Annotated in this window: 61 protein-coding genes, 1 pseudogene, 1 riboswitch and 1 other annotated feature (1 of these 64 running past the window's edge); of the genes and pseudogenes, 58 read left to right on the plus strand and 4 right to left on the minus strand. The window is 39.5% G+C overall.

Features of this window, described 5'->3' with window-relative positions:
- The first annotated feature begins 148 nt into the window (after positions 1-148).
- The 28 genes from KJS37_RS05375 to KJS37_RS05510 all read left to right on the plus strand — a co-directional run bounded on the left by KJS37_RS05375 (position 149) and on the right by KJS37_RS05510 (position 24,089).
- Positions 149-1,768 (plus strand): DUF6273 domain-containing protein, encoded by a 1,620-nt coding sequence (locus tag KJS37_RS05375; protein WP_213496224.1) that lies wholly within the window; start codon positions 149-151, stop codon positions 1,766-1,768.
- Between the two features lie 156 nt (positions 1,769-1,924).
- On the plus strand, positions 1,925-2,083 hold the full coding sequence (locus KJS37_RS05380) for a hypothetical protein (protein ID WP_017369275.1): 159 nt from the start codon (positions 1,925-1,927) through the stop codon (positions 2,081-2,083).
- A gap of 478 nt (positions 2,084-2,561) precedes the next feature.
- On the plus strand, positions 2,562-2,990 hold the full coding sequence (locus tag KJS37_RS05385) for a four helix bundle protein (protein WP_017369276.1): 429 nt from the start codon (positions 2,562-2,564) through the stop codon (positions 2,988-2,990).
- Complete coding sequence (locus KJS37_RS05390; protein WP_017369277.1) at positions 2,983-3,582, plus strand: HRDC domain-containing protein; 600 nt, start codon at positions 2,983-2,985, stop codon at positions 3,580-3,582. The genes KJS37_RS05385 and KJS37_RS05390 overlap by 8 nt, the downstream gene beginning before the upstream one ends.
- Positions 3,551-4,189, plus strand: coding sequence for an RQC domain-containing protein (locus KJS37_RS05395; RefSeq protein ID WP_213496226.1), 639 nt, complete (start codon positions 3,551-3,553; stop codon positions 4,187-4,189). The genes KJS37_RS05390 and KJS37_RS05395 overlap by 32 nt, the downstream gene beginning before the upstream one ends.
- A complete protein-coding gene (locus KJS37_RS05400; protein WP_213496228.1) occupies positions 4,149-5,090 on the plus strand; it encodes an RNA-directed DNA polymerase in 942 nt (313 codons plus the stop codon). Before KJS37_RS05395 ends, KJS37_RS05400 begins: the two co-directional genes overlap by 41 nt.
- A gap of 208 nt (positions 5,091-5,298) precedes the next feature.
- The gene (locus KJS37_RS05405; protein WP_213496230.1) at positions 5,299-6,003 is read left to right on the plus strand and encodes a 16S rRNA pseudouridine(516) synthase; all 705 of its coding nucleotides are present in this window, start codon (positions 5,299-5,301) and stop codon (positions 6,001-6,003) included.
- 75 nt (positions 6,004-6,078) lie between these two features.
- A complete protein-coding gene (locus tag KJS37_RS05410; protein ID WP_213496232.1) occupies positions 6,079-6,567 on the plus strand; it encodes a glutathione peroxidase in 489 nt (162 codons plus the stop codon).
- A gap of 81 nt (positions 6,568-6,648) precedes the next feature.
- Positions 6,649-7,500, plus strand: coding sequence for a MurR/RpiR family transcriptional regulator (locus KJS37_RS05415; protein WP_213496234.1), 852 nt, complete (start codon positions 6,649-6,651; stop codon positions 7,498-7,500).
- A 104-nt stretch (positions 7,501-7,604) separates the two neighbouring features.
- Positions 7,605-9,509 (plus strand): ABC transporter ATP-binding protein, encoded by a 1,905-nt coding sequence (locus KJS37_RS05420; protein WP_213496236.1) that lies wholly within the window; start codon positions 7,605-7,607, stop codon positions 9,507-9,509.
- 223 nt (positions 9,510-9,732) lie between these two features.
- A complete protein-coding gene (gene pyrE, locus KJS37_RS05425) occupies positions 9,733-10,362 on the plus strand; it encodes an orotate phosphoribosyltransferase (protein WP_213496238.1) in 630 nt (209 codons plus the stop codon).
- A 38-nt stretch (positions 10,363-10,400) separates the two neighbouring features.
- The gene (locus tag KJS37_RS05430; protein WP_213496240.1) at positions 10,401-11,666 is read left to right on the plus strand and encodes a dihydroorotase; all 1,266 of its coding nucleotides are present in this window, start codon (positions 10,401-10,403) and stop codon (positions 11,664-11,666) included.
- Positions 11,667-11,749: 83 nt separating this feature from the next.
- The gene (locus KJS37_RS05435; protein WP_213496242.1) at positions 11,750-12,175 is read left to right on the plus strand and encodes a DUF3284 domain-containing protein; all 426 of its coding nucleotides are present in this window, start codon (positions 11,750-11,752) and stop codon (positions 12,173-12,175) included.
- A gap of 4 nt (positions 12,176-12,179) precedes the next feature.
- A complete protein-coding gene (locus KJS37_RS05440) occupies positions 12,180-13,187 on the plus strand; it encodes a GNAT family N-acetyltransferase (protein ID WP_165712724.1) in 1,008 nt (335 codons plus the stop codon).
- 292 nt (positions 13,188-13,479) lie between these two features.
- Positions 13,480-13,803 carry a PTS sugar transporter subunit IIB gene (locus KJS37_RS05445; RefSeq protein ID WP_213496244.1) on the plus strand — a complete coding sequence of 108 codons (324 nt, stop codon included), beginning with the start codon at positions 13,480-13,482 and terminating at the stop codon, positions 13,801-13,803.
- Between the two features lie 39 nt (positions 13,804-13,842).
- Entirely contained in the window at positions 13,843-14,940 is a 1,098-nt protein-coding gene (locus KJS37_RS05450) for a DUF871 domain-containing protein (protein ID WP_213496246.1), read from the plus strand.
- A 46-nt stretch (positions 14,941-14,986) separates the two neighbouring features.
- Positions 14,987-16,468 (plus strand): PTS sugar transporter subunit IIC, encoded by a 1,482-nt coding sequence (locus KJS37_RS05455; protein WP_004257558.1) that lies wholly within the window; start codon positions 14,987-14,989, stop codon positions 16,466-16,468.
- Between the two features lie 18 nt (positions 16,469-16,486).
- The gene (locus tag KJS37_RS05460) at positions 16,487-16,693 is read left to right on the plus strand and encodes a hypothetical protein (protein ID WP_096368195.1); all 207 of its coding nucleotides are present in this window, start codon (positions 16,487-16,489) and stop codon (positions 16,691-16,693) included.
- Positions 16,694-16,695: 2 nt separating this feature from the next.
- Positions 16,696-16,833 (plus strand): hypothetical protein, encoded by a 138-nt coding sequence (locus KJS37_RS05465; protein ID WP_014024702.1) that lies wholly within the window; start codon positions 16,696-16,698, stop codon positions 16,831-16,833.
- A gap of 171 nt (positions 16,834-17,004) precedes the next feature.
- Complete coding sequence (locus KJS37_RS05470; RefSeq protein ID WP_165714040.1) at positions 17,005-17,289, plus strand: rhodanese-like domain-containing protein; 285 nt, start codon at positions 17,005-17,007, stop codon at positions 17,287-17,289.
- Between the two features lie 10 nt (positions 17,290-17,299).
- Complete coding sequence (locus tag KJS37_RS05475; protein WP_213496248.1) at positions 17,300-18,943, plus strand: FAD-dependent oxidoreductase; 1,644 nt, start codon at positions 17,300-17,302, stop codon at positions 18,941-18,943.
- A gap of 120 nt (positions 18,944-19,063) precedes the next feature.
- Positions 19,064-19,399 carry an arsenic metallochaperone ArsD family protein gene (locus KJS37_RS05480; protein ID WP_165714042.1) on the plus strand — a complete coding sequence of 112 codons (336 nt, stop codon included), beginning with the start codon at positions 19,064-19,066 and terminating at the stop codon, positions 19,397-19,399.
- 1 nt (position 19,400) lies between these two features.
- Complete coding sequence (locus tag KJS37_RS05485; protein ID WP_004257543.1) at positions 19,401-19,841, plus strand: deoxycytidylate deaminase; 441 nt, start codon at positions 19,401-19,403, stop codon at positions 19,839-19,841.
- A 116-nt stretch (positions 19,842-19,957) separates the two neighbouring features.
- A complete protein-coding gene (locus KJS37_RS05490) occupies positions 19,958-20,710 on the plus strand; it encodes an acyl-[acyl-carrier-protein] thioesterase (protein WP_096368200.1) in 753 nt (250 codons plus the stop codon).
- A gap of 6 nt (positions 20,711-20,716) precedes the next feature.
- Positions 20,717-21,496 (plus strand): TIGR01457 family HAD-type hydrolase, encoded by a 780-nt coding sequence (locus KJS37_RS05495; protein ID WP_017369295.1) that lies wholly within the window; start codon positions 20,717-20,719, stop codon positions 21,494-21,496.
- A gap of 1 nt (position 21,497) precedes the next feature.
- Positions 21,498-22,133, plus strand: a complete 636-nt coding sequence (locus KJS37_RS05500) for a TIGR01906 family membrane protein (protein WP_213496251.1) — start codon at positions 21,498-21,500, stop codon at positions 22,131-22,133.
- Between the two features lie 172 nt (positions 22,134-22,305).
- A complete protein-coding gene (guaC, locus tag KJS37_RS05505; protein WP_165714045.1) occupies positions 22,306-23,295 on the plus strand; it encodes a GMP reductase in 990 nt (329 codons plus the stop codon).
- 125 nt (positions 23,296-23,420) lie between these two features.
- A complete protein-coding gene (locus tag KJS37_RS05510; RefSeq protein WP_165714046.1) occupies positions 23,421-24,089 on the plus strand; it encodes an SDR family oxidoreductase in 669 nt (222 codons plus the stop codon).
- 22 nt (positions 24,090-24,111) lie between these two features.
- Here the strand turns inward: KJS37_RS05510 and KJS37_RS05515 are convergent, their stop codons facing one another.
- The gene (locus tag KJS37_RS05515; RefSeq protein ID WP_213496253.1) at positions 24,112-24,948 is read right to left on the minus strand and encodes an Rgg/GadR/MutR family transcriptional regulator; all 837 of its coding nucleotides are present in this window, start codon (positions 24,946-24,948) and stop codon (positions 24,112-24,114) included.
- 213 nt (positions 24,949-25,161) lie between these two features.
- On the opposite strand from KJS37_RS05515, the gene KJS37_RS05520 reads away from it, so the two are divergent.
- The 20 genes and pseudogenes from KJS37_RS05520 to KJS37_RS05615 all read left to right on the plus strand — a co-directional run bounded on the left by KJS37_RS05520 (position 25,162) and on the right by KJS37_RS05615 (position 45,956).
- On the plus strand, positions 25,162-26,304 hold the full coding sequence (locus KJS37_RS05520) for a GGDEF domain-containing protein (protein ID WP_213496255.1): 1,143 nt from the start codon (positions 25,162-25,164) through the stop codon (positions 26,302-26,304).
- Positions 26,305-26,421: 117 nt separating this feature from the next.
- Complete coding sequence (locus tag KJS37_RS05525; protein WP_165714047.1) at positions 26,422-26,952, plus strand: hypothetical protein; 531 nt, start codon at positions 26,422-26,424, stop codon at positions 26,950-26,952.
- A complete protein-coding gene (locus KJS37_RS05530) occupies positions 26,942-28,276 on the plus strand; it encodes a glycosyltransferase family 2 protein (RefSeq protein WP_213496257.1) in 1,335 nt (444 codons plus the stop codon). The genes KJS37_RS05525 and KJS37_RS05530 overlap by 11 nt, the downstream gene beginning before the upstream one ends.
- 3 nt (positions 28,277-28,279) lie before the next feature.
- The gene (locus tag KJS37_RS05535; protein WP_213496259.1) at positions 28,280-29,077 is read left to right on the plus strand and encodes an EAL domain-containing protein; all 798 of its coding nucleotides are present in this window, start codon (positions 28,280-28,282) and stop codon (positions 29,075-29,077) included.
- A gap of 142 nt (positions 29,078-29,219) precedes the next feature.
- Entirely contained in the window at positions 29,220-29,666 is a 447-nt protein-coding gene (locus tag KJS37_RS05540; RefSeq protein WP_165712142.1) for a hypothetical protein, read from the plus strand.
- 113 nt (positions 29,667-29,779) lie between these two features.
- Positions 29,780-29,896: riboswitch (FMN riboswitch) on the plus strand.
- A 100-nt stretch (positions 29,897-29,996) separates the two neighbouring features.
- Positions 29,997-30,581 carry an ECF transporter S component gene (locus tag KJS37_RS05545; protein WP_017369306.1) on the plus strand — a complete coding sequence of 195 codons (585 nt, stop codon included), beginning with the start codon at positions 29,997-29,999 and terminating at the stop codon, positions 30,579-30,581.
- A 131-nt stretch (positions 30,582-30,712) separates the two neighbouring features.
- Positions 30,713-30,839 (plus strand) — a sequence feature (ribosomal protein L10 leader region).
- 34 nt (positions 30,840-30,873) lie between these two features.
- Positions 30,874-31,389 carry a 50S ribosomal protein L10 gene (rplJ, locus tag KJS37_RS05550; RefSeq protein ID WP_004257506.1) on the plus strand — a complete coding sequence of 172 codons (516 nt, stop codon included), beginning with the start codon at positions 30,874-30,876 and terminating at the stop codon, positions 31,387-31,389.
- Between the two features lie 78 nt (positions 31,390-31,467).
- The gene (gene rplL, locus KJS37_RS05555) at positions 31,468-31,833 is read left to right on the plus strand and encodes a 50S ribosomal protein L7/L12 (protein ID WP_004257497.1); all 366 of its coding nucleotides are present in this window, start codon (positions 31,468-31,470) and stop codon (positions 31,831-31,833) included.
- A 540-nt stretch (positions 31,834-32,373) separates the two neighbouring features.
- Positions 32,374-33,399, plus strand: coding sequence for a WxL protein peptidoglycan domain-containing protein (locus tag KJS37_RS05560; protein WP_213496261.1), 1,026 nt, complete (start codon positions 32,374-32,376; stop codon positions 33,397-33,399).
- 46 nt (positions 33,400-33,445) lie between these two features.
- Positions 33,446-34,654 carry a WxLIP family cell surface protein gene (locus tag KJS37_RS05565; RefSeq protein WP_213496263.1) on the plus strand — a complete coding sequence of 403 codons (1,209 nt, stop codon included), beginning with the start codon at positions 33,446-33,448 and terminating at the stop codon, positions 34,652-34,654.
- A gap of 35 nt (positions 34,655-34,689) precedes the next feature.
- Positions 34,690-35,601, plus strand: a complete 912-nt coding sequence (locus tag KJS37_RS05570; protein WP_165714054.1) for a WxL domain-containing protein — start codon at positions 34,690-34,692, stop codon at positions 35,599-35,601.
- Positions 35,602-35,629: 28 nt separating this feature from the next.
- Entirely contained in the window at positions 35,630-36,667 is a 1,038-nt protein-coding gene (locus KJS37_RS05575) for a WxL domain-containing protein (protein WP_213496265.1), read from the plus strand.
- Between the two features lie 37 nt (positions 36,668-36,704).
- Positions 36,705-37,487, plus strand: coding sequence for a WxL domain-containing protein (locus KJS37_RS05580; protein ID WP_213496267.1), 783 nt, complete (start codon positions 36,705-36,707; stop codon positions 37,485-37,487).
- Positions 37,488-37,528: 41 nt separating this feature from the next.
- Entirely contained in the window at positions 37,529-38,299 is a 771-nt protein-coding gene (locus KJS37_RS05585) for a WxL domain-containing protein (RefSeq protein WP_213496269.1), read from the plus strand.
- A 130-nt stretch (positions 38,300-38,429) separates the two neighbouring features.
- Positions 38,430-39,059 (plus strand): hypothetical protein, encoded by a 630-nt coding sequence (locus tag KJS37_RS05590; RefSeq protein ID WP_213496271.1) that lies wholly within the window; start codon positions 38,430-38,432, stop codon positions 39,057-39,059.
- A gap of 71 nt (positions 39,060-39,130) precedes the next feature.
- Positions 39,131-41,386, plus strand: coding sequence for a hypothetical protein (locus KJS37_RS05595; RefSeq protein WP_213496273.1), 2,256 nt, complete (start codon positions 39,131-39,133; stop codon positions 41,384-41,386).
- Between the two features lie 169 nt (positions 41,387-41,555).
- Positions 41,556-42,252: pseudogene (locus tag KJS37_RS05600) on the plus strand (glycoside hydrolase family 73 protein).
- Between the two features lie 154 nt (positions 42,253-42,406).
- Positions 42,407-43,081: a 5' nucleotidase, NT5C type gene (locus tag KJS37_RS05605; RefSeq protein ID WP_017369307.1), complete on the plus strand. Its 675-nt coding sequence runs from the start codon at positions 42,407-42,409 to the stop codon at positions 43,079-43,081.
- A 323-nt stretch (positions 43,082-43,404) separates the two neighbouring features.
- A complete protein-coding gene (locus KJS37_RS05610; protein WP_213496276.1) occupies positions 43,405-45,606 on the plus strand; it encodes an ATP-binding cassette domain-containing protein in 2,202 nt (733 codons plus the stop codon).
- Between the two features lie 14 nt (positions 45,607-45,620).
- Entirely contained in the window at positions 45,621-45,956 is a 336-nt protein-coding gene (locus KJS37_RS05615) for a DsrE family protein (protein ID WP_213496278.1), read from the plus strand.
- A gap of 88 nt (positions 45,957-46,044) precedes the next feature.
- Here the strand turns inward: KJS37_RS05615 and KJS37_RS05620 are convergent, their stop codons facing one another.
- Positions 46,045-47,205, minus strand: coding sequence for a hypothetical protein (locus tag KJS37_RS05620; RefSeq protein WP_213496280.1), 1,161 nt, complete (start codon positions 47,203-47,205; stop codon positions 46,045-46,047).
- A 708-nt stretch (positions 47,206-47,913) separates the two neighbouring features.
- Here KJS37_RS05620 and KJS37_RS05625 point away from each other — a divergent pair.
- The 8 genes from KJS37_RS05625 to KJS37_RS05660 all read left to right on the plus strand — a co-directional run bounded on the left by KJS37_RS05625 (position 47,914) and on the right by KJS37_RS05660 (position 54,024).
- A complete protein-coding gene (locus KJS37_RS05625) occupies positions 47,914-49,221 on the plus strand; it encodes a PTS sugar transporter subunit IIC (RefSeq protein WP_165714063.1) in 1,308 nt (435 codons plus the stop codon).
- 54 nt (positions 49,222-49,275) lie between these two features.
- Positions 49,276-49,611, plus strand: a complete 336-nt coding sequence (locus KJS37_RS05630; protein ID WP_213496282.1) for a hypothetical protein — start codon at positions 49,276-49,278, stop codon at positions 49,609-49,611.
- Positions 49,612-49,629: 18 nt separating this feature from the next.
- Positions 49,630-50,718, plus strand: a complete 1,089-nt coding sequence (locus KJS37_RS05635; protein ID WP_213496284.1) for a DUF871 domain-containing protein — start codon at positions 49,630-49,632, stop codon at positions 50,716-50,718.
- A 9-nt stretch (positions 50,719-50,727) separates the two neighbouring features.
- Positions 50,728-51,513 (plus strand): BadF/BadG/BcrA/BcrD ATPase family protein, encoded by a 786-nt coding sequence (locus KJS37_RS05640; RefSeq protein ID WP_244851357.1) that lies wholly within the window; start codon positions 50,728-50,730, stop codon positions 51,511-51,513.
- A 285-nt stretch (positions 51,514-51,798) separates the two neighbouring features.
- A complete protein-coding gene (locus KJS37_RS05645) occupies positions 51,799-52,695 on the plus strand; it encodes a VOC family protein (protein ID WP_213496286.1) in 897 nt (298 codons plus the stop codon).
- The gene (locus KJS37_RS05650) at positions 52,685-52,882 is read left to right on the plus strand and encodes a DUF4649 family protein (RefSeq protein ID WP_017369312.1); all 198 of its coding nucleotides are present in this window, start codon (positions 52,685-52,687) and stop codon (positions 52,880-52,882) included. Before KJS37_RS05645 ends, KJS37_RS05650 begins: the two co-directional genes overlap by 11 nt.
- A gap of 46 nt (positions 52,883-52,928) precedes the next feature.
- A complete protein-coding gene (locus KJS37_RS05655) occupies positions 52,929-53,504 on the plus strand; it encodes a TMEM175 family protein (RefSeq protein ID WP_213496288.1) in 576 nt (191 codons plus the stop codon).
- Between the two features lie 100 nt (positions 53,505-53,604).
- On the plus strand, positions 53,605-54,024 hold the full coding sequence (locus tag KJS37_RS05660) for an N-acetyltransferase (protein WP_213496291.1): 420 nt from the start codon (positions 53,605-53,607) through the stop codon (positions 54,022-54,024).
- A 36-nt stretch (positions 54,025-54,060) separates the two neighbouring features.
- Here the strand turns inward: KJS37_RS05660 and KJS37_RS05665 are convergent, their stop codons facing one another.
- Positions 54,061-55,536 carry an amidase family protein gene (locus tag KJS37_RS05665; protein ID WP_213496293.1) on the minus strand — a complete coding sequence of 492 codons (1,476 nt, stop codon included), beginning with the start codon at positions 55,534-55,536 and terminating at the stop codon, positions 54,061-54,063.
- Positions 55,523-56,371, minus strand: coding sequence for a transporter substrate-binding domain-containing protein (locus KJS37_RS05670; protein ID WP_213496295.1), 849 nt, complete (start codon positions 56,369-56,371; stop codon positions 55,523-55,525). The genes KJS37_RS05665 and KJS37_RS05670 overlap by 14 nt, the downstream gene beginning before the upstream one ends.
- 143 nt (positions 56,372-56,514) lie before the next feature.
- Here KJS37_RS05670 and KJS37_RS05675 point away from each other — a divergent pair, with 143 nt between their 5' ends.
- Positions 56,515-56,961, plus strand: coding sequence for an SACOL1771 family peroxiredoxin (locus tag KJS37_RS05675; RefSeq protein WP_213496297.1), 447 nt, complete (start codon positions 56,515-56,517; stop codon positions 56,959-56,961).
- A gap of 110 nt (positions 56,962-57,071) precedes the next feature.
- Positions 57,072-57,671: the 5' portion of a bifunctional glutamate--cysteine ligase GshA/glutathione synthetase GshB gene (gene gshAB, locus KJS37_RS05680; RefSeq protein WP_213496298.1), read on the plus strand. 1,662 nt of this gene lie beyond the right edge of the window; 600 of the gene's 2,262 nt are visible here — the first part of the coding sequence; it begins with the start codon at positions 57,072-57,074; the stop codon falls past the right edge of the window.

The raw sequence follows: 57,671 nt of genomic DNA on the forward strand, positions 1-57,671 counted from the left end.
CACAGCACAGCACAGCACAGCACAGCACAGCACAGCACAGCACCAGCGGTAGACATCCGCCTATTTTTACTTGCACCTAAACGCTCAGGACCCCTTGGAGCGTTTTTTGGCATTTACAATAATCAATCAATAGAAATGAGGAAAAAAGATGACACCAGATAAAAAACGGAAACTGCGGAATATCGCTATCCTATCTCTGCTCGGCTTAATCGGCGGCACCTTCGCCTTTACAGCTTTTAACCAACAAGCCATTAATGACCGTGAAAACGACGTCCAAGTTAACGTCGGTGGCCGAGTCCATGACTACTATAACGCCGAGAGTGAAAACAAGGACGTCTTTGTTGAAAACTATGGCGAACGTCCTATCATGGCACGTATTCGCCTGTCCGAGTTCTTGGAATACCGTCAAGGTACGGATGGCCCCTTTACACAGATAGTTGGCGGGGACCGAGAAGAACCTGACACATGGACCCCTTATATTCCTAGTGCGACAGCGATTGGCACACGTACAGGGGCAGGTGCTGCTTTTAACAGATACTCCAACCTAAGATTTGGTCGAGCAGGAGAAGCCCCTTGGTATTTACCAACCTTTAACCATAACAACTTAGATCTCAGTACTGCCGCAGCGGGAGATGCCCGTGACTTGGCAGATGATTCAGATGACGTGACTCATCCCGGAGACGGAACAGATGGCTATTGGGAAGAAGGTGTGACTTATACCAATGGCTCAGGACCAACGAACACTGTTTGGCATGGTGGCTCAGACGGTGCGACACGTGAAACAGCTCAAAACTTGCAAGAACAACGTCCCGTCATGACCATCCAACAATGGTCGGAACTTCAACCTTACCAACAAATCGGTGACTTCTGGGTTGTTGACCACACGACAGGCTGGGCTTATTGGGCTTCACTCTTAGAACCAGGGGAAGCAAGCTCTTATCTATTGGACGCGGCAGAAATGACCGCCGCTATAGAAGATACAGTCTTCAATGGCTCTTACTATTACGGTATCCATGTGGATAGTCAGTTGATTAGTCCTGATCCCGAAAATATGAGTGAATTTCTTACAGATGGCGATAGCCGTTTAGCAGACTTCCTTACAGGTATACAGAATAATGCTATGGACGGTGAAGGCTCTAATCCACGTGCTGATATTGATTCTCCACCATCTGCCTTTAACTTTGATGCTATGCTTCCAGGCCGTGTCTTTACTATGGATGGGGTAGAGTACCGTTATTTGGAAGATATGGGCAACGATAACCATATGATTATCCGCAATGAAGCCATCCGTAACACAAGCTTCAATGACCAACCGCAAGTTTTATCAGACTTCTATACGGGACTTACACCAGCTGTTCAGGCTATGGTACAGCCTGCATCTATTCCGTCTGATGTTCCGAGTATTTCAGATTCCGCAGCTGCACCTTGGACAGGAGGCACTCGTTGGGTACCTTTGGAGTGGGATGATGCTCGCTTCAATGAGGTCCGCGCAGATAGAACTACTGTTAGTGGGTCAACATCTCAAGCCTTTGCGCTTTCCCTTGCGGATGTGGTGCACTTGTCAACAGAAGAAGGGCCTTTCCCTAATCATGCCTCACGTGTTGCTGCCCGTAATAGTTGGTGGTGGCTACGTACCCCTGGTGCTTCAGGCCTTGCTTGGCATGTGTCTTGGGGTACCACTGCTGGTCAGCTGCGTGGCGTTAATACCGTCGGCTTTAGCTATGCCTCTGGGGGTGTACGTCCAGCCCTTATCATCCGTAATCCTTAATCTTAGCGCGCAAGCGCTGGGCTAGGAGCGTAGCGACACCGCCCCTCGGTGGCTTGCCGCCGCGTTTTTCCCTCATGTAGGGCGCGGTAGCGCCCCGCACAAGAAAGATTTGCCCAATGGACTTAGGGCATAAAAAGATGATCTAGGGAACAGACTATGAAACGTACCCCTGGTGCTTCAGGCAATGCTTGGAATGTGAATTGGAATACCAATGCTGGTCAGCTGAATGGCAATAATACCGTCGGCAATAGCAATGCCAATGGGGGTGTACGTCCAGACTTGAAACAGGATATGAAAGACAGATTTTTCATTTGAATGCGTGATTTTATTGGGTTTGCCTCGATAAACAGTGCAAAAAAGTGACCCTCCAATCTAGAGAAACTTGAAGAGAAGAAAACAAGTCCAGCATATCTTCGGCCTGATATAACGTGAAGTACTGCTTACGTTATCCGTGCCATATTTTAAGGGAGTCTGTGTACGTGTAGTACGATATGACACTATCCTCATTGTGCCTGAAGGCACTAATGAGGAATGCCAATCCTTATATAGATTGGCTGAGTATCTCATTAGTTGAGAGTCAAAATCCCTTGTGATCGTTCAGAAAACTGAGCACACAGAAAATGCGTGATGACGGAAAGTTGTTGGCATGAGCAGTACATACGACCATTTGTCCTTCAAAACGGTCAGGAGCGGACCTTTGCGTTTTTCAGTAAACGCGCACACGCTGTAAAAAATGAGACGTCTCTCGAATAGAGAGGCTGTCTTTTTTTGAGAAAAGGAAACAGAGAAATAGATGAAAAATATCGCAAAACCAAAAGGATTTGAGCTGGCTGCGCAAGCCAAACTACTCTTAAGAGAAGTGCTCAAGCTAACGTCCAAAGGACCTAAAAAATACCGCTTTTCCCTCTTTCAAAAGATGGAAACTCTTGCTCTAGATATACTGCAAGACATCTACGAAGCCAATAACTCTTATGTGGCAGGCTCAGATGCGGGGAGGATTCTCACTCAACGGATAAACTTGCATGTAGATGCTCTCGCTAAAGTCAATATCTTAGGGACATTGGCAGATGTGGCTGTCGAGTATGGTGGGATTTCTAAGGGAGAGTTTGCCAATCTGACCAAACTCATCTCAAGTGTAGGACGTATGTTAGGGGCTTGGCACAAGTCCGACCGTCTCCGTTATGAAGACTTTATTCAAGAAAAAGAGGTGACACATGTCTGATCTAAACCAAAAAGCAAAACTTATCTTAGAAGGTATCATTGAGGCCAGAAGTTTTCAAAATGTAGAAAACCTCGCTCGCTTTTTACACGGTTCAAAATCAAAGAAAATTATCCAGAATCAACTCAATCTTAGCGCTTCTTACGGGCGCTTGCTCTCTGAGGATATAAGCTATAAGGAGACTTTGAATTTAATACAGCAACTTATAAAGGCTGACTTAATATATGAAAATCATTTTTCCAATTTGACTGTACTCTCTGTTTCCAAAACAGGATTGGATTTTCTGTATGGCTTAAAGCCCTATATCAAGATTAAAGAAGGCTCAGAAGAAAAAGTTAAAAAAGACAGTAACCTCATGTTAGAGCTACGTAATTATCGTACTTTTAAAGCAAAAGAACTTGATAGGCCACCTTATATGATTTTTGATAATAAGGTGCTGAGTCAGCTGGACAGTATAAGGCCCAAAACAAAGGAAGCATTTCTAAAGATTAACGGTATTGGTCCCAGCAAATGGGAAGCTTTTGGGCAAGATATTTTAGATATGATTATTAGAGAGGGGACTTATGCAGGAGCGGGACTGGACACAGGAGTTTGAGGTCTTCGACCTTTTTGACTTTAACAACTATCAAGCAGATGCCCAAGTGATTTTCAAAGCTTTAGCCGAATGTGACCGTGCGCTTTCTTTGAGTCTCTTGATTGCTCTTCTTCAAGGACGAAAGACAGCGACCATATTGACTTTTGACTTACAGCGCAACAGTAGTTTTGGCTCGCTGGCTAAGCTGAACAAGATGGAGATAAAAAACCTCATCTATCTGCTTATGAATCGAGGGTTACTCAAAATGCGCCGTCTATCGGGTGGTTGTTTTGCTTTTGGTCTATCAGGTGATGGCTTAGCGCACTTGCTCAACCCTAAGCCGCTCTTGGCACAACCGCCCGAGTTCAGTCGGGCAGATATATTACGATTTGAGCAGGAGCTTACCCTCTTTGAACAGCTCCGTGTCTGGCGTAGCCATGCGACCAGACGTTTAAGGGAGCGCTATCTGGGACTACAAGTTTTTGAGGTTGCGACTAATTTTATCCTCAAGCGTATTGCTCATGAGCGTCCGCACACCATGGAGGATTTAGGCGACTATGGGCTATCTGAGGAAGTCTTGAAAAATTATGGTAAAGAAATTTTGGAGCTTATCCATGAAGCGGATTGATTATGATGAGATATGTAGGTTAGAGTACCTCTATGATGCTTTTCATGATAATGTCAAAGGCAAGCGGCATAAGTCTGTGGTAAACCAGTTTGAATATGAGCTGGCGGACAATCTACAAGAGATGTATGACGCGCTTAAAAATAGAACTTATCAGCATCAGCCATATTATAGCTTTGAAGTCCATGAACCCAAGCGCAGGGAGATTTTCGCAGCGCAATACTCGGATAGAGTAGTGAACCGCTGGATTACTGATCATGCCGTTTTGCCTGTTTTATCACGTCATTATATTTATGACAATGCAGCTTGTCAAATAGACAAAGGGGTCCATTTTGGGCGTGGACGGCTCAAGCATCATTTCTATAAGTTTTACAAAGCTTCAGGAAATAAAGGGTATGTCCTCAAATGTGACATTGCCCAGTTTTTCCCCTCGATCAATCAAGTACTTTTAAAAGAAAAACTAGCAAGAGAACCTTTTGATAGCACAACTTTAGCTTTGCTCTATAATATGATTGACTCCTTTGATAATCTGGGTGGAAGAGGATTGCCTCTCGGAAATTATTCTAGCCAACATTTTGCTCTTTATTATTTGTCCTTTTTAGACCGTTTTATCAAAGAAAGTCTAGGCTTTAAGCACTATGTCCGCTACATGGATGACTTTCTTATCCTTCATGAGGATAAGATGAAGCTGAGTGAAGCCCTTGAGCAGATAAGAACTTTTCTCGCTGAAGAACTCGATTTGTCATTAAACGGTAAAACCAGCATTGTCGCTATGCGTGAGGGTGTCGAGTATCTAGGCTATCGATTTTATCTGACTGTGACAGGAAAACTTGTGCAAAAGCTGAAACCTCAAGCTAAAGTTCGCTTGAAAAAACATATTAAAAACCGCAAACGAGATTTCTAATACGGCAAAATTGATTTTGAAAAACTAGAGAATATCTTAGCTTCACATGAGGGACACTTGAAGTCAGGGCAAACTTACCATTTTGAGAAAAAGCTTTTTGGAGAAGAAGTATTTGAAACCCTTTATGAAATAAGCGACCAGAGTAGGATTTCTGAACAAAGAATATAGCACTACAGAATAAATATTATTTCTGTTAAAATAGACAAATATGAGACTAGATCACTACCTGTTCCTCAATGGATGGAAGGACAAGAAAGAACGCAAACGCTTGATACGGACCAGAAAGATTATAATTGATGGAGAAGTAGAGTATAACCTAAGTCGCAATGTCGATCCTCAGATGCATGAAATTATTGTCAATCAGCAACAGCTCACAACATTTGGACATCATTATTTTATGATGAATAAGCCAGCTGGTGTACTTTCAGCCAATAAAGACGAGCACCTGCCCACTTATCGTGACCTTGTGGAAGAAAAGAATGCTGCACTCTATCCTGTGGGACGGCTTGACTTTTTAACGACAGGATTATTATTCATCACGGACAATGGGCCGCTGGGCATCGATATGCTTAAGCCACAGCAACATGTTTCTAAAACATATTTCGTAGAGACATGGGAAGCACTTGAAGAAAGTGATAGAGCTGCCTTTGCGGCAGGCCTTGAATTTATCGGAGGCGTTCGTACGCAGCCAGCGCAACTCGAAATTTTAGATGCGCATCATGCTAAGGTTACTATCCAAGAAGGCAAGTATCATCAGGTCAAGAAGATGTTTTTAGCTGTAGGTAAAAAAGTTGAGCAACTGCAACGTGTAAGTTTCGGACCGCTAGTCTTAGATGAAGGCTTGCAACCAGGCGCTTATCGCCCTCTCACCCAGCAAGAAATCTTGAGTCTGAAGACTTATATGAGAAAGTAAGATTCTTTGACAGTCTGATAGGGCAAGTGTTATAATCATTATCACTTAGAGCCGATGAAGAAAGGAAGTGTCACTATGCCTATTTATGATTTTACAGTGAAGGGAAAACAAGGAGATGATATCTCTTTATCCGACTATAAAGGAAAAGTGCTACTTGTAGTGAATACTGCGACCAGATGTGGTTTTACTCCACAGTATGATGGGCTCCAAAAACTTTATGATGAATATAAAGAGTCCGGGTTTGAAATTCTCGATTTTCCTTGTAATCAATTTAAAGAGCAATCGCCTGGCACAGCTGATGAAATCGATCAGTTTTGTACATTGAACTATGGAACAACTTTCCCACGCTTTCAAAAGATTGATGTTAATGGCGCGGATGAAAGCCCGCTCTATACATGGTTAAAAGAAGAAAAAGGAAGCCCGCTTGGAAAAAAAATTAAGTGGAATTTCACGAAGTTCTTGATCAACGCTCAGGGAGAAGTTGTCGCACGTTATGCTCCAGCAACAGAACCTGAAAAAATTGCCAAAGATATTAAAAAAGAGCTTGAAAAAGTAGAAAAGTAGGAGCATATGCCTCCTGTTTTTTCTTTTGGTATCATCATAAAGAAGCTCATATTTATAGCTGGTTTATGCTATAATTGAGTCATGAATATTCTGCTCGAAATCCAAACGAAATTAAGAGAACTTTCCCCTAACGAGTCCAAAGTTGGGAAGTATGTTCTCGCTTTTCCTGAGGCTGTTATCAACCTAAGCACCCAAGACATTGCTAAAAATAGTCAAGTTTCACCAGCTACAGTTATTCGCTTTGTCAAATCCATCGGACTTGAAGGTGTTCCCCAACTTAAGCAGCAACTTTCTGTCTGGAAGGCAAGTTCCCAATCAGATACAGATTTTCAAGAATTACGTCCTAATGAAGAGATTGATTCGATAAAATCGAAATTAAAAACGCGTATTAATCATATGACGGAGCTTGTTAATGGGCATTTAAACAATGAGAGGCTTGCCAAAACAGTTGATCTGATTGGTGAAGCAGATTTAATCTTTATTTTCGGGATTGGGGCCTCTTTTCTTGTGGCTCAAGACCTGGCTCAAAAATTGAACCGTATCGGCAAAATCAGTATTTGTGCGGACAATACACACACGATGGCTGTCAATTTAACCAATAATAGTCAAAAGAAACTCTTTATCGCTGTCAGTGACCGAGGGGAATCCCGTGAAGTTTTAGCTATGCTTGATTTGGCTCAAGCTGAAAAGATTGAAACCATTGCGATTACCGGTATCGAAAAGTCAAGTCTTGCTAAACGTGCCAAATATCCGCTTATATCCCTATCAGGTGAGAATTTTGAGTTTAGGCATGCGGCTACGGTTTCAATGCTAGCACAATTGTATCTCATCGATTTGCTCTTTTATGCCTATGTCAGCAAAAACTTTGATGATGCACGCGAATCAGTGATTCGTTCTTTAGATATCGTTCGTCATCTGGAAAAAAATTATTGATGTGAAGTTATACATAAAAACAGTAAAAATCTTGGCGTTTTCGTTGTGAAGCGCGATTTTTACTGTTTTCTTTACCTTAAAGTTTTTTATGTTAAAATAGAAGAATGATTTTACTACAAGGGAATGGGATAGCACGCACTTTTGGTGGCGATGTTTTATTCGAAAATATAAATTTTAATCTTCAGGACCACTCACGCATGGCTTTAGTCGGACGCAATGGTGCGGGGAAATCGACTTTATTGAAGATTATTGCAGGCGTTGAAGAACCTTCAGCAGGATCGATTTCTAAGGTCAAGGACTTGCATTTAAACTATTTGGCTCAAGATACAGGACTTTCTTCAGAGTTAACCATTTTTGAAGAAATGTTGACAGTCTTTGAAAAACTCCGTCAAACAGAGCAACAATTGCGCCAGATGGAATTACAGATGTCGGAGTTAACGGGTGATGACTTAGAGAGTTTGATGCACCGTTACGATGCTTTGTCTGAAGAATTCCGTCAAGCCAACGGTTTTACCTATGAAGCAGAGATCAAGTCGGTACTTAATGGTTTTCGTTTCGATGAGAAGATGTGGGACCGTGCTATTTCTTCCTTATCTGGTGGACAAAAGACAAGGTTGGCTTTGGCAAAAATGCTTTTGGAAAAGCCTGATTTGTTGATTTTGGATGAGCCAACCAACCATTTGGACATTGAAACATTGGCATGGTTAGAAACTTACTTGAAAAACTATTCAGGAAGTCTTTTGATTGTCAGTCACGACCGTTACTTCTTAGATAAAGTTGTGACAGAGACCTTGGAGATTTCACGAGGCAAGCTGACACGCTTTGCAGGAAATTACAGTAAATATATTGAACTTAAAGCAGAGATGCTTGCCACTGAGCAAAAGAACTATGATAAGCAACAAAAAGAAATTGAAAAATTAGAAGATTTCGTTGCTCGAAATATGGTTCGTGCCTCCACAACAAAACGCGCCCAATCACGACAGAAGAAGTTGGAAAAGATGGAACGTATTGAAGCACCGACCGGAAGTGAAGCGGCTGCACATATGACCTTTTCCCCAGCTAAAAAGTCGGGCAACATCGTTCTTACAGTTGAAGATGCAGCAGTGGGATACGATAAAGTCCTCGCTGAACCTATCAATATCGATACACGCAAACATGATGCCATTGCTATTGTTGGACCAAACGGGATCGGGAAAACAACATTGATTAAGTCAATTATTGGTCAAATTCCTCTTCTTAAGGGTCAGGTGAAGCTGGGAGCGAATGTCGACTTAGGATACTATGATCAAGAACAAGGGGCGCTGACACCTTCTAACAGTGTTCTTGACGAGATTTGGAATGAGCATCGTCTCTTACCAGAAGTAGAAATACGTAATCTTTTAGGGGCTTTCCTTTTCAGCGGCGAAGATGTGAAAAAGACCGTTTCGATGTTATCGGGAGGAGAAAAAGCACGTCTTCTTTTGGCGAAGCTCGCTATGCAACATGATAATTTTCTTGTATTGGATGAACCTACCAACCACTTGGATATCGACAGCCGTGAGGTTTTGGAGAATAGCTTGATCGACTTCGATGGTACTTTACTCTTTGTCAGTCATGACCGTTATTTTATCAATCGGGTTGCGACCAAAGTCCTCGAAATATCACCTCAAGGAAGTAAACTTTACCTGGGCGATTACGATTACTATTTAGAGAAAAAACGCCAAGAAGAAGAGACACAGCAAGAAGTTGTTTTGGAAGAACAACCAGAAAGTTCGGGCCAGATGGACTATGCGCAACAAAAAGAAGCACAGAAAATCCGTCGCAAGTTAGAACGTGAAGTCAATGCTGCGGAAGAAAAACTTGCTGAACTAGAACAACAAAGCGAAGAAATTTCCCAAGCTATGTTAGACATAACAGATGACTTTGTTAAACTAGGTGAACTCCAAGCAGCACTCGACGAACTGGATGAACAAAAAGAAGAAACAGAGATGAACTTACTGGAAGCAATGGAAAGCTTAGAAAGTTTATGATTGCAAACTTACAGTAAATCTGTTAGACTATATAACAAGAAACCTTTAAATTAGCACGAGAGGCTAGCAAGGAAACCGTATAATTGTCTACTTATATAGTATTTAGGTGTATTCTAAATATTATTGGCATATTTTTTTACGCACTTGCAGCTTTCTGCAAGTGTTTTTTTGTGCAAAACAGCGTGCTATTGATATTAACTTAAAGGACTAGAAAGAGGATAACATGTCATTATCAAAAACTATCGCTTCTGATTTACTCGAAATAAAAGCTGTAAGCCTATCGCCGAGTGCACCATTCACATGGGCAAGTGGGATTCAATCTCCTATTTACACAGACAACCGTGTGACCTTGGCTTATCCTGAAGTACGTACTCGTATTGAGCAGGCTTTTGCGGATTTGGTCAAGGCAGAGTTTCCTGAGGTCGAAGTGATTGCAGGTACAGCAACAGCAGGTATTCCTCATGGTGCAATTATTGCTGACTATCTTCAATTGCCTTTTGCCTATATCCGTAGTAAACCAAAAGACCACGGTGCAGGAAACCAAATCGAAGGACGCGTCTCTAAAGGGCAAAAAATGGTATTGGTTGAGGACCTTATCTCAACGGGAGGTTCAGTACTAGAAGCAGTGGCTGCTGCACAACGTGAAGGGATTGAAGTTCTCGGTGTGATTGCCATCTTTACTTACCAGCTAGAAAAAGCAGCGATAAAGTTTGAAGAAGCACAAGTGCCGTTGCACACATTAACAAATTATTCTGAACTTATCCAAATCGCTCAGGAAACAGGCTATGTAACAGAAGCTGAACTTGAAATGCTTAAAAAATTCAAAGATAATCAAGAAACATGGAATAAATAACATAATAAACATTATGTAAAATATAAAAAGGGGAACAGATGATACTCATAAAAAACGGCCGTGTAATCGATCCTGAGTCCGGTTTTGATCAAGTTGCTGATGTGCTAGTTAAAGATAAGAAGATTATTCGTATTGCCCAAGATTTGGAAGAAGAAGATGCAGATGTTATTGATGCCAGCAACATGATTGTTGCTCCAGGTCTCATCGATATTCATGTGCATTTTCGTGAACCAGGTCAAACGCATAAAGAGACGATACACACGGGTGCTTTGTCTGCAGCGCGTGGTGGCTTTACGACAGTAGTAATGATGGCAAATACTAAACCGATTTTATCGAGTCCTGAAGTACTTGTAGAGACACTGAAACTTGCAGATGAAGAGAAAATTCATATTAAGTCCATTGCCTCCATTACCAAAGATTTTGACGGGAAACATTTGACGGATTTTGATGCTTTGTTGAAGGCTGGTGCAGTTGGCTTTTCGGATGATGGTATTCCACTGAGTGATTCAGGAGTTTTACATGACGCTTTGAAGAAAGCCAAGGAAACGGACAGCCTGCTCTCTATTCATGAGGAAGATCCCAACTTAGTGGATACGCTTGGAATCAATGAAGGCGAAGTGGCACACCAATGTGGTCTAACAGGAGCGACAAAGGTGGCTGAGTACAGTATGATTGCACGCGATGCAATGTTGGCTTTGGATACTCAAGCGCGTTTACATATTCAACATTTGTCTGCAGGTGAAAGTGTAGACGTAGTTCGTTTTGCGCAAAAGATGGGCGCAAAAGTCAGTGCTGAAGTTACACCACAACATTTTTCACTGACAGAGCAAGCTGTTCTAGAGATTGGTACAAATGCCAAGCTCAATCCTCCACTGCGTCAGACAAAAGATATTGCGAAAATTTTGGAAGGCTTGAAAGACAATACTATTAGTGTCATTGCGACTGATCATGCGCCACATACACATGAAGAAAAAAATGTTGCTTTGGCTGAAGCACCGAGCGGCATGATTGGTTTGGAAACTTCTTTGCAACTGGGTCTTACACATTTGGTTACTCCTGGGCATCTTGAACTGGGTCAACTGTTGGAGAAAATGACTATTAATCCAGCTAAATTATACGGTTTCGATGCAGGATATTTAGCGGAAGGTGGCCCGGCTGACATTACGATTTTTGATGCTCATAATACTTATAAAGTGGATGAAAACTTTGATTCCAAAGCAAGCAACTCACCATTTATCGACCAAGAGCTTGTGGGACAAGTCAAATATACGCTTTGTTCAGGAGAAATTGTTTACCGCCCATAAAAATCTTGCAAGAGCTTACATAAATTGTTAAAATGATTTTAATGTTTAATAAATTTTATTCTAAGCAATAGGAGAAATCACATATGAAAATCAGTAAAACAATTAATGCTCCTGTCGAGTTTGTCTACAATCAGATTCTGGATTCATCACTTTATGATATCGAAAAAAATACAGGTCGTAGACCTGATATCAAGTCTCTCAATGGCTTTGAATACTCAAAAACTTTTGGCAAAAATCAACATGGAACCATCACGATTGATGAGGTAGTGAAAGCCAATAAGTACGCTTTTACCACTAAAACAGTTCGCAATACTTTTAATACACGTTGGAGTTTTCTTCCTGTTGAGGATAAGAAAACAGAGATAACTATTGAAGAAAGTCGTACTTCAAGCGGAATGATTCAAAAATTGAATGATATGTTTGTCGGAACGCTTCTGGGACACTGGAAAAAACGTCAGATGGTTGCTATTTTGAATCACATTGAACAAGTTTATAGTGGTGGGAAGTGAGCAGATGGAAAAGAAACAACAAGCCCTTTTAGATCTCGCAACTTATGCTTTTAATAAGCCAAGAAGCAAGGCACGAGAAGAAGCATTTGATAAACTTTTAAGTTTCTCAAAACCTTACAGTTACTGGGAAAATGATGAGTTATCCTCTATGATTATCGATACCTCTTTTCGGGTCTACTGGAAGGATGCAAAGCTCAAGATGTCGGGGATTGGTTATGTTGCCTCTTATCCAGAATTTAGAGGAAACGGCAGCATTCGTAAACTCATGACCGATATTTTAGAAGACAACTATGAAGCTGGAACGGCCTTAAGCTATCTGGCACCCTTTTCTTATCAGTTTTATGGTCAATTTGGTTATCATTACGCTTTTGACCAAAAAGCTTATACGATACCTGCACAAGAGTTTCCCAAAGGTAAAAAAACAGCTGGGCAAGTGCAGCGCCGTACTGTAAATGAAGAGCTTTTTGAAGATATGGCTGAGGTCCATGAGCAAGTTTATAACCAAGGTTCACTGGTCCGTCCGCAACATGTTTGGGAATACTACTTCAAATATAAAGCACAGCCCTTCTTTGCGACTTATGAGGAAAACGGTAAAATTTTAGGCTACTTAATTTATGAGTTTTCGGATACGGCCTTTGTGATTCGTGAATGTATTACGTTGAGTCAAACAGCTCAAGATGCACTTTATCGTTTTGTATCAAGTCATGCAGCAAGTTTTGAAGTTATCAAGTGGACAGCACCATCAAATGTATATCTTGAACATGATCTGGCTGAACCGTCTCGTATACAGCTACAGCTGCAACCGTATATGCAAGCACGTATTGTCAATCTGCAGGCCTTTTTGAAAGTGAACGGTCAACCTGAATTTACTGCACGCATTGTTGATGATATTTTGCCTCAAAATAATATCTGTGTTGGCCCCGAAGCAGAAGAACCAGAAGAAATGACCATTGGTGAATTTACTGCACGCGTGTTACGGGAGAGTGGCGCAATCCTCCGCGAATATTTTTAAAAGGAACCATAAAAAAACACCAAATCTTATGAAAAATGTTAAGGTTTGGTTTTTTTATTAATTAAAACTAAAAAAATAGACTATTTTTGTTTCTAAATTTGTAACATGTTTCAGAAATCGACTTAATAATTAAAGATTTTATTAGTTTCCAGAAGACAAAAGCGGTAAAAATAAGGGTTTTATTAAAAAATATTTGTTTTTTCGCTTAACATTGTTCGCACAAATTATATTTGAAATCGCTTTCTGAAACCGCTATACTATTGGTATAGATAAAAAGAAGGAGAGCAGAGAAATGGCAGATAAAGTTATTGCATTAGCCTGTGCAGCAGGTATGTCAACTTCATTACTCGTAACAAAAATGCAGCAAGCTGCACAAGAAGCAGGAAAAGATTATGAAATCTACGCAAAGTCTGTAGCTGAAATTGATAATATGTTGTCTGGCACAGAGAAACCAGATGTATTGCTTCTCGGTCCACAAGTAGCTTATATGAAAAATGAAGTCATAAAAAAAGCAGCAGCAGTTGGGGTTCCTTGTGATGTGATTAAAATGCAAGATTACGGCATGATGAATGGAAAAAATGTTGTAGCAGCCACGGACACATTAATGAAAGTATAATGAGAAAATCTAGAGATTTTAGAGTAAGAAAGGAGTATTATGGGAAAACTAGGTATCTCTATTTATCCAGAACGTTCCAACTTTGAAGCTGACAAAGCATATTTAGACTTGGCTCACCGCTATGGATATACACGTGTCTTTACTTCACTTTTGGAAATCAAAGGGGATAAGGAAGCTGTTCTTGAAGGCTTTACGAAAGTGATTGCTTATGCCAATAGTCTTGGTATGGAAGTCATGGTAGATATTAACCCTGCACTGTTTGAACAACTTAACATTAGCTATGATGATTTAAGTTTCTTTAATCAGATGGGTGCTGATGGCATTCGTTTGGACCTTGGATTTACAGGAGCTGAGGAAGCACGCATGACCCGCAACCCCTATAATCTTAAGATTGAGATTAATATGAGTCAGGGAACAAGTTACGTTGACAGTATTATGGACTACTCACCTAATATCGAAAACTTACTGGGCAGTCATAATTTCTATCCTCATCGTTATACCGGACTTGCCTTTGATCACTATGTGAAATGTACCGATAAATTCAAAAAGTATAATTTAAATACTATGGTATTCGTTAATTCTCACGAAGCAACATTTGGTCCGTGGCCAACACAAGATGGCTTATGTACACTGGAGGATCATCGTGACTTAAGCTTGAAGACGCAAGTGAAGCATTACAAGCTTTTAGATGGCATTGACGACATTACCATTGCAAACGCCTACGCGAGTGAGGCAGAGCTTAAGGCAATGGCAGAAGCCTTCCATGCGCAAATGCCAGAACTCAAAGTTGTGTCGAAACCTACGATGACGGAAAATGAACGAAAATGTATCTTTGAAGCGACCCACAGTTACCGTGGCGACCGCTCAGAGTACATGCTACGTTCGACCATGACTCGTGTTATCTACAAAGACTTAGATTTCCCAGCACATGATACAGACACAATAAAACCAGGCGATGTGATTATTGACAATGATGGATATGGTCAATATAAGGGTGAAACCCAAATCGCTCTGAAGGAAATGAAAAATGATGGCCGGGTTAATGTCGTAGGACACATCTCGGAAGACGAAATGTTCTTACTTGACTTTATCAAGCCTTGGAGTTCGTTTAAATTTATTGAAAGTGATGAGCTATAATTTATAACCTTATACGCAAATAAATAAAAATTTTAGGAGGAATTCTATGAACGGAATTACGATGTGGATGGAGAAATATCTCGTCCCAGTAGCAGCAAAAATCGGGTCGCAAAAGCACCTGGTTGCCTTGCGTGACTCATTCATTGGTATCCTGCCAGCAACACTGACAGGTGCCCTTGCAGCGATGGTGTCAGCCATCGTCACAACTTTCCCACAGTCTATTCAACAAATGGTTTTGGGACCAACCAAGTTTGCCCAACTCGCACCAGAAGACGTTTGGACGCTTGCTAATACACCCATCATTGGCGATTTGAATAACATCTCAACGCTCGTCAACCAAGGGACTCTGACAGTTATTGGTCTTATCTTTGCTTTCTCTTGGGGTTACAATTTGGCGCGTGCTTATGGTGTCAATGACCTTGCCGGTGGTGTTGTTGCAGTTGCCACTCTCTTCGCTGGTTTGCCAAACCAAATGCCTAAATTCTTGGATGCTTTGGGTGTGAGCGATGCTGGTGTAGCCGCAACAGACAAAATCAATGGTGTATTGACTGGTCAAGGTCTTGCAGCATGGAAGCCACTCTTTGCTGCCGCACACATGGATGCTGGTGCTTACTTTACAATTATCATTATGGGTGCCCTTGCGGTGATTATTTATGCTAAACTAATGTTAGCGGATATTACCATCAAGATGCCTGAATCAGTTCCACCGGCTGTAGCAAAAGCCTTCCTTGCGATTATTCCAACGATTGCTGCAATCTACGCTGTGAGCTTGATTTACTATGTTATTGATAAATTGACACATGATTCTGTAATTAATTTGATTACACACTATATTGCAGAGCCTTTCCAAATCCTCTCACAAAATATTTTCTCAGTTCTTATTGTCACACTCTTCGTCTCAATTTTCTGGTTCTTTGGACTTCATGGACCAAACGTCTTGGCACCTGCTCTTGATGGTATCTGGCTTCCACTTGGTCTTAATAACCAAGCTCTTTACTTCCAAGTCCACTCAGACGGTATTCGTGACTTAGTAGCGCGTGGTGCGATTGATAAAGCACATGCCATTAATGGTGACTATGTCAGTCTTTGGGTTCGTGGTTCATGGGATGCCTTCGTCTGGTTTGGTGGTTCTGGTGGTACAATTACCTTAATCCTTGCCATTCTGATCTTCTCTAAACGTAAAGATTATAAGACAGTGGGACGTCTTGGTTTAGCACCAGGTATCTTCAATATCAATGAGCCTGTGCTCTTCGGTATGCCGATCGTACTGAACGCTATCTTCTTTATTCCATTTGCAATTGCACCATTAGTAGCAGTTATTATTGCCTATGTTGCAACAATGCTTCATTGGGTGGATCCAGTTGTCAGTGCTGTGCCATGGGTTACACCACCAATTATGAATGCCTTCCTTGCTACAGGATTTGACTGGCGTGCAATTATCTTAGCAATTGTCAATTTACTTGTAACTTTTGCTATTTGGACACCATTCGTTATTGCAGCAAACAAGATGGAAGAACCTGAATTATAAAAAACAGAAAGGAACCCAATGATTATTGTTAATGTAGCTATGATGCAAGAAAAAGTAATTCAACTTCTAGAAGAAAATGGATTTACTTATAAGGAAAAAAAGGGATTGAAACTCTATTTTCGAGGTCCGAATAGCGACTTAGCCACGGATGCTCAAATTGCAAAACGCTTAATTAAACAAAGTTCATTTGGTTCAGCATTATTCTTTAACGTCGAGGAGGTTTAAATATGGCTTGGATATATGCATTACTTAGTTTGTCACTCTTACTTCTAGCTTATCAAAACTGGAGTTTTGGAGGTACACTCTTTATTCTATCTGTGGTCATGCTTATACTTGCACGACAAAAGAAGAAAAAAGAAGAATAATAAAGAAGACTTGCTACGGCAGGTCTTTTATTATGTTTGACTTTAAAGCAGAAGCGTTATAAGATGAAAGAAGCGAACATAAAGCTCATGATTTGAGATAAATCTCATCCTTTGACTAAATACCCCTAAGGGTATATAATGGATATATCAAAAATTTGAGGAGAGAGAATTATGCGTTCAATCCAAATGAAGCAATTAAGAGAGAAGCTCGGTCAAGTTGTACTGATTGATGTTCGAGAAGAGGACGAATATCTCAAAGGACATGTACCCACAGCAATAAATATACCCCTGAGTGTTTTAGACCAAAGATACTCAGAGATAAAAGGCGAGAGCTATATTATTTGCCAAAGCGGTATGCGATCCATGCAGGCTTGTCAATTACTACAGTCACAAGGAATAGAAGTTACTAATGTTACAGGTGGCACTCTTGCTTGGGGTGAAGAATTAGAAAAATAAGAGGAAGAAGATGACGAAAAAATATCTTATCGTTGGAGGCGTTGCTGGTGGTATGAGTGCAGCCACTCGATTACGCCGTTTAAAAGAAGATGCAGAAATTATTGTTTTTGATAAGGGACCATACGTTTCTTTTGCAAACTGTGGGCTTCCCTACTATCTATCAGGCGAAATCGAATCAAGAAATAAACTTATCGTACAAACCCCTGAAAGTCTGGCACAGCGTTTTAATTTAGACGTGCGCCCTGATTCTGAAGTGGTTTCTATTGAGCCGGATAAAAAAGAAATCACTGTAGTATCCAAGGGGACAAGCTACACGGAAAATTATGATGCTTTGATTTTGTCTCCTGGCGCAAGTCCTTTTATTCCGCCTATAAAAGGTTTAGCGGAAGCTGATAATGTCTTTAGCTTACGTAATATTCCAGACCTAGATAAAATTACAGACTATATGGAAAAGGAACATCGCAAGCAAGCATTGATTATTGGTGCAGGTTTCATCGGTCTAGAAATGGCTGAAAATTTACGAAAACTAGGTTTAGAGGTGACAATCGTCGAAAAAGCCGATCATGTTTTACCAACTCTAGATCAGGAAATGGCCATTCATATAGAAGAAGAGTTGGCACATAATGGCTTGAAAGTACTCACGGGCGTCTCTGTTGTAGAGTTTCAAGACCAAGGAAAAACGGTTATTCTGGAAAATGGTGATAGCCTTAGTACGGATGTAGTTATCCTTTCTGTTGGGATTCAAGTGGAGTCAAAACTTGCTGCTGATGCGGGAATTAAGCTTGGGATGAGAGGAGCAATCCTTGTCGATGAGCAATATCAAACATCTGTACCTGATATTTATGCCGTGGGGGATGCCATTCTTGTTAAAAATCAAATTACTGGTAATGATGCGCTCATCTCCTTAGCAAGCCCAGCCAATCGCCAAGGACGTCAAGTTGCAGATGTTTTGGCAGGATTGCCTGTTACCAATAAAGGGAGTATCGGCACAGCCATTGTTCGAACTTTCAGCTTGACAGCTGCCTCTACTGGACTTTCAGAGAAGCAAGTACAAGATTCGAACTTAAAATATAAGGCTGTGCATATCACAGCCAATGATCATGCAGGTTACTATCCTGGCGCAAGCTCTATTCTTCTCAAACTGATCTTCAATCCAGAAAGTGGTCATATCTATGGAGCATCAGCAGTTGGTCAAAAAGGTGTAGACAAGCGTATTGATGTTCTGGCAACAGCGATTAAAGCAGGGATGACAGTTTTTGATTTACCAGAACTTGAGCTGAGCTATGCGCCGCCATTTGGCTCTGCTAAAGATCCTGTGAACATGATTGGTTATGCGGCCATGAACATTGCCATGGGCTTGTCAGATAACATTCAGTGGCATCAGCTTGAGGCAGAACTTGCCCAAGGCAAAGTACTCTTAGATGTGCGTCAAGAAAATGAAGTGGCGCGTGGCGGTTTTAAAGAGGCGATAAATATCCCATTAAACGATTTACGCCAAAATATGGACAAATTAGATAAAAATAAAGCATACATTGTCAGCTGTCAATCAGGGCTTCGCTCCTATACAGCTGAACGTATCTTAAAGCAAGAAGGTTTGAAAGTAGAAAATCTTGATGGAGCTTATGGCTTGTACAGTAAGGTAAAAGGCCTTTAATTAAAACTGAACCAAAGGATTATTTTAGGATAGTCCTTTTTTTCTACTGAAAATTTTTAGTGAATTTGGAGGCTGCATATGGTATAATATTAAAAAATATTTGTTAGATTTGAGGAAGTCATGAGACTGGAATTATATGAAGAAAAACCAGAGGCAGCAGGTGCAGCTCTTGCTCAGGTTTTTGAGGCCTTTAGTAAAGAAACAGAAGAGTCTGAGTTACAAACAATACGTTATAATTTAGCTGAAGATGCGGACATCTTTGTACATCATCCTGTTGTCAACCAAGCAATGCAAAAAATGGAAGCGGCTTTGCCTTTGATGTTAGTAGATGGCGAAATCATGACGATTGGTGCGTATCCTGATATGGAAGATCTGACGGAGATTACGGGTTTGAGTTTTCAAGACATTAGAACACGAGAATGTCAATGTGGCAATTGCAACTGCGGAAAGGGATAAAATGATCGAAAATTTTCAACGACCAAGCAAGGAAGAATATTTTAAAGAAATTGTCGAAGTGGTGGCTAAACGCTCTACCTGTACGCACGCTCAAGTTGGTGCTCTCCTCGTGACTGCGGATGGGCAAATTCTTTCGACAGGGTATAATGGCTCTGTAGCCCTTATGCCGCATTGTACAGATGTAGGATGTTTGGAAGATAAAGACGGACATTGTATTGCTACTGTTCACGCGGAGCAAAATGCAATTGCACAAGCAGCAAAACATGGGGTTTCACCAGAAGGGGCAATTCTTTATACGACTTTGTTTCCTTGTATCGCTTGTCTGAAACTCGTCTTGGCCTCGGGTGTAAAGCATATCAAATATATCAACGAATACCATGCTAAAAACCCTTATGAGGAAGAGTTGATTGAAACTTTAGGTATTCAAGTTGAAAAAATATAAAAAGCCAGAAAATACACTGGCTTTTTTATATTAACACACAAGACGCTTCCCTAAGTTTATCTGTAAAATTTATTCTTACTTCAGCTTTTTATGACGCTTTTTGCTAAAATAAATGAATGGGAATAAAATACAGTCAAACACATAAAGTCGCTTTTTATGAGAGCGACACACGAGGCAAGATGAAAATATCAGATCTTCTTGCTGTAGCACTTCAAATTTCGGGAGAGCAGTCTTATACGTTAGACCGTAGCGACACATGGATTTGTGACAACTTCAATCTATTTTGGGCTGTTATCGAGCACGAGGTTCAGGTTCATCGCTTACCCGAATTCAATGACCAGATTACAATTGAAACAGAAGCCACGTCTTACAATAAATTCTTTTGTTATCGTGACTTTATTTTCAAAAATACAGCTGGCGAAACCTTAGTAAAAATAAGTTCGACTTGGGTTTTGATGAACAAAGATACACGTAAGGTAGAACGTGTTGTTGATGAGATTGTGGCACCTTATGAGGCACCAAAAGTCAGCAAAATTATTCGTCCGCATAAATATCTTGCTTTGTCCGATCAAGCACAGTGTAATCTAGCTTTTCCGATTCGTTTTTCTGATTTGGATATGAATGGACATGTGAACAATGCTAAATATTTTGACTGGGCTGTTGATCAGTTGGACTACGATTTCCGTATGGCATATGAACCTAAAAAAATATATATTCGCTATAATCACGAACTCCTTTATGGCAATCATGAGTTTATTCATCCTGTTTTTGAATTTCAAGGAGACACTACTTGCCATATTATTAGGAAAGATGGCGTAGATAATGCTAATATTGAGATTGAATGGTCAAAAATAAGTGAGGAGAATTGAGTAAAAATGAGAAAAGGTTATAAAAAATATAAAGGCTATCTTATTGATTTAGACGGCACGATTTATATGGGAAATCATCGTATTCCCGCTGGGGAAGACTTTGTTCATCGTTTGCAAGAAGCGAAAGTCCCTTACCTATTTTTAACAAATAATACAACAAAAACACCACGTGTGGTTCAAAAAAGACTGGCTACACAGTTTAATATTGATACGCCTTTAGAAACCATCTATACAGCCAGTGCAGCTACGGTCGATTACATGAATGATTTGGGCTTGGAGAAGACCGTTTATATTATTGGCGAAGACGGTTTAAAAGAAGCAATCTATGAAGCAGGCTATAAAAAGGATCGTGAAAATCCAGCATATGTTGTCGTTGCTTTGGATTCTGACTTGACATATGAAATGCTTGCTTTGGCAACTCTTGCAATTCATAAAGGGGCAAAATTTATCGGCACAAATCCAGATTTGAACCTCCCGAGCGAACGAGGACTTTTACCTGGAGCTGGCTCTTTGGTTAAAATGATTGAAGCAGCTACCCGTGTTCAACCAACCTTTATTGGGAAACCTGAGGCGATTATTGCGGAAAAAGCAGTCGAAAAAATGGGCATTCCTAAAGAAGATCTTTTAATGGTTGGCGATAACTATTTAACAGATATTCGTACAGGTATTGATAATGGTATCGACAGTTTGCTTGTTACAACAGGCTTTACAAAACCTGAAGAAGTTCCTGGACTTCCAATACCACCGACACACGTTGTTTCAAGTTTAGAACATTGGGAAGTTTGAGATGCGTGATCGCTTGATTTTTGCGTCTCTTATTTTATGGGGGATTGCCGCAGCAGTAAGTTTAACTTTACTTTTGGCTGTCCCACTCTTTTATATAGATATTCATCTGGAAAATCTGCCCCAGATATCAGGGCTTTCAGCAGAAGTACTAAGACATAACTTTAATGTTCTGATGTCTTATCTGGTTAATCCATTTGAGAGTGTGCTACAGATGCCTGACTTCCCTTCGTCTCCCGATGCTCTACAGCATTTTAAAGATGTGAAAAAGCTCTTCATGCTTACCTTAGGACTTACAGTTATCTTGAGCCCTGCACTCTTCTTATTTTTAAAGGAACACTTAGCTATTCTCTATCACAATGGCTTGCGTTTTGTGATGGGGACACCTTTGTTTATTGGCTTGGTTGCCGCCTTGATTGGATTTGATAACTTTTTTATCTATTTCCATGAAATTTTTTTCCGAGATGATACTTGGCTTTTTAATCCTGATACAGATCCGATTATCAATGTTTTGACAGAAAACTATTTTATGTTTACTTTTATTCTATTTGCGGTCATTTTTGAATTAATCTTTTTTCTCCTTTACTGGTCAGGAAACAGAAGACTACAAAAGAAAACTTTCGGAAAAACCGAACAATGATATGTAAAACTGATGGTAAATCAGTTTTTTTTCTTTTGTTTTTGGCGATTTGCGTTAAAATAAATAAGGAAGGTTTGGTTTGCAGAGATTTTTATCGCCAAACTAGCGAGGTTGTCCATAACGGAAACTCGGTCGGTATTCTGTAATAACAAATGAATAAAGAGGCAGTCTTATGAACACAATGGTTCCAGTTTTTGATTACGAAGATATCCAACTTATCCCAAATAAGTGTATTATTAACAGTCGTAGTGAAGCAGATACGTCAGTTAAGTTGGGAGATCACACTTTCAAACTCCCCGTTGTTCCAGCAAATATGCAAACAATTATTGATGAAAATATTGCTGAAATGTTAGCTAAGCAAGGTTATTTCTATATCATGCATCGTTTTGAAGAAAGTACACGTAAAGACTTTATTGAAAAAATGCATGCGCAAGGTTTGATAGCATCAATTTCTGTAGGGGTTAAAGATAACGAACGTCAGTTTGTTCGTGAGCTGGCAGAAACAGCAACAATTCCAGATTATATTACGATTGACATCGCGCATGGCCACGCTAATTCTGTTATTGAGATGATTCAACTTATCAAGCGTTTGATGCCCCAAGTTTTTGTCATTGCGGGGAATGTAGGAACACCTGAAGCTGTTCGTGAGTTAGAAAATGCAGGTGCTGATGCGACCAAGGTTGGTATTGGTCCGGGTAAAGTTTGTATCACTAAAGTAAAAACAGGATTTGGTACAGGCGGTTGGCAACTTGCAGCTTTACGCTGGTGTGCAAAAGCTGCAAGTAAACCAATTATTGCTGATGGGGGTATTCGTACACACGGAGATATTGCTAAGTCGGTTCGTTTTGGCGCAACAATGGTAATGGTGGGTTCGCTCTTTGCAGCTCACGAAGAATCACCAGGTAAAACAATCGAACAAGATGGTAAACTTTACAAAGAATACTTTGGTTCAGCAAGTGAATACCAAAAAGGTGAACACAAAAACGTTGAAGGTAAAAAAATCCTCTTACCACACAAAGGTGCTTTGAAAGATACACTTCAAGAAATGCAAGAAGATCTCCAAAGTTCTATTTCTTATGCAGGTGGTCGTGATCTCAATGCACTGCGAAAAGTCGATTATGTTATCGTGAAAAATTCTATTTGGAACGGTGATTCACTATAAAAGATAGAAAACTGTCGCTAGACAGTTTTTTTATTTTATTATAGTAGAAAGTTAATTATTTTTGAATCCAAATAGAGGATGATGTAGAATGTTAGTAGAGACAGAATTAAGAAAGTAGGGAAAATATGAAAGTACTTATCGTTGGTGCAAATGGAAAAGTGGCTAAGCATTTAGCAGAAAGCCTAAAGGATTATCCTGAAATTCAAGAAAGAGCTGTTATTCGTAAAGAAGAACAACAGGAATACTTTAATCAATTGGGAATTGAAACAGTTGTTTTGGATATCGTTAATAATTCGATTGAAGAATTTACCGCAGTAATGTCTGATGTTGATGCTATTGTATTTAGTGCTGGGGCAGGTGGCGCAGGTTTAGATAAAACAATTATGATTGACTTAGATGGAGCGGTTAAAATTATGACTGCAGCCGAAAAAGCGAATGTCAAACGATTTATTATGGTCAGTACTTTCCGAGTGGGAAGAGAAGAAATTACACGTCAAATTCAAGAAGATTCTTCACTTAAGATTTATACGATTGCAAAGCATTATGCGGATGAATGGCTTAAAACACGAACAGAGTTAGACTGGACAATCATCCATCCTGGAATACTCACAGACAAGGAAAGTACTGGTAAGGTAACATTAGCAAGTCATGTGGAAACTGGAGAAATTCCGCGAGAAGATGTAGCTAAAGTTATTCTGGAAACTTTGAAAAATGACGCGACCATTAAGAAAGAATTTGAAGTGGTCAGTGGTGATACTAAGATTTATGAAGCTATTAAAAATTTAAACGATTAAAAAATGAACGTTGTGATTCAAGTCACAACGCTCCTTTTTTTACATGAAAGTCATATTGTTGTTGATAATAACCTGCAATTTCTTGATTGCCAATTAGATGAAAAATCTCTAATGCTTGAAGCATCATCTGGTTCCCAGCTTTTTCATCTTTAAAACGATAAGTCCAGAAACCCTTAGAAAGGTTAAGGAGGTTGCGGAGAAACATCGATTGTACAAGATCTAGTGCTTCAACCCGATTGAGGATGTGTGCGCTGTATTCCTGGTAGCCTTTACTTGCTAAAAGAGCAATGGCACGACAGCACGCACAGACAAAAATTTCCAGATATTTTACGGAGTTAAATATTTTATGTTTTTTTTCTAGGAGAAACAAATCAAGTATATATAAAATATCACGTATATTTAATTTATTCATTGTAAAGTAAAACACATAAAGTTCAATTTGGCCCCAAACTTTTATATCATAGAGATAATCTGTGATGGTATCGATATTTTCTGGACTGAGTTCAGTATATGAAGATTTTGCTGCCAAAGAGATATAAGGATAACCAGCCTCAAGGGCGGTTTTATGCAAATTGTTTAATTCTTTTTTATCTTGTTTAAGAAAGGCTGTTTCGATTTCTTTTAAAAGGTATTCTGATTCATTGGGGGCATAATCGTTTAAAAGATATTCGTATTCCTCGAGCCCGATCCCCATCAGTTGCAAAGCTTGTACGACTTTTTCAAAATTCATCATGGTTTCTGCTCGTTCAAAACGAGAAAAGGTGGCTTTTGAGATTCCTATAGAAGAAAAGTCCGATAAAGAGATATGTTTTTGCTCGCGTATCTGTCGAAAAACATATCCAAATTTTTTATATACCATAAAATCTCCAGTCATTCATAGTAGCAGTTATAGCTATACTATCAGAAAATGCAACAAAAAATTGAACTGTTATCAAATACGTAACGATAAAGAATGTTGTTGCTTATATGCAACGATATGAAAAGGTAAAATTATTTATTATATTATAATATATTGTAAGGAGCAGGAGAAGAAAAGTCACTTTTCTTTCTCATCAAAAGGATAGAGGTGAAGATGATGGATCTTATCAAAGAAATACTAGGACCTTATTTTTTTGCAAAATTGTTTTTGATTCCAGCAATCTTGGGCGGAATATTTCTCACTAAAAATATCATCCATCGCAGTAAATACGCGGGAAATCCTTACTCTGCCTTTTGGCTCTATTCGAGTAATTTTACATTATGGATTTTTCTTTTAAAATTATTATTTATTGAAATAGCTCAAGGTGGCGCATATGGTTATTTACTGAGTGATATTTCGCTCATTTTTATCGCCATTGCGGTCGATTATTGTATTGTTACACATTATGAAAAAATAGAATATGCAATGCTTCCGCTATTTTCGATTTTTTATTTATTTTATATTTACAATTATGGTTTTCACTGGAAGTCGATTTTATTAGTTACCTTATCTCTGGGCCTTTTTTGGCTCACGCTCTATTTTATCGCTAAAAATCAAACTGCTGTAATGCAAAGTTATGGTAAAATGATGCTTATAGGTTTAAGCCTTGTCGTTTCTGTACAGCTCTTATTCCTTTCAGAATTTGCTTTTAGCTGGGTACACTCGTTAGAGATTTTCTGGAAAACATTTATACTCCTTGTGATTGCCAAGTTTATTTTATTGGACATTTCTTCTATTGTAGGAGAGTACGCAAAGTATAAAAGATATACTTATATTGATGCATTGACAAATACATATAATAGAAGAAAGTTTGAAGAAACGATGGACGAAATTCTCGCTAGCGATCAGATTTCCAAGTTTTCATTAGTTTTTTTTGATATTGATAATTTCAAACACATTAACGACTATTATGGGCATAGCTCAGGTGATTATGTGTTAAAAGAAATTTGTGTGCTTATTAAAAAGCATTTAAGAGAGACTGGAGAAAACGGGCAACTTTTCCGCTATGGAGGTGATGAGTTCTTCCTTTTATTTCGTAATAGAAAAGGAGAAGAGGTACGTGATATCATGGAGCTGATAGCCAAGCAAATATCTGGATGTGTTTTTCAGGCGAGTTCTAACACGATTAAAACATCTATTTCTGTAGGTGTAGTTGAAATTACTGATAAGGTCACACGAGATCAAGCAATCTATCGGGTAGATAAACATTTATATATTGCAAAAGAGAATGGGAAAAATCAAGTTTATTTTAAATAGAAAAAATTGATTTTTCTATTTTTTTATCCTTTTTATTTTGATTTAAGATAGTTTTTAAGTATACTAAAATTGTGATGAAAATGAGAGTGTGTTTTGATATTAAAGGAGTGTCATATATTGCATAAAGAAAATTTAAACAGAGAACAAACTGAAGAAAATTATAGTTATTCTGACTTGTTTTTTGAAAAAGGACATTGGTTTTTAAAAATTAAACAGCTCCTGATTGCCCTTTTGGGTTGGATTTGCTTCATTGTACCAACCTTTATTACCATAGCATCTTTCTTATATGCAATATCAAAAGGGAAGTACGGCATCGCCTTTTGGAAGTATTACGAAGGCGTATTTGAAATTAAATTTTTGTTGATTCTCCTTGCATTCTGTGTGGTTATTACCTTTACTTATGCAGCGAGCATGACAATTATTCAAAACAACCGAAGAGAATCAGTGATTGAAAAATGGCCTACATTTGATTCGGTCTCTAGTATTGAGCGAAGAAAAAAAGGAAAGAAATTTATGGCAGACCGCTTTGGCGAAGAAGAGTTTCGTCATAATGTAAAATATTTTGAAGTTTTACCAGAAAAGAATTTAAAAAATGATGAGCTTTCAAAAGTCCTAGGCAAAGATGAGGTGGATACTTATGATATCTGATATTTTTTCCCAAATGTTTACTTCAGATAGCGGTTTGCAGACCGTAATTACAGTATGTTTAATCATCCTGTGTCTCTATCCTGTTATTGGGGCTTTGTTTTGGTTCTTTGGCTCTTTAAGCTATCGCTTTCTAAAAAAAGGACGAAAAGAGACAAATTTTGTTGAGTTAGCGCCTGATGAACAGCCGATGATTACAATTATGATTCCGGCTCATAATGAAGAGGTTATGATTGAAGAAACGATTGAGTATTTAGCCACTATGCTCAATTATAGTAACTATGAAATACTGGTGATTAATGATGGCAGTACGGATCAAACTTTACCTATTCTCCAGCGTTTACAAGAAAAGTATGAGAAGTTACGTGTCATTAATATCTTGAAAAATCAAGGAAAGGCACACGGCTTTAATATCGGGACTTATTTTGCTAAGGGAGAATATATTTTAAGTAATGATGCAGATACTATCCCGGAAAGAGATGCGCTTATGAAATATATGAACTATTTCATGAATGAAATCGATGTTAATACAGCTGCGGTTACAGCAAACATGGACGTGCAGAACCGGACGACTATCATGGGGAAATCACAAACCGTTGAGTTTTCAAGTATTGTAGGTGTCATTAAAAGAAGTCAAACTGCAATCAACGACTCCATGTACTCCTACAGTGGAGCTAATACCACGTATAAAAAACAATTTTTGATTGATGTTGGTGGCTTTAGACAGGACCGAAGTACAGAGGATATCAGTATTGCTTGGGATCATCTGATGTATGGTGTGACACCTCGTTTTGCACCAGATATTATCTTTCATATGAATGTTCCAGAAACCCTATCACAGCTTTACAAGCAAAGAAAACGCTGGGCTCAGGGAGGTACTGAAGTATGGTTTACCAACTCACTTAAGTTTATCTTGCATCCCATTAAGTACCGCTACGTCCTGTCAATGTTTATTGATACGACTTTTTCCATCATTTGGTCATTTTTCTTTTTCATTACATCCATTATATTTATCGTAGCCATGCTTTATTTCCTTTTTGTAGGTAACTATGAGCGTCTTTGGCATGGGTTTGCGATGTCCTTTATCTTTGTTACCTTTGAGCTCATAGCGGGGACTTTGCAGCTTTTAGCCGCTTTAATCTTGGACAGTAATGGACAAAAATTTAAATACTTTATTTTTGCTCCACTGTATATGTTGTTTTTCTGGATGGTCAATCCATTGACGATAATCACAACTTTTATACCAGCAATGAAAGCTTGCTTTGGTAGAAATGAACATGCTGGTGCTTGGGTTAGCCCTACAAGGAAGAGCCTGAAGAAAGGATAAACTATGCTTTTAGATGTAATGTTTCTGTTGACAATAATTTTTATTCTTCTCTGCTTGCTAGGGATTGTGACCAGCTATGTTTGGGCGAAACGACAAAACAGAATTTATCCTAAAACAATGGAAGATGCTGAAAATTATACTTTTTACTTTCAGACGATTGTTGATAATAAAGGAGAAAAAACTGGTTTAGAAGCGTTACTTCGCAAGTTTGATATAGAGAGACAAGAATGGGTTTTCCCAGATGATATTGATAAATTTACCTTACGTGAAGTGATATATCTGCTTCATAAAAGTTTTGTGAAAGTAAACCATCCGTCACAATTTTTAGCCATTAATATAAGCCTAAAACAACTTGCTGATCCACGTTACGAATACTTTATTCGCTGGGTCAAAGGCGAATGTTATCCGATGGAGCTGAGGATTGAAATCAATGTTGAGCTTACAGATAGGATTGGCTGGTTGATGAAGTCGAGAATCAGGAAAAATTTGAAATTAAGCCAAGCCATCGGTGTTCATGTTATCCTTGAAAAAGTAGAGCCAAGTAAAAAATATTTTAAGAAAATCAAATGGCTTTTGAATGATATCTATGGGGTGAAAATTCCGCTCTCGAAATTTCAAAAGAAAAATGATTCCGAGTGGTTTGATCTCAACATGGGCGATTGGGTCCGTTTAATTAGAGAAAAAAACAAAAACATCGATATCACTGAGGTTGAAGATCGAGAAGGCATTGATTTAGCCGATAAATTAAACATCGACAATCGACAAGGTTATTTTATAGACAAGCCTCATTATGAGAAATAGCTTGTTCTATTTTTTTTGCTTAAATTAGTGCTTGAAAGTTGCATTATTTAGGAAAAAGAGTAGAATAGGTTTGAGCAAAACGATTTTAAAAAAATGTGGCGCATCTCAGACGATAATCAATGAGAAAAGGACGAGTACGGAAATGACTGAAATGACTTTTGAAGAACGCTTAAAACAGCTTCGAAAGACTTATCTTGAAGACGATAATGAAGATCAGGAAGCTCAAGAGATGAATGCTTTCATGAGTTTATCAAAAGAAGATAAAATCAAAAAAATTGAAGCCCATTTAACGGAGATTGAAAATAAAAAAGAAGCTTTAGAAAGTGCTCTTCCAGTTCAAACAGACACGCTCTCACGTGAGAATATTGAGCGCCATCTTGAAGCCTTAGCTGAGAAAAAAGAACTCATGCTTCAAAAATTAGAATACGTTAAAAAAGATGAATTTAGTGCTGCAAAACGTGAACGAATCAAGCGTCAGTTGGCAGAACTAGAATTTAAACGTTGTCGTCTACGTATGAATAATAAGGACTGTTCAAAGTTGGACAAGAAAATTCAAGAGAAACAAAGACGATTTAGAAATGATATTTAAGGAGTGATATGCTTCAGATCCTATAATAGGGTTCTGGGTGTCTCTACCAGGAAAGAAAAAAGCGTGTGAGCGCTCTTTTTTTTGACCAATAATATTTTTTTGTGATATAATAAACTTATCTTCAGGGCACCGTGAAATTCGGGACCGGCGGTTAAAGTCCGCGAAGCTGAAAAGCTTGATGTGGTGGAATTCCACAACCGACAGTAAAGTCTGGATGGGAGAAGAATAAGAAATAAGACCAGCTCTTTTTGAGTTGCGTCAGTTTTCGCTAATATTCAAAAACTCCCTTCAAAACGAAGAAATATTATTTTCTATTTTGGAGGTTTTTTCGTGTCAAATTCAAAAACACGTCGACTCACACTTATCGCAATGCTCAGTGCAATTTCCTTTGTACTGTCCTACCCCATGTTCCAATTTCCTTTGGTACCAAGTGCAAGCTTTTTAAAAATTGACTTTACAATCTTGCCTATCTTGATTGGACTCTTCATGCTTGGCTTGAGTAGTGCCTTTGCTATTCTAATTATTCGCTCGCTTTTGTGGTTGCTTTTAAATAGCGAAGGAGTGAATACCTATATTGGTTTACCAATGAATATTGTAGCAGTTACTGTCTTTGTGCTGGTAGTTTGGTTCTTTCTCCGTCACAGATTCAGCTTGCGTAACTATATTATGGCAACCATTTTAGGGACATTAGCTTTGACTGCAGTACAGGTAGTTCTTAATTACGTATATGCTATCCCACTTTACTCAATGTTCGCTAATTTTGATATTGCAACAATGTTCCCTGGTGGTATCTCAGCTTATATTGGTGCTGTTGTTGTCTTTAATATTTTAGAAGGTCTCATTTATGCAGGTAGTTTTGCTTTACTGTATTGGGCACTTCGAGGATCAAAGGCTATCAAATTTATTAACGCTTAAACAGAAAATAGAGCCTATAACTAAGGGCGAAACTAAAGATAAAATGATCATGACTTCGTTAGTGGTCATTTTTTTGATTTTTCATTAATTTTTTCCTTGCATTTTTTTAAAACATCTGATATACTAATAGAAGTTCTGAAAAGGACTGACCGAAGACAGTTGGGGACATAAGTCATAAGCATCCAACCGAGGACAAACATTTTAAACAATGATTGAACTCTCTATGTCTTTTGGTCGTGGGGATTTTTATTTATAAAAATTCTTACGAACAAAATAAAATGGAGGTAAACAAATGAGCGATTACAAAGTAAACGAAGCAACTATTGCTAAGAAAGCTGAGTTGGTTGACGTATTTGCAGAAAAATTCGAAGCTGCGACATCTATCGTTGTTGCAAGCTCACGTGGTTTAACTGTAGAACAAGACACTCAACTTCGTAAAGAGTTGCGTGAAGCTGGTGTGGAATTCAAAGTTGTTAAAAACTCAATCTTGCGTCGTGCAGCTGAAAAAGCTGGACTCGAAGGTTTGAACGACAGCTTCGTAGGTCCATCAGTAGTAGCTATCTCAAACGAAGATGCTATTGCGCCTGCTAAAATTTTGAGCGAGTTTGCTAAAACAGCAGACAAACTTGAAATCAAAGCTGGTGTTATCGAAGGAAAAGTTACAAGCAAAGAAGAAGTTGCAGCTATTGCATCTCTTCCAAGCCGCGACGGTCTTCTTTCTATGCTTCTTTCAGTGCTTCAAGCACCTGTCCGCAACGTGGCTCTCGCAGTCAAAGCTGTTGCAGAAAAAGAAGAATCAGCTGCTTAATTCCATTAGGAATAACAGTAAGCACCTTTTATATCGGCGGATTTACGCAACAAACTAAAATTTACTAGGAGAATCAAAATGGCATTGAACATTGAAAACATCGTTGCTGAACTTGAAACAGCAACAATCCTCGAACTCTCTGAGCTCGTTAAAGCAATCGAAGAAAAATTTGACGTAACTGCAGCTGCTCCTGTAGCAGTAGCAGCTGCTGGTGGCGAAGCTGCAGCAGAAAAAGATTCATTTGACGTTGAATTGACAGCAGCAGGCGACAAAAAAGTTGCTACAATCAAAGCTGTTCGTGAAATCACTGGTCTTGGCTTGAAAGAAGCTAAAGAACTCGTTGATGGCGCACCAACAATGATCAAAGAAGGCGTTGCAACTGCAGAAGCTGAAGAAATCAAAGCTAAATTGGAAGAAGCTGGTGCTTCAATCACACTTAAATAATTTTTAAGTCGTGAGTTGGCTACGTTAGTCCGAAAGTTCTTGATTTGATTGCGTTAAGTGAACATAGATATAGTGCTTTCGGAAAAGATAGCAGCCAAAAACAGTCAAAAATTTATTTTGGCTGTTTTTTTTGTTGCTAAATATTTTGCTTTGATTAGATATATATTACAGTAGGGCTGGATTTTCACCAGCATTTTTTTGGAGGAGTTAAGCCACGTGGAATCTAAGAAAAATCATGGCAAGAACCATAGCATAAAAAGAGAGGTATTCCTCTCTTTTTTCTATTTTCTGATATTATTTTGATTTATATGATAAAAATATTACAATAGCATTATAGTGATAACTAAAACATTACTCAAGATTAACAAGAAGTTGACGAGGTGGCTTTGATGAACTACAATCAGACAGACAGAGGTAGTTTTCTGTTTTTTCACAAGGGGCGGAAATGACGGCCGTATTGTATCAAGGTCGTTTTTGTCGCATATAAAAGTTAAATGAAATAAATAATAAAAAATATAGGGAGTTAAAGGAGGAGCTGATATGAAGCGACTTGTTCTATTAGTATTAGGAATTACGATGCTCTTTCTACCTGAAAATGTTGGAGCTATGGAAACGCCAAGTAGTGATGCTATGGATTTTAGTGCACAAGCTATTCCAAGTGAATTTCAAAAGCAAGACAAGAAAGATTTATCTTACTGGTGGCTTGATGCACGCGATCAAGAAACATTGACACTCTATGTTGAGATTGTCAATGGCAAAAATGAAAATACATTTGATATATCAGCACACCAAGCTATAACAAACGAAAATTTAGTGATTGACTACAGTCTGGATTTTAAGGACAGTCAGAAATACTTGTATGGTGAACCGACTTTTGACTTTAATCAGAAAGTAAAGATTGGCAAGGAAGAAGCAGAAAGAAAAATTCAAATTACACTTGGAGCAAATGAAACCAAACGTGTTCCAATCAAAGTTGATGTTTCTGAAAAGTTAAACGCTCAATCTATCGGAGGAATCAATGTTAGCCGTCATGCCAAAGAAGCGGAACGCACAGGGAGTATCCTGAATGTTTATAACCGCGCCTTTGCTCTCATCCTGGACGGGGGTCAGAAAGAAAAGACGACGAGTTTGCAACTTTCTCCTAGCAACTTAGAAGTCAGTCAACAAGGCCTAACATTAATTAATCCAAATGCGAAAATTATTTCAGAAGTGGGAATCGAGGCTGAGATTACTAATGCTTCTGGTGAAGTGGTTTCTGAGCTCAAGCCTGTTAAAGGTGTTATCGTTCCTCAAGCCAAGATAAATCTCGCACTGGACAATAAAACACCGCTTGTCGAAGGTAAACAATATCTTCTGAAAGCAAAAACGACAATGCCTAACAAAGCAGATAATCAGAATTTTGAATACCGTCTTACAGTAGATGAGGCGGGAAAAGTCAGTACTGAACCAATCAATAATAAAGGGTCTGAACAGAGAAGAGTTTATCTTATAGTACCAGCAATCGCACTCCTTCTCGCGATATTCGCTTTTCTGATTTTAAAAAAGAAAGCAAAACATAAGTTATAAAAGAACAACATTTTAGAGATACAAAAATAAAAAAATGGAGATAACGGTGAAAAAAATAAAAAAACTAATCATGTGGAGTACGATTCTTCTAGCAATTTTAGGAACGATACTCTCTGGAAATATTGTAAAAGCAAGTCAGCTTGGCTTTTCTGTGACTGCGAATGTCAGAGAGTTAGATAACCGTGCGAGTGATCAGTCCTTCTTTGATTTGATTTTAGAGCCAGGTGAAAAACAAACTGTGACGGTGACTTTGAAAAATGATACTAACCGTAATATGACAGTTGAACAAACAGCGACAACGGCAACAACAAATATCAACGGTGTGGTCGAATATTCCCCAAATGATATACAGCCCGACGAAAGCTTGAAGTTTAACTATGACGATCTCATTAAGCTTGACAGTGAAATTGTTCTTCCAGCTCACTCTGAAAAAGAGGTGGAGATCGAATTAGAAATGCCTAAGGAAGAGTTCGATGGCCAGCTTGTAGGTGGATTGACTTATCGTGAAAAAATCGAGGAAGATAAAGCTCAGCATTCTGATGATGAGGGTCTTGCTGTGACTAATCGCTACTCCTTTGTTATTGCACTTCTGATGCGTCAAAACAAAAATACAGTTGAACCAGAACTTAAATTGCATGATGTAGGTCCTGGTCAAGTCAATTATCGTAATGTAATCAATGCCAACCTACAAAACCCTAAAATGACCATGCTGAATAGAATGCATGTGAATGCCAAGGTTCAAGGTATCGACAACCCTGAAATTGTACATGATGTCAATCAAAACCTTATGCAAATGGCACCAAATACTAACTTTGATTTTCCAATTTCCCTACAGGGTGAAGCACTGCGACCTGGAAGGTATTTGTTGAGTATGACGGTCAATGCAGTTGAAGATGATAAAGGAGAATATGCTGCGACAGATAGTGAAGGAAAGGAAATCACTTATCGTCATGAATGGCAATTTGAACGTGAGTTTACGATTACAGCAGCAAAAGCAGACGAGCTTAATGAACGTGATGTGACTATTGAGCAAAAAGATCGCTCATGGTTGAAGTGGTTGATTATTGCTCTGTTGCTCTTACTTCTCTTGTTACTCATCTGGTTCATCCTTTGGAAGCGTCGTAAGAAAGAGGAGGAAGAAGAGGAAAAAGCTAAGAAAGAAGCAGAAATTGCTGAGCTTAAGGCAAAACTAGAAAATCAGGAGAATGTCACCCTTCCTGAAAATCCAGAAACTAGTGAATTAACTGAAGAGTAATAGATAAAAATAAATGAAAGGAGTGTCTTTGTGTAATGAAAGAAATATTATTGAAGTCAGCAGGAATGTTTCTAATGACCGTATCAGTGTGCGCAACGACACTTCCTGTTTCAGCAATTACTTTACCTGGGGTAGCAAGCGCTACCAACACCGCCAAAATAATCTTTGAAGAAGATAATACAATTGTTGGACCAGTAGACCCAAACAATCCTTATCAACCTATCATTCCCGAATATCCTGGACAGCCGACCGGAGGACTCCTTTCTATAGACTTTGTCTCTAATCTGAATTTCGGAAAAGCCACCGTAGATCGCGTAGGGCGTACTTACTATGCACGTCCGATGGCTGCAACCATTCCTGGAGCAGATGGTGAAAAAGGTAGGCCAGCTGTTTTTCCAAATTTTGCACAAGTGACGGATCGCCGCCAAAATGAAAATGGCTGGACACTCAGTGTCAAGCAGGATATGCAATTTCGCTGGGTGGGCGCACCAGCAAATGTTATTGATGAAGATTTGGGGAGACCAGGAGATTTTCTTGCAGGGGCAAGAATAAGCTTCTCACATGGGCATACTACAACAGGTCATAATCAACCTGATGATCAGATTCCGAGTTACGCGAATGGAGAAGAGATGACCTTAGAACCAGGCGCTCTCTCACGTCCAGTTCTCCATGCCAACCCAGGACAAGGGAACGGCACCTGGCATTACGCGGTAGGCAATCCCTTACCACCCGAGATCACAGAAGAGATGTTAGATGAAATAGAAAACGGTGATGGAGACTTTAGCGAATTCATTGAAAAGGGCTATTATGACAACTATCGAATGGGTCCTGGACAAACACCACGTTTTGGCCCAATCTCACTTTATGTGCCACGTGCTACAGCGCAACGTGCTGCAATCTATCAAACGGAGTTCACATGGACGCTTTCCAATGTACCGGCAAATTAGAGAAGGAACAATTCTACAGGAAAAAGACATGAATAAAATAAATTTAAAATATGCGTTGAGCGCACTAATCTCTATTTTAGTAGCATCACAGGCTATAAGTGCTTCAGCAGATGAACCGCCTGCGCTCCCTGATTATCGTTCTTGGGGTGCCATTCAGTTTGAGCCAGGGAGTGGTTCGGTAGGACCTGTTGACCCAGACCGTCCAACTTCTCCGATTAGTCCTGTAGTTCCTCCGGGAATGCCAGCGCCTCCACAAGGAACTCCAGGGGCATTATCTATTGACTTTGTTTCAGGTATCGTTTTTGGACGAGGGGATGTTTTTACAAAGGAACGCACTTATTATGCACGTCCTTTTCCAGCACATCGTCTAGATGAGGATGGGAATAAGATAGGTGCCACATTTGAGCTTTTTCCTAACTTTGCTCAAGTCACTGACAGGAGAGGAGAAATCGAGCAAGGGGGCTGGACTCTCTCTGTGAAACAGTCGCGTCAGTTCATGTGGGCAGAGCTTCTTAATAACCCGCCAGAAGAAGAAAATGCTAAACCGGGAGATTTTCTAGTAGGTGCTGAGCTCAAATTTACCCATGGACATACCAGCGCTGACGCTCCAGACTTATGGGTGGAGCCTAGTGAGGTTATCCCAAGTATTACACTCAGTAGTTCCTACCAACCTGTTATTGTTGCTAATCCTGGGGAAGGGCTCATGACTTGGCATTATTCAGTTGGAACTGTTGGAAATTTGTCTGACTATACCGAAGAACACGAAGTACCTCTTTTGGATGAGGAGGGTAATCCTGTAGTAGATGAGGATGGTAATCCAATCTATGAGACAGTAACAGATATTCCTGATGATAAATTGGAAAGTTATCTCCCTGAGCTATTTGATAAAGGTTACTATGACATCTTCCGTATGGGTGTTGGTGGTGGTGGTGAATCGGGGAATCGCCCACGCTTTGGTCCTGTTTCTTTAACAGTACCAGGTGTAACAGTACAACGTGCTGCTCCCTATATGATAAGTTTGGAGTGGCAACTTTCTGTCACACCAGGAAATCCAACAGGTAGATAAACAGACAGACAGCGAAAAAAGAAAGGAGGAGCAAAAAATGAAGGTCAAGAAATCATTGAAAATTGGTCTTCTTTCACTCGCGCTAGCACAGCCATTTACACCTCCTTTAGCTCGAGCAGAAGATTTGCGGCAAGCAGATGGAGGCATTGGTTTTCGGCGAGGTACGAGCTTGATACGTCCCATACATCCTGGTCCGGGAGATCAAGTCAGGCAGCCAATTACACCACTTCCAGACGTTCCGCAAGCACAAGAACGACAAGGGACAGGAAGTGGTCTTACCATCGACTTTGCTTCAGAATTTGACTTTGAGACGGGTAAAGTATTTAGAGATACACCTGTCTACTATGCACGCCCTCAGCATCTACGTGATGCACGTGGTCAACCCATAGTTACTCCAAACTTTGTTCAAGTTACAGACCAGAGGGGAACGGCTGAAGGTTGGACCTTGAAATTACAAAAAACGACCCAGTTTTATGATGAAAATAAGCAGCCAATTCGTGGAAGCGGAATATTCCTCAAAAATCCAGTGGTCATTGGCGCTCATTTAGAAAATCAGCCCAGAGCCCCAACGATTTCCGATAAAGGTGCTGGGCCAGTAGAAATAGTTGCACAAGCCGCTCCAGGCAGTGGTACAGGAACAACGACGATTCGCTGGGGAACCAGCCTAGTAGAAAAGGATCTGAAAAGCCCTAGCGGAGAGCAAGCTACTGGCTATCTTAATCCAGATGCTCAACTCTTTGTACCAGACGGCAGAAACCGTCAAAACTATACTTACCAAGCAATATTTACTTGGATAATTTCAGAGATACCTGGAAACTAAAAATATAAAAAATGATTCATCTTTAAAGAAAGGAAAGTACTATGAAAAAACAAATTAAGTTTATGTCAGCGTCAGTCTTGGCGCTCATCGCAGTAGGTGCACTTGCACCGCCAGCAACAGTAGAAGCGGATCCGGTAGCAAATTTCCCAGGGTGGGGTGCGGTTGGTTTTGAAGTACCAACAGACCCAACACACCCGGTCGATCCCGAAGATCCATCTGAGCCAATAGATCCAGAAGAACCAATAGATCCGGATCTTCCAGTAGGACCAGGAACACCCGGGCCACTCTCGATTGACTTTGCCTCTAACTTTTACTTTGGTCAGTCCAATCCAATCTCAGCAACCAATCAAACGATTAATGCTCGACTTCAACCAACAACAGAAGGATATCGTCCAAACTTTGTTCAGGTCACAGACAACCGTGGTTTATTTACAGGTTGGACGCTACAAGTTACAGCATCACAGTTTGAAGTGAGGGATGACGGTTCGGATCACTATGGAGAGGTACTTACGGGAGCTCAGATGAGTTGGCACAATGGAACAATCGTATCTGTCTCTCCAAACCAAGCTGATGGGCATACAGCGACTCATACATTTACCCCAGGTGTGGCACAGAATGCACTTTGGGCGACAGCGGGAAATGGAGCAGGAACAAGTCTTTTGCGTTTCGGGACGACAGATGCAGGAACAGCAGTGGATGCTGCTGGGCATGCGAGCTCATCCGTTCGCTTGATGGTTCCAGGTGGTACAGCTCGTGAAGCCCTTTACACATCAACGATTACATGGACTCTCTCTGACACACCACCAGTATAAGAAATACACAATAGATATCAAGAAATAGTAGATACCGTTTCTTGGTGCTATTGGGAAAAAGATTAAAAGAGAGACGTGTTTTAATCTTTTTCTCAATAGGAGATTTTAAAAATTCAAGCAGGAGAAGTGAATGTTCAAAAAAATATTTATAGGTTCAGCTGTTTTTCTGTTGGCGCTCATAGCGGATTGTACAGCCGCTGCAGAGTTAGACCCAGAGACACAAGTAGATGGCAAGGCAAATGTTGATGTCAGCGTTTCAGTACCTGAAAATGAACGCCTGCGCCTACTCAAAACACCAGATCTTGACTTTGGTAGAGTAACTTTCCACGATGAACTTATTGCAGATTTACTTTTTGAAGCGAAGGCACCTGATGCTTTTGAAATTCTAAACATCACAGGAACTGCCACGGGTTTCCATGTGAATCAGAAATATTCACATTTTACTACAACTGTAGATGGTGAGACTGAGCCGCGTATCTTACCGGTGCGTGCCATTAATCTTAGTGTCACAGGAGGACCTGCCTCGATGACTAATGCGACAAATTCGGTTGCTTATGGGTTGCTGAATCCAGGGGAGCCTCAACCAGAATATGGTCCCATAGAGGCTCGCGTATTGACAGGCTTGCCAAATGCTAATGGTTTCTTAACTTCGGGAACACTTCGAGCTGAGCTGGTCGTCGATGGCTCGCGACTCGGGCAGATTGTACCAGAAGAGGAGTATGAGGCTACTATTATCACAACGATTGTATCTGGACTTTAAAGAGTTCTCGTCTTTATTAGGGATTTAGATTTATGAATAAATATATAAAAAGCTTTCTAACATATTGTACTATGTCCAAAAGCTCAGTAGCAAAACTGTTTACACTTTCAGCTTTAACTTTTGGACTTATAGTTTCAGCCCAATCCGCAAAGGCAGCTGTTTTGACTCATGGTGTGCTGGGGCAAGATGAATTAGGGCGACCTCAGGTTACCTTTCAAACGAACAGCTGGCGAGACATGATGGATACTTATTTGGCTTCAGCTTTACTGATGGCTCCTGATGAAACACATCAATTCCCATGGGCCATGCCCAACTTTGCTTCTGGGAGCAATGCAGGTACTATCCGCTTTGAAGTTACAGGTACCATAATGGGGGATGCTGTTTGGTCGAATATTATAGGAAATGGCACAGCCTCTCCTTCTCAAAACCAAGACACAATTCGGGAAGGGCGCTCTCTCTATATCAATGGTAATGGTCATACCCTTTATTTTGATAATGATACAACGCCCACAAGTGGTATAGGCGGACGGGGAGATGCTACAGGTAATACGCGGAGGCGTGGCTGGTTTGCAGGAGTTCAGGGTGTTACTGGAGCTGCTGGAAATAGCAGTACAGTCATCACGGAAAGCACTCGCATGACTTTGGCTAATGCAATTGTGCAGAATTCTATCACGGGAGGGATATTCCAAGCCCGCGGTGCTAATGTTAGACCAACCTTCGTATACAAAGATGTCAACTATAGTAATGCCGTAGCCAATAATAATGCGACTCCAATCTATAGTCAGCGTGCTCAGGTTCAGTTTTCAGGAAACAATATCTTTACTGTCCGAGAAGCGACAAGTACAGCCTCGAGTAATTCAGGTACAGACAATCATGGAGAATTTATTGAAGGTAGCGGGCATGTAGAGGTTTTGGATGGACACACCACACTTAATTATTCCTGGGGACGTGATCAACCTTTCTTCTTGGAGCATGTATCTGGGACTACGCATAATTTGATTCTCCGTGAAAATGCTAAGCTGACTTTCAATATGAATGCGTCCTATGCCATGTATTGGAGCCGAGCTTCTGCCAATCAAATTGGTATGAATTGGCAGTTTGAAGACGGAGCGGAGTTTATCATTCATGGAACCAATAATACGGGGCGTGGGGCACCTGGGATGCGGGGAGGGAACACATGGTTTCAGTTTGCAGCCTATCAGCAGTGGGACTGGACGATGGGGCGTGGGGCAAAATTTGTCTCCCATGCTATTCCGCTTCCTATCAATCTCGCCCGTTCAGGAGGTGGTTTAGGCACAGGTCTTGGGGCCGGTATGGGAGGATTTCACGCTCCTGTACGTTGGAACTTTGGACCAGATAGTGAGTTTATTATTAATAGTCCAAGTGACACGCAGATTGCTACTAATGCCATCATTGCGGGTTCACCACCTGCGGGCTCTAACATTGTCTTAAACGATGTCCGCTCCTTTACTTTGAACTCCCGGAATACTAATGTTAATCAACCTGTTATTGCTAGAGAGGTTCAAAATTTTCCTATTCATATTTTAAGAGAAGGTGTTAATTTTGATCCAGATGGTGCAGGGCCTCGCCCGGAAATTATAGGTGTTGGGGATGGCCTCAGAACTCATATCTCTAGACAGGGAGCGCTCTTTGATGATATTTGGGACGGGACTTTTGATACGATTAGGTTTAATCGTAGAAATTTAGATCCCACAGCTACAGACCATTGGTTGCGTGCTAATTCAGGAGTTCTGACTAACTTGACCAGTACTCCTCCCAATCAAGCTTCAACCTTATCTCCTAATGCTTTAACGGAGCTTCACTTCACGGCTTTGAGAGAATCTGCTTTTATCTCTTTCTTTAAGCCAACAGGATTTTTCATGCAGCCGGACTTGTCCAACATGGACTCGACCTACAGCATTGATCTGGCAAGTTTGCCTTTTGATGGAAGTTTTAGCGACTGGCTGGAAAAAGATGAAAGCAGTCAGTTGGTCGTCGGTGATGATAGAGGACAAAACCCTAACTTTCATATCACAGTGGCCTTGATTGAAAGCCTCTTTCCTCAGTCGTTGAATTTTAGCTGGGTAGATTTCGAGGGAAACAGGGACGATAAACTTGAGTTAAATGTTGCACGTCCCGTCATCTCTATTACAGATGATGCTAACCTGCCGAATTTTGTAGATATGACAGGTGCTGGCGCCTTTTACGAAATTAATTTTGCGGAGAATAGAGGAGCGCAGCTTCAAGCACGGAACAATCTACAACTGGGTCAAGCACATGCTGGAACTTTTAGATATTCTATCAATGATGGTCCAGGTATACAGTAGAACAGAACAGGGGTTTAAAAATATCCTCTGTTTTTATTTTGTCTCATTGAGATTGCGAGTATTAAACAAAACATTTTTTGAGAGGAGAGGTGAGCATGGGGAATTTAAATTGAAAGGAAGAAATAACGAAATATAATGAGGAGGATTCTTAAGATACAAAAACACTTAATTGAAACTAGAATTTCAATTTCGTAAGCAAAAAGTAACTTTTTTGTTATACTAGTTTTATGACATACCAACAAAAACGTCGAGTTCTCTCCACCAAGTCCAGAACACTCTTGCGATTTATTGTACAAGTTTTGACTATCTTATTTGTAATATTAGATCTTTTGGCATTCACCACTCTTCATCCAGCGGATCATCGTGATGCGACAGAACTTGCAGTACAAGTGGAAACCAATAGAGAATATGATTTTATCCGAACTATTGTTCCTTATGCTCAAGAGACCCAACAAAAATACGGTATCCTTGCTTCTCTAACGCTAGGTCAAGCTGCTTTAGAAAGCGACTTTGGGCGAAGCGGACTCGCTGCCAAGTACCATAATCTCTTTGGGATAAAAGCTTACGGTGACGTACCGAAAGTTTTCTTGGAAACCAAGGAGTTTGAAAATAATGCATGGACTACAGTACGTGAACCCTTCCGTGTCTATGAAGATTGGAAGCAGTCGGTAGAAGGACACGCTTATCTCTTTACTGAAGGAACAACATGGAACCCTAATCAGTATGCTCTTGTGCTTGCAGCTCAAGATTATAAAGAAGCCGCACACGCAGTCCAGCTATCTGGCTATGCCACTGATCCTGCTTATACTGAAAGACTTCTTGAAATCATTGAAAATTATGGTTTATTTGAATATGACAAAATTTAGAATAAAACTCAAAAATAGCTAAATTATAAGATAACTTCTTAAGTAGAGAGCGCGTTTTAATCCAAGTATTCCCGGGTATTCCTGCGTGAGAAATTATATTTTTGTTATACTAGATTTATAATAGAAACAGACTCAGATATAAAAAGGAGTGAATATGATTGAAAAATATGACTTGCCCAAAGAAGAACTGCTTGCATTACTTGTGGAGGAGTCCAAGCTGGCACCGCAGCACCAGTTGTCGGGTGAAGAGATTGAGGGAGTAAATGTTACCATGCAGTTTTTACGTGATGAAACTGGTCAAGTGCGCTATCTTCCACGTCGTAAAGTGATGGGTTATGACCTGGATGGTGTAATCTTTTCTATGAAAAAAGCCATTGAATATACTAATCAAAAGTTAGGGACAAGCTTAAATATTGAAACGATGGAAGCTATTGATTATGACTTAATCTACTATGCAACAATGGATGAAGACATTCAACGAAAAATTATTAGAGAAAGTACCCCCAATCGTAAGATGGTGGAAGATTTAGCAGAGGAACATTTGAATGGAGCAGAGATAGTACTTATTACAGCCCGCCATGTGTCTTATGCGAAAGAAACAATTGAATCGCTCAATCGTTTTGGGATTTATTATGACAAAATTTATTTTACTGAAGAGAAACTGCCGTTAATTATCGGATTGGATATTGATTGGTTCTATGATGACAAGCCAGAAACCATTGCAGCGATTAAAAACCATAAGGTGCGTACGAAAGCTGTACTTGTCTCAGCGCCTTACAATCGTGGAGCTACAGATTATGATTACCGCTATAAAGTAGGGCTTGAATAACAGCATAAAATCGATAAAATAAAAGCTGCTGTATGTTGAAAATTTGCGTGATTTTTATATGATTCATTTTGCCAAAAATAAACATAAAGTGTTCTACTAGTGTGTGTCAGGCTATTTTATTTTGTTGAGTTAAAGGGGGATTCTCTTTTCAAAATACATCTCGTCCCAGATACTTGTAGCAAAAATAGATTGGAGAGCGGAAGCTTTGAAAGTAAGATAAATAGAACTAAAAAATGATAAAATAGCAATTAAGCAAAGCTCGAAAAGTAGGGCTTTATATTTCGAAGCCCCTTGTCTATAGACTTATGAAAAAGGAGAAAACAATGCCTGATACGATTCGTGTCATTGCGGATAAAGTCAATAATTTAAAAAATGTATCGCTCGAAATCCCCAAAAAGAAGATTACTGTCTTTACTGGCGTTTCAGGCTCTGGGAAATCCAGCCTTGTTTTTGATACACTTGCCGATGAGTCACAACGCCTCTTAAATGAAACCTTGCCGGCATTTGTTCGACAGTTTCTGCCCAAGTATGAACGGCCAGATGTAGAGCGGATTGAAAATCTTCCTGCCTCCATCGTCATTGACCAAAAAACTTTAGGGGGCAATGCCCGCTCTACTCTTGCGACAATCACAGATATTGCACCAGTCATCCGTCAACTTTTTGCGGGTGGAGGAAGCCCACAACTTGGGGTAGATCATTTTTCTTTTAACCTTCCGGCCGGTATGTGTCCAGAATGTCAGGGAATTGGTAAAAAATTAGAATTAAAAATGGAGCTTTTTATTGATAAAGCACGTTCACTTAATAATGGTGCAGTTCTTTTTAAACCTTATCAAAAAATCATCAAAATGTATGTGGACAATGGTCTTTTTGATGGTGAAAAATTACTGAAAGACTATACAGAAGAAGAGTTGGAGCGTTTATACCACGGTAAAGAAGTCGGCAAGATAAAAATGGGGGAATACAATCTTACCTACGAAGGTATTGTTGACAAGTTTAATCGTAGCTTCTTGCAAAAAGAAGGAGATTTGTCTGCTGGTGCTCAAAAGACACTTGCGACTTACACGCATGAAGCAGTTTGTCCAGTCTGCCAAGGCAAACGTTTAAACCAAGAAGCGCTAGCAGTGCGTTGGTCTGGATATAGCTTTGCGGATTTGATGAGTATGGAACTGACAGATTTAAGTGATGTTTTGACATCACTCGAGGGAACCGAACACCTCAAACAACAAATTGATCACCTGATTGAACTCGGGCTAGGCTATCTCAGCCTTGATCGAGAAACGACGACTTTATCTGGTGGAGAATCTCAGCGTGTAAAATTAGTGAAGCATTTAAATAATGCACTATCGGATATGCTCTATATTTTTGATGAACCATCTGTGGGTCTGCATCCGAGAGATGTGGCTCGAATTAATAGCATCTTTACAAAGTTGCGAGACAAAGGGAATACAGTTCTCATTATTGAGCATGATCCAGATGTCATCAAAATTGCGGATTGGGTGATAGAAGTTGGGCCTGCAGCTGGTGTCCATGGCGGTGAAATCATGTTTGAAGGAAGTTATGAACAGCTCCTTCAGTCTGATTGTTTAACGGGGAAACATCTTTCCCAGATGACAGCCATTAATGATGAACCAAGACAGCCGGCTCACTTTTATCATGGAGAAGTTTCAAGCATCAATAACCTTAAAAATCAGCACCTTGAGATCCCCCAAGGCCTTCTCACCGTTTTGACCGGTGTAGCTGGTTCAGGAAAATCAACACTTGTAGAGTATTCTTTAAGAGCTGCTTATCCAGAATCAATCATGGTGACACAAGCAAGCTTAGCTGCCAATAGCCGTTCTAATCCAGCGACTTTTATAGGTATTATGGATAATATCAGAAAAGCTTTTGCTAAAGTGAATGAAGTTAAGCCAAGTCTTTTCAGCTATAACTCCGAGGGCGCGTGCCCTGCTTGCGAAGGTAGGGGCTACATCGAGTCAAACTTGGCATTCATGGAAACAGTGAAACAAACCTGTGAACTTTGTCAAGGGAAACGTTACAAGACTGAAGCTCTTGCCTTTAAGTATCAAGGGAAAGATATTACTGAAGTTCTGGACTTAACGATAGAAGAAGCATTGGACTTTTTCAAGTCTGTTCCTGCGATTAAGAAAAAAGTAAAAGCTATGGAAGAAGTAGGGCTTGGCTACCTGACTCTGGGGCAGCCAACGAGCACTTTATCTGGTGGAGAGCGTCAGCGTTTGAAGTTAGCTAATGAGTTTTATCAAAAGGGCAATCTTTTTATCCTCGATGAACCCTCAACAGGTCTGCACCTGTCTGATATTAACCGTCTGATGAAGATTATGAATCATTTTGTTGAGCAAGGAAATACCTTGGTTGTGATTGAACATCAGCTAGATATCATTCGTCAGGCGGACTGGATTATCGATATCGGTCCAGAAGGTGGTTCAGCTGGTGGGAAAGTGATTTACGCAGGACCACCAGCAGGACTACAAGATTGTACAGCCTCGCTTACTGCTCATTATATCTAATAGGAGATCTAAAGATGTTAAAAGTTATTCTGCATATCGATGAAAACCACAAATGGAACACACTCCTCTCCAATGTAAAGAATCTTAAAGAATGGCTAATTCAGAATAAAGAACCAGGCAAGATTGAGATTTTAGTGAATGGAGAAGCAGTAGAAATGGTGCTCAAAGCTTCACCAGTACAGCTTGAGGAAGTTTTAAAAGCAGGTGTCAAAGTTGCAGTTTGCCAAAATTCTTTAAACATGAGAGGCTATAAAGAAGGAATGCTGCAGGAAGGCTGTACAGTCGTACCCGCTGGTATTGTAGAACTCGTTCAAAAACAGAACTCTGGTTTTGCTTATGTTAAACCTTAAGACATTTTATCTTCCCAAAATAGCTCAAAACCATCCCTACATACGGGATGGTTTTTTATTTGGCTATGAAGGATAGCTTAAATTTTTATTACTCAGCCGTTTTTACAGCTACATCACCCGAAACTTTAAATTGGTTAACAGTTTCCAATTCCTTGTATGCATCCAGTTGTTCTTGTGTTGCGAAGTAAAGATTACCGTTGATTTCAGAAGGAATTGTCTTGCCATCAGTACCTTTCATATCGCGAGCTTTGATTGATGCGTTTTCTGCAACATACACATCACCTTTAATGTTACCTCCTTCAAGGTCGAAGCCGGGTGATTTAATGATTAATCGTTTAACACTCAAAGTAAATGAATCAGTTACTTGACGCGTGTCATTTTGTGCAATTAATGCCAATGTACGCTGGATTTGGCCGCTTTCATTCATAAAGATACCATCAACAGTGATATCTTTGTCCGCTGCGTCAATGTTTGAGTTACCAGATACTAACCATGCACCTTTAGCGCTTAAACCTGAAGCTAAAACGTCCGCTGCATCTGTACCAGTTGTTGCACCAGTTTCAGTATCAGGTCCGTTACCTTCAAATTCGTGAGTGACTTCACCGTGCTTACCAATAGTGATAGCACCAATAGGGAATTTAATCACTTCACCTTCTTCAACCTTAGTTTCACCCGTTACTTTTGGTCTCTGGTCTTCAGGAAGTTTATTATAAGCATCCATGAGATCTTGACTTGCAAAAGTTAAGTTACCGTCAATTGTTGCTTTACCATCAACACCTGGTCCGTTTTGCGCACCAAACCCAGGAGCGAAAACAGCTACATCACCTTTGATTGTACCATTAGAAAGTTTGAAACCTGGTGATTTTACTTCAACTTTATCTATGGTCAACGTGTAACGGTCAGTCACAGTGTGACTGTCATCTTGGGCGTAAGCTGCAAATTTACGTGCAATCTGATTTTTACTTGCGTAAATACCTTCGACAGTCAAAGTTTTACCTGTAGCATCCATATCTTGTGTAATGGCTGCTAACCATGAACCGTTTTTAGACAGTCCTTTTTGTAAATCTTCAAAACTGCTTGCTCCAGCAGTTGCTCCAGTGAAGGCATCGGCAGCTTTACTGCTGGCAGACTGTTCAGTTTTTGCATCCTTGTTGCTGTTTGATGATTCACTGTTGTTGCTACAAGCGGCAAGTAAGAAGATTGAAGCTGCTGACAAAGTGACGATTGAAGCTAATTTAGTGGTTTTCATTCAGTTTCTCCTAAATAATAAATTCGCGTTTTTGAAATCGTTTTCAAGTTTTGGTATCTTAATTTTAACATAAAAAAATTAAGATGCAAGGATTTGTTGGTTTTTTCACAAGGTGTTTTTACAGGGCTTGAATAGGAAGTAAAAGCAATATGTTATGATTTACCTCATAACGTAAAATAGACGTAGTAGGAGGGGGGAGAAGTGATTCAATACGACTTAACAGCGGGAAAACACTCTTTGAAAGAAAGTGATCCTTTCTTTCAATTGTCAAAATAGAATCGACAATCGATGGAAACAGAAGAATTAAAAGCCAGAATCGAAAAGTTGGAGCAGAAACATAGAAAGATGACCATTGGTTGACTTGTCTATGATGTCATCATCATTGCTTTATCAGTGGCAGTAAGTTACTTGTTTTTAGATAAATAATACACTAGAGAAAGCTTTAATGGCGTATTAAAGCTTTTTTATTTGATAAGTTACCCACCTCTAACATAAATGTAACATTGGTTATTAATTAAAATATAATTTCAATTAATGTATAATGAAAGGGCATTCAAAGAAATATAGTTCTATTGGAGGCGTATGTGCAAAGATATTTGATAGATAAGCTGTTGAGCTTTGAGACATGCAACGTTATTTTTAACCCTGTGATCACTATTATCTGTATTTACAGTTAATATGAAATAAAATTTACTTAAAGGAGTAAACATGCAAAAATTTCTCAAGTGGATTGAAACAAGATTAATGCCACCTATGACCAAAATCGGTATGCAACGCCATATGGTTGCCATACGTAACGGGGTTATTTCCACACTCTCCCTTATTCTTATTGGCTCTTTCATCATGGTTTTTGCCAATTTCCCGATTCCTGCTGTAGCGGAATGGTTAGCGCCACATACAGCCAACTTGACGATTCCTTTCCGAATCACAATGGGCTTGATGGCAATCTATGCCTCTTTTGCCATGGGGGACTCTTTGGCTAAGTCTTATGATTTAGATGGTGTTACAGGTGGAGTTCTTTCATTAGCAGCCTTTTTGACTTTAACAATCCCTTTAAATGTCGATACTGTACTGACCGAAGCAGGTGAAGCTGCTATTGGTTGGGTCCTTCCTATGCAATATTTAGGTGGTGCAGGGATGTTCTCTGCAATTCTGACAATGATTTTCGCTGTTGAGATTTATCGTTTCTTTATCAAGCGTGAGATTACTATCAAAATGCCTGATGGTGTACCACCAGCTGTTGGGCGCTCATTTGGAGCATTATTACCAGGAGGATTTATTATTGTCTTTCTCTGGATTATACGTGTAATGCTCAACTTTGATATTAATGCCTTTATCATGAGTATTTTCAATCCAATTGCTGATTTGATGGGCAATAATATGTTCGGTGCTCTATTGCCTATGATCTTTATCCATTTACTTTGGGCGGCTGGTGTTCATGGAATGAATATTATCGGCTCCATTGTCCGTCCGATGTGGCTCATGATGCTTGATGCAAATATGGCTGCTATGGCTGATGGAACACCATTAACACAACTTCCTTATGTCGCACCAGAACAATTTTATCAATGGTTTGTCACAATGGGTGGTGCGGGTGTAACATTAGTTCTTGTTTTCCTCCTCTTCACTTGTCGTGCCAAATATTTGAGAGAGATGGCAAAACTGACCTTTGTACCAGGGTTATTTAATATCAACGAACCTTTAATCTTCGGTATGCCTTTGATGATGAACCCGGTATTTACGATTCCGTTTGTTCTAAACCCAATCATCTTAACGATTATTTCTTACAGTGCTGTCAGATTAGGACTGGTAAATGGTTTTGTGGCCAATGTGCCGTGGACTTTACCTGCTCCAATCGGTGCTTATATGGCAACAGGTAATGACTGGCGTGCAATTATTCTCGTTTTAGTTAACCTCATTATTGCTGGCTTAATCTATTATCCATTTGTAAAAATGTATGACAAGCAAATGCTCGAAGAAGAAAAGAAAGCAGCAGCTGAAGCTGAAGGCGTGTAGATTTAAACGCTCTTTATTTAAATAAAAGTTCACATATAGAAAGTGTATAGACTTATGTTATATTCGATTCTCTTTTTTGTCGCTACAGTAATAGTTATCCTTTGTGCACGTCATTTCTCTATCAAAGCAGAAAGCTTCAAAAATAAATATTTGAGAAGTCGTTGGTTTTGGGGAATTATGAGCATGTTTGCTCTAGCTATAGGGATTTTACTGCTCCCAAGTTTCTTGGCTCTTTTGAAAATCCCGCTTATTATTTTTGCAGTATTTGCTGCTATGGTTTTCTTTGAAATGACACGTCATGGGATTGAACGCGCTATGGCTATCTATAACAAGAAAAATGTAAATACATATAACAGCAAAGATATTCACGAAGTGAACAGTTTGAATTAATTTTAAAAGGAAGAACATATGAAACGTTTAGGAATCTCGATTTATCCAGAACATAGTACACTTGAGCAAGACAAGGCTTATATCGACCTTGCCCATAAATATGGTTTTAGCCGTATCTTTACCTGTTTATTGTCTGTCAATGGCGAAAAGGAAGAAATTTTACAGAATTTCAAGGAAACGGTAAGTTATGCTAGAAGCAAAAATTTTGAAGTGACGGTTGATATTTCACCGCGTATTTTTGATGATTTGGGAATCTCATATGATGATTTATCATTTTTTGCAGAGATGGGCGCACATGGAATTCGTTTGGATGTGGGCTTCACAGGTAAAGAAGAAGCCCTGATGACTTATAATCCGTATGGGCTCAAAATCGAAATCAATATGTCTAATGCGACAAAATATATGGAAAATATTTTAAGTCATGTACCCAATCGCGATCTTTTAGTCGGCTGCCATAACTTTTATCCCAAGCGTTTCTCAGGGCTTTCTTATGAGTTCTTCATTAAATGCTCAAAGATGTATAAGGAAAACTATATTCAGACGGCTGCCTTTGTTAACTCTCAAGACGCAACTTATGGTCCTTGGCCTGTAATGGAAGGCTTGGCAACTCTAGAATTGCATCGTGATTTACCCATCGAAGTTCAGGCACAGCATTTGGCAGCTACAGGTCTGATTGACGATATTATTATTGGTAATGCTTATGCGTCTGAAGCGGAAATGCAGAAACTTGCTGCTCTTAACCGTCAGATGATGACTTTTGGGATTGTGCTTGACGAAGCAATTACAGAGTTGGAGCGTATTATTGTGGCAGAAGAGCCTCACTTTTACCGTGGCGACATCTCTGAGTATATGATCCGCTCAACGCAATCACGGGTGAAATACAAGTCTGAAGCCTTTCCTAAAGGAAACACACGAGATATTAAGCGTGGTGATATTATCATTGAGAACGAAGCATATGGTCAATATAAAGGAGAGTTGAACATAGCACTTAAGGACATGAAAAATTCAGGTAAAACAAATGTAGTCGCCCGAATCCGGGAAGAAGAAATCTTCCTTTTGGATTATTTACAACCTTGGGAAAATTTTCAGTTCGAAGTTAAAGGATGATTGAAAGACATGAAAATTATTATCGGTGTGGATGCCGGTGGGACAAAAACAGAAGCTGTAGCTTACGATAGAGATGGGACTGCTTTATCAAAAGCATACTCTTCTTTTGGAAATGTATTAATTGATTTTGAAGCAGCTTGTCGGCACATCCAGGAAGCTATCGAAAGTTGTTTGGAGGCATTGCCCAAGGCAGAGTTGGTTGCTCTTTCTTTAGGCGTTGCTGGAATAGGTTCAGGAAAATATAGCACAGAGCTCCAAAAAGCCTTATCATCCTTTGGTGTTCCTATCAGGATAGAGACTGATGCACGTATCGCGCATGCAGCATATTTCCCCAATGGTGATGGTATTTTGACAATCGCTGGCACAGGTGCTGTCAGTTTTGGTCACAGGGGAGAAAAGCAAGTAATGACTGGTGGTTGGGGTCATCTGATTGGAGCTGATCGTGGTTCGGGCTATTGGATTGCTCTTCGCGCTATTGAAAAAATGGCAAACGACGAAGATCAGGGAAAATCTTTATCACAACTTTCACAAGTTATACTCGATCATCTCCAACTTCCTGATCCAGTTGCTATAAAACGCTTTGTCTATAGCGCGACAAAGAAGGAGATTGCTGCACTTACGTTGCTTGTTGTTGCAGAAGCGAATAAGCAAAATGATACAGCTCAAAGTATCTTGAAAGAAGCAGGGCAATTTTTGGCACAGATGACGATTAATAACTATATCAAGTTAGGCCAACCCAAGGATAGTAGTATTGCGCTGAAGGGTTCTGTTCTTTTGAAAATACCTCAAGTGTAAACAACATTCATACAGGAAGTGAAGAAATTTATGCCAACGGTCCTTATCATAACTGAGGAAGTATCCTCGACGCAAGGTGCATTTTTCTTGGCTTTGAATGAATTATGAAAGAATGGGGTTTGAAAATAAAGACAGCAGACAGCTATTGGTTCGCCATATTCTTTGCACTTTTTTTAAACATCTTGAGAAATATTCTCAGGTGTTTTTATTATACGTTCTTCTCAACATTTATTCTTGACATATCAAAAAGATAGGTTTACAATTGTAAACATAGGAGGCGGGCAGATGGAACTACATCATATATCTCTACTTACAGCTGATTTTGAGCAGAATTTTCATTTTTATGTGGATATTTTAGGTTTGCGTCTAGTTAAAAATTCTATTAATCAAGGTAATATCTATATGCGCCATGTGTATTATGGTGATTTTATGGGGACACCTGGGACTGTAGTGACCTTTTTCCCAGATCAGCGCTTTGATGTAGAACGGCAAGATGGGATGGGCTATTTGTCAGGTATCCAATTCAAAATTCCTAAGAATTCTACTGAATACTGGGCGCAACGTTTTAAAAAGTTCGGCTTAGAATATCAACACACAGACAATACTTTACAGGTTTTTGATTTCGACAATATTTTACTTGAATTTATCGAAGTAGAAGAGCAAAACGAAGATGTCCACATTAATGTGTTATCAGATATACCTCCTGCCTACCAGATTACAGGGCTATGGGGGAGTCGTCTCTACAGCTCAAATCTTGAACAGACCCGCCTTTTTTTCCAAGAGATGACGGGCTCTCAGGAAGGAATTATGCTTCTGCCCGCAACATCTTCAAAGAAGAAACGAGTGTGGGGGAGAGGTTCTATCGACCATATCGCTTTTGCAGTATCTAACAGTAAAGTGCTTGACCAGATTTGGGAAAAAGCGCTAACCTTAGGATATGAGAGAGAATTATATGCGGATCGTGGTTATTTTCGATCGGTGTATCTTAAAGAGCCAGGAGGTGTAAGAATTGAGTTTGCGACTCTAACTCCAGGTTTTACTCTGGATGAATCAATCCAAGATTTAGGAAGCAATTTAGCTTTACCGCCACGGTATGAAGCAAAACGTCAAGAACTCTTGCGTTACTATCAAAAGCAAGGCGTTCAATTTGAAAAAAAGAAAGAAGTAAATCATGAAAATTAAAGTACAACATCTTAACGGTCGTCAAGAAAATAAAGAATTCGCTAATGTAGAAGAGTTTGTTCTCCTCCAAAATCGTGAAATTCCCGCCTTAGAAGACTCAGCTAAGGTGCTAGAACTCGAAATTGATGGTCAAAACCGTGAATTTGATGGAAATATTGCTGCGCTCTATTTTGAATTGAGCAAATAATAAAAGCGCCCGCCTACTTGGCGATAACAATACACGGAGAAACAAAATGACAAGTGGACGTTTATCTGCATTTACAGATGGTATTGTTGCCATCTTAATTACCGTAATGGTCTTAAATTTGCGTATTCCTAAAGGCCCAAATTGGACGGATTTATTTGATATGGGATTTATTTTCTTAACCTATCTTGCAAGTTTTTACCTCTTGGCAATCTATTGGAACAATCATCATCACCTTTTCCATCTGGCTGAACGTGTTTCAGGAAGAATTCTGTGGTGGAATGTCGTACTCCTATTTTTTATGAGTTTTATTCCCTTTACCACAAACTGGCTGTCTGAATTTTCAGGATCAAAAACGCCAGAGATTGTTTATGCTGTAAATAACTTATTGATTGATATTATTTTCAATATCTTAAGCTATGAAATTTTTAAATCACGAAATTATAAACTAAAAGACATGCATTGGGTTTGGAAAGGCGGCTTTTCTATCCTCATTTTAATGGTGGGTATTTTGCTGACAGCTTTATTGCCTGTGGCTCAGATTTCTTTAGTAGCAACAATTTTGAGTATGATTCCCTGGATAATTCCAGATAAGCAGATTGAAAATTATGTTAATAAAAATTAAACCATCTATCGCCAAAAAAGTGACCAAACACAGCATTGAGCCACTTTTTTTATTGAAAGATAAATAAATTGTGTTAAGATGAAATATAGGGAGAAAAAGCATGATCAGAAAAATGAATCCTGAAGATTTACAAAAAGTTGTAGAGCTGTGGCTGAGAGTTAATATTGCTAATCATCGGTTCATCAAGCGTGAGTACTGGTTGAAGCAAGCTGCAGCTGTTGAAGAAGCCATGAAAGATGCTGACATATATGTTTACGAAGAAAACCAAAAGATTATTGCTTTTGTTGGTTTGATTGACCAATATATTGCAGGTATTTTTGTGAGCAACAGTAAGCAGTCTAAAGGTATAGGTAAAGCACTTTTAGAGTATATCAAAGCTTCAAGTCCAACACTCTCTTTAAAAGTTTACCAGAAAAATGAAGGCGCTCTTCGTTTCTATCAAAGAGAAGGTTTTAAAATAGTGTCTGAAGGATTAGATGAAGATAATAATGAAAAAGAGTTTTTAATGACTTGGAAATAAAAAAGAACCATATTTTGGTTCTTTTTTTATTTTCAATCAGTTGTTATAAAACTCAGGTAAGATGAACTGGTTATTATTTTCAAATTGTAAAGCTAAACTGAGCAGCAATACTTCCGAGTTTTTCTTGCCCCAGAGTTGGATGCCTTGTGGTAAATGTGTCTCCTCTTCCAAGTAGATTGGAAGTGACAAGGCAGGCTGTCCGGTGAGGTTACTGATAAAGTTGTAAGGTGTGAAAGCTAAGGAATTTTCAAATGCTTGCTCTATTGTTTCGATTTGCTCTGAGAAGTCATATAACTCCATGTGTTTCATTTTTTCCGTAATATTAGGATGGATGAGTTCTTCGTCAATTTTGGGCGCTGTTTTGGCTGTTGTCGGCGTTAAGAAGAGGTCAAAATTTTTAAAAATTTCTTCATCCAATGTGGCACAAGCGCTGTCCCACTGATTCAAAGCTTGAATATAAGAAGCAGCATCTGCATTGCGACCAGCTTCTAACAAGGCATAGGTTAGTGGCTCTACATCACTGTTAATTATCTTGCGGTCATTAGCAATTTCCCAAGGCTTAAGCATAGCATATGTTTCAGCAGCATTCATTTGATAATATGTTTGAATCAAAGGGCGTGCATCAAAAGGAAAAGCAACCTCTGTCAGTTGATGACCTTGAGCTTTGAGAAAATCCACGGCTTTTTGAAGGGCGGCCTTAGAAGTCTCCGAAAGCGTTATTCCAGATACCGGTGATTCAAAGGAATAAGCAATGTTTAAAGCTTTGTCTGGTTCCGCGAGATGATGCAGTGTCTTCTTATCTAATAACTCTGTTTGATAGGGATCGGCTTCTTGTTTAAGTTGCATTTCGGCCACAAAACTTGCGGTATCACGCACGGAAACAGTCAGAGCTCCTGTAGTTGCTGCGCCCTGCCAACCTCGGTAGTTTCCTGGGCCCTGTGGCATAAGACCTCGGGTCATTTTTAAACCAATAAGACCTGAAAAAGAAGCAGGAATACGTATAGAGCCGCCACCGTCAGAGGCGCCAGCCATGGGAAAGATACCAGACGCTACAGCAGAAGCAGCACCACCAGAAGACCCGCCAGAGTAATAAGCGGTATTCCAAACATTACGTGTGTCCCCATAAAGAGCTGAGTCCGTAATGTTTTTAAAACCAAATTCGGGAGAATTTGTTTGTCCAAAAGGCGTTAAACCAGCTTCAAGAGCGGCTCTAACAAAGTTATCGTCGGAGTGGGCAATGCTGTCCTCAAACAATTTTGAACTCGAAGTTGACGGAAGGCCTGTATGATCTTGCCCTAACATTTTTAAGGGGAAAGGGATACCTGCGAAATACCCGTGCTGTGTTTTTGGGAGATCAGATTGAGCCTGATTCATGTCGTAAGTAACGATAGCATTGTATTGTGGGTTGAGTTCTTCAAGTTTTTTTTGAGTATTTTTGAGTAATTCAGCATTACTGATCTGGCCAGAACGTACTTTTTCTGCCCAATATGTAGCGTCTTTAATCTTTACCATCTTTCATATCTTCCTCTCTAGGAGTGAAATCGCCACCGAGGTATTTTTCAGAAAGCTTTGTCATTGTGCCATTCTTTTGAAGTTTTACCAAGGCCTTGTCGACTTTTTGTTGGAGATCTTTGTCTTCTTTTTCCTTACCAAAAATGAAATAGCTAAATCCTGTGTGTTTATCTGTCTCGCCTAAATCAATCGGCTCGACCTTTAAGTCATAAGCGTGTTGTTGGATGATTTGTGTAAGTGAAATTTGATCGTAAATCACAAAGTCACTCTTGCCTGAGTCGACATCAGCAACATAAGATGTCAACGGATAGCTGGCATCCATGTACTTTAAATTCATTGCTTTATCAGGGTTTTCCTTGTTCCAGTTTTCAAGCATTGTTGCAACTTGCACACCAGATAGAACCTCGGTTGTTTTACCCGCTAAATCATTTAATGATTTGACTTGCAAGTCAGGTTTAACTGCTACTGATGTTGCGGACTTGGATAGAGGAAGTGAGTAGTTGTATTTTTCTGAACGCTCGGGTGTCCAAGAAAGAGCATTTGCGGCCATTTGGAAACGTCCATTATCAATACCAGAAAGTACGGAATTAAAATCAATCACTTGAAATTTTAATTTATACTCAGGGAGCTCTTTGAAAACAGCACGTGCAAGCTCAACATCGTAACCAGTCAACTTATCGTCTTCCATGTAGGTATTCGGTTTTGAGTTCGCATTTGTAGCTACGATAATTTCTTTAGGCTCAGGCTTAACGTTTTCTTTTTTGCTGCAAGCGGTCAAAACCCCAAAAGAAGTGAGAGAAAATAAGGCTAGACCTAAAACTAATTTTTTATTCATTTATATATAATATGGGTTTTTGCAAACCCTTCCTTTCTGTATATTTTTATTTTAGCAAATTTTAAAAATTCAGAAGCTTTTTATGTTTACAAATTTTTGGTATGATCAAAAAGAGCAACAGAATAAGATAGAGGAGAGAGAAAATGGTAAAACATATCTTTACATCGCAAATTAATTGGCAAGGTGGACGTAATGATGTCGGAAAACTGGAGACAGGCGCTTTACAAGAGGAAATTTCGATTCCATCTGTGATGGATGGTCCAGGTGTGGGAACTAATCCAGATGAAATGCTTTTAGGCGCCGCGAGTACTTGCTATACGATTACATTGGCAGCTTTACTTGAACGCAATGAAATTACAGTGCTTGATTTTAAGGTTGAATCTGAAGCTACAGTGAATATTGAAAAAGGAGTTTTTACCTACGAAAAGATTATACATAACCTATATTTGAAAATAGATGAGCATGCAGATTACGATAAGGCTTATCGTCTGGCTCAATATGCTGAAAGTTCTTGTATGATTTCTAGAGCATTACAAGGTAATGTTCAGATTAAGGCTAACATCCAGTTAGAAAAGGAAAAAGTAGAATAAATACAAAGTCCCATTTTTATTTTGATGAGGGGTAAGTACTTACGTGATATAATAGCAGTAAAAGTTTCAAAAAAATCAATTCGAGAAAAAATAGAAATCTGGAAATAAAAATGACGATTGCTTATTATAAAATACTCTCAAGCTCACAAGTAAGACCTTATCTTTTTCAAGCACGTTTTGGTTTAGAAAGAGAAGGACACCGTGTTGATTCGGTGGGACATTTAAGTGGATTAAATCATCCACCAGCTCTTGGTTCCCGAAATTTCCACCCCTATCTTCAAACAGATTTTTCAGAAACACAGCTGGAAGCTATTACGCCTGTTTTTGAAGAGTCAAAACATGCTTTGCAATTTATGGAAGCACTTCATGATGTGATGATTCGCTCTCTTGAGCAAGGAGAACTTCTCTGGTCCCAATCCATGCCCCCTGCTCTACCGGAAAACGAGTCAGATATCCGTCTTGCCAATCTAGAAAAAAAAGAAGATGTCCTTTATCGTGAAGGATTAGCAGAAAAATATGGCAAAAGAAAGCAAATGGTGTCAGGCATCCACTATAACTTTGAGTTTGGCAAGGATTTGCTGCAAGCAATGTGGAAGCAACAGCAAATGGTAGACTTTCAAACTTTCAAGTCTGAAATTTACATGAAACTCTCACGGCAATATTTGCGTTATATGTGGCTCATTACTTATTGTTTAGGAGGTTCTCCGCGA

Source organism: Lactococcus formosensis, assembly GCF_018403745.1.
GTDB classification, from domain to species: domain Bacteria; phylum Bacillota; class Bacilli; order Lactobacillales; family Streptococcaceae; genus Lactococcus; species Lactococcus formosensis.

Bases quoted from the DNA above. Each gene is read 5' to 3' on its own strand.
- KJS37_RS05440 (WP_165712724.1), top strand. From the start codon at position 12,180: ATGGAAAAGAAACAACAAGCCCTTTTAGATCTCGCAACTTATGCTTTT.
- KJS37_RS05625 (WP_165714063.1), top strand. From the start codon at position 47,914: ATGCAAAAATTTCTCAAGTGGATTGAAACAAGATTAATGCCACCTATG.
- KJS37_RS05665 (WP_213496293.1), bottom strand. From the start codon at position 55,536: ATGGTAAAGATTAAAGACGCTACATATTGGGCAGAAAAAGTACGTTCT.
- KJS37_RS05470 (WP_165714040.1), top strand. From the start codon at position 17,005: ATGCGTTCAATCCAAATGAAGCAATTAAGAGAGAAGCTCGGTCAAGTT.
- KJS37_RS05435 (WP_213496242.1), top strand. From the start codon at position 11,750: ATGAAAATCAGTAAAACAATTAATGCTCCTGTCGAGTTTGTCTACAAT.
- KJS37_RS05620 (WP_213496280.1), bottom strand. From the start codon at position 47,205: ATGAAAACCACTAAATTAGCTTCAATCGTCACTTTGTCAGCAGCTTCA.
- KJS37_RS05420 (WP_213496236.1), top strand. From the start codon at position 7,605: ATGATTTTACTACAAGGGAATGGGATAGCACGCACTTTTGGTGGCGAT.
- KJS37_RS05500 (WP_213496251.1), top strand. From the start codon at position 21,498: ATGCGTGATCGCTTGATTTTTGCGTCTCTTATTTTATGGGGGATTGCC.
- KJS37_RS05475 (WP_213496248.1), top strand. From the start codon at position 17,300: ATGACGAAAAAATATCTTATCGTTGGAGGCGTTGCTGGTGGTATGAGT.
- KJS37_RS05595 (WP_213496273.1), top strand. From the start codon at position 39,131: ATGTCCAAAAGCTCAGTAGCAAAACTGTTTACACTTTCAGCTTTAACT.
- KJS37_RS05575 (WP_213496265.1), top strand. From the start codon at position 35,630: ATGAATAAAATAAATTTAAAATATGCGTTGAGCGCACTAATCTCTATT.
- KJS37_RS05630 (WP_213496282.1), top strand. From the start codon at position 49,276: ATGTTATATTCGATTCTCTTTTTTGTCGCTACAGTAATAGTTATCCTT.
- KJS37_RS05430 (WP_213496240.1), top strand. From the start codon at position 10,401: ATGATACTCATAAAAAACGGCCGTGTAATCGATCCTGAGTCCGGTTTT.
- KJS37_RS05400 (WP_213496228.1), top strand. From the start codon at position 4,149: ATGGTAAAGAAATTTTGGAGCTTATCCATGAAGCGGATTGATTATGAT.
- rplJ (WP_004257506.1), top strand. From the start codon at position 30,874: ATGAGCGATTACAAAGTAAACGAAGCAACTATTGCTAAGAAAGCTGAG.
- KJS37_RS05445 (WP_213496244.1), top strand. From the start codon at position 13,480: ATGGCAGATAAAGTTATTGCATTAGCCTGTGCAGCAGGTATGTCAACT.
- KJS37_RS05635 (WP_213496284.1), top strand. From the start codon at position 49,630: ATGAAACGTTTAGGAATCTCGATTTATCCAGAACATAGTACACTTGAG.
- KJS37_RS05655 (WP_213496288.1), top strand. From the start codon at position 52,929: ATGACAAGTGGACGTTTATCTGCATTTACAGATGGTATTGTTGCCATC.
- KJS37_RS05585 (WP_213496269.1), top strand. From the start codon at position 37,529: ATGAAAAAACAAATTAAGTTTATGTCAGCGTCAGTCTTGGCGCTCATC.
- guaC (WP_165714045.1), top strand. From the start codon at position 22,306: ATGAACACAATGGTTCCAGTTTTTGATTACGAAGATATCCAACTTATC.
- KJS37_RS05410 (WP_213496232.1), top strand. From the start codon at position 6,079: ATGCCTATTTATGATTTTACAGTGAAGGGAAAACAAGGAGATGATATC.
- KJS37_RS05465 (WP_014024702.1), top strand. From the start codon at position 16,696: ATGGCTTGGATATATGCATTACTTAGTTTGTCACTCTTACTTCTAGCT.
- KJS37_RS05385 (WP_017369276.1), top strand. From the start codon at position 2,562: ATGAAAAATATCGCAAAACCAAAAGGATTTGAGCTGGCTGCGCAAGCC.
- KJS37_RS05675 (WP_213496297.1), top strand. From the start codon at position 56,515: ATGGTAAAACATATCTTTACATCGCAAATTAATTGGCAAGGTGGACGT.
- KJS37_RS05580 (WP_213496267.1), top strand. From the start codon at position 36,705: ATGAAGGTCAAGAAATCATTGAAAATTGGTCTTCTTTCACTCGCGCTA.
- KJS37_RS05450 (WP_213496246.1), top strand. From the start codon at position 13,843: ATGGGAAAACTAGGTATCTCTATTTATCCAGAACGTTCCAACTTTGAA.
- KJS37_RS05515 (WP_213496253.1), bottom strand. From the start codon at position 24,948: ATGGTATATAAAAAATTTGGATATGTTTTTCGACAGATACGCGAGCAA.
- KJS37_RS05390 (WP_017369277.1), top strand. From the start codon at position 2,983: ATGTCTGATCTAAACCAAAAAGCAAAACTTATCTTAGAAGGTATCATT.
- KJS37_RS05490 (WP_096368200.1), top strand. From the start codon at position 19,958: ATGGGAATAAAATACAGTCAAACACATAAAGTCGCTTTTTATGAGAGC.
- KJS37_RS05640 (WP_244851357.1), top strand. From the start codon at position 50,728: ATGAAAATTATTATCGGTGTGGATGCCGGTGGGACAAAAACAGAAGCT.
- KJS37_RS05610 (WP_213496276.1), top strand. From the start codon at position 43,405: ATGCCTGATACGATTCGTGTCATTGCGGATAAAGTCAATAATTTAAAA.
- KJS37_RS05480 (WP_165714042.1), top strand. From the start codon at position 19,064: ATGAGACTGGAATTATATGAAGAAAAACCAGAGGCAGCAGGTGCAGCT.
- KJS37_RS05570 (WP_165714054.1), top strand. From the start codon at position 34,690: ATGAAAGAAATATTATTGAAGTCAGCAGGAATGTTTCTAATGACCGTA.
- KJS37_RS05615 (WP_213496278.1), top strand. From the start codon at position 45,621: ATGTTAAAAGTTATTCTGCATATCGATGAAAACCACAAATGGAACACA.
- pyrE (WP_213496238.1), top strand. From the start codon at position 9,733: ATGTCATTATCAAAAACTATCGCTTCTGATTTACTCGAAATAAAAGCT.
- KJS37_RS05535 (WP_213496259.1), top strand. From the start codon at position 28,280: ATGCTTTTAGATGTAATGTTTCTGTTGACAATAATTTTTATTCTTCTC.
- KJS37_RS05660 (WP_213496291.1), top strand. From the start codon at position 53,605: ATGATCAGAAAAATGAATCCTGAAGATTTACAAAAAGTTGTAGAGCTG.
- KJS37_RS05395 (WP_213496226.1), top strand. From the start codon at position 3,551: ATGCAGGAGCGGGACTGGACACAGGAGTTTGAGGTCTTCGACCTTTTT.
- KJS37_RS05645 (WP_213496286.1), top strand. From the start codon at position 51,799: ATGGAACTACATCATATATCTCTACTTACAGCTGATTTTGAGCAGAAT.
- KJS37_RS05455 (WP_004257558.1), top strand. From the start codon at position 14,987: ATGAACGGAATTACGATGTGGATGGAGAAATATCTCGTCCCAGTAGCA.
- KJS37_RS05510 (WP_165714046.1), top strand. From the start codon at position 23,421: ATGAAAGTACTTATCGTTGGTGCAAATGGAAAAGTGGCTAAGCATTTA.
- KJS37_RS05560 (WP_213496261.1), top strand. From the start codon at position 32,374: ATGAAGCGACTTGTTCTATTAGTATTAGGAATTACGATGCTCTTTCTA.
- KJS37_RS05380 (WP_017369275.1), top strand. From the start codon at position 1,925: ATGAAACGTACCCCTGGTGCTTCAGGCAATGCTTGGAATGTGAATTGG.
- rplL (WP_004257497.1), top strand. From the start codon at position 31,468: ATGGCATTGAACATTGAAAACATCGTTGCTGAACTTGAAACAGCAACA.
- KJS37_RS05650 (WP_017369312.1), top strand. From the start codon at position 52,685: ATGAAAATTAAAGTACAACATCTTAACGGTCGTCAAGAAAATAAAGAA.
- KJS37_RS05530 (WP_213496257.1), top strand. From the start codon at position 26,942: ATGATATCTGATATTTTTTCCCAAATGTTTACTTCAGATAGCGGTTTG.
- KJS37_RS05590 (WP_213496271.1), top strand. From the start codon at position 38,430: ATGTTCAAAAAAATATTTATAGGTTCAGCTGTTTTTCTGTTGGCGCTC.
- KJS37_RS05495 (WP_017369295.1), top strand. From the start codon at position 20,717: ATGAGAAAAGGTTATAAAAAATATAAAGGCTATCTTATTGATTTAGAC.
- KJS37_RS05540 (WP_165712142.1), top strand. From the start codon at position 29,220: ATGACTGAAATGACTTTTGAAGAACGCTTAAAACAGCTTCGAAAGACT.
- KJS37_RS05375 (WP_213496224.1), top strand. From the start codon at position 149: ATGACACCAGATAAAAAACGGAAACTGCGGAATATCGCTATCCTATCT.
- KJS37_RS05485 (WP_004257543.1), top strand. From the start codon at position 19,401: ATGATCGAAAATTTTCAACGACCAAGCAAGGAAGAATATTTTAAAGAA.
- KJS37_RS05605 (WP_017369307.1), top strand. From the start codon at position 42,407: ATGATTGAAAAATATGACTTGCCCAAAGAAGAACTGCTTGCATTACTT.
- KJS37_RS05405 (WP_213496230.1), top strand. From the start codon at position 5,299: ATGAGACTAGATCACTACCTGTTCCTCAATGGATGGAAGGACAAGAAA.
- KJS37_RS05520 (WP_213496255.1), top strand. From the start codon at position 25,162: ATGATGGATCTTATCAAAGAAATACTAGGACCTTATTTTTTTGCAAAA.
- KJS37_RS05415 (WP_213496234.1), top strand. From the start codon at position 6,649: ATGAATATTCTGCTCGAAATCCAAACGAAATTAAGAGAACTTTCCCCT.
- KJS37_RS05670 (WP_213496295.1), bottom strand. From the start codon at position 56,371: ATGAATAAAAAATTAGTTTTAGGTCTAGCCTTATTTTCTCTCACTTCT.
- KJS37_RS05460 (WP_096368195.1), top strand. From the start codon at position 16,487: ATGATTATTGTTAATGTAGCTATGATGCAAGAAAAAGTAATTCAACTT.